Below are 55,818 nucleotides of genomic sequence, written 5' to 3'. Positions count from 1 at the left end.
CCGCCGGCGAAGCCGGCCTGCTGGTACTCGTCGGTCCACTGACTGACCATCGCCGCGAACAGGCCGCCCGGCGTGGGCCGTTCCAGGCCGGCCAGAAAGCGGGCGACGCGCTTGGCGGCGTAGCGGCCCGCCCAGGCCACCGCCTCGTTGACCAGTTGCTCCTTGCCGCCCGGGAAGTAGTGCTGGAGCGAGCCGCGGGGCGCCTCGGCGTGCACGGCGACATCGCGCATGCCGGTCGCGGCGACGCCCTGGCGCCGGATGAGCTGGGCCGCGCTGAAGACCATCCGGTCGCGCGGACCCCGTTCGGGCACCGTCATGGCCCACCTCCCGTGCCGTCGGTCTTCCGTGACGCGGGGAACCTTTCACCCGGCTCACCCGGCCGCACTCTATGACGGCCGTCATGACAGCGGCTACTATGACAGCCGTCATAGACCTATGACGGCCGTCATGGACGGCGGTCACACGGACAGGAGGCGGTGCACCGTGCACGTCGGCTTCGTCGGGCTCGGCGTCATGGGCCTGCCCATGGCGCTGCGGCTGGCCCACGCGGGAACGCCCCTCGTCGTGTGGAACCGCACGCCCGCCCGCGCCGAACCGCTGCGTGCGGCCGGGGCCGAGGTGGCGGCGGAGGCCGGCGAGGTGTTCGCGCGGGCGGACACGGTGATCCTCATGCTGGCCGACGACCTCGCGATGGACGCCGTCCTGGGCCGCGGCACCCCTGGCTTCACCGCCCGCGTCGCCGGGCGCACGGTCGTTCACATGGGCACGACCTCGCCCGAGTACTCCGAGGCGCTCCAGGCCGACGTCCGCGCCGCGGGCGGGAGGTACGTCGAGGCCCCCGTCTCCGGCTCCCGGGTCCCCGCGGAGAACGGGCAGCTGGTGGCGATGCTGGCCGGGGAGCCGGCGGACGTAGGAACCGTACGTCCACTGCTGGCCCCCCTGTGCCGCGAGACGTTCGTCTGCGGCCCGGCGCCGAACGCCCTGCTGATGAAGCTGGCGGTCAACCTGTTCCTCATCACCCAGGTCACCGGCTTCGTCGAGGCCTTCCACTTCGCCGACCGGCAGGGTCTGGACCGGCGGTTGTTCCTGCGGGTCCTGGACGCGGGCCCGATGGCCAGCGCCGTGTCCCGGATGAAGGCGCCCAAGCTGCTGGACCGGGACTTCGCCGTGCAGGCGGCGGCGCTGGACGTGCTGAAGAACAACCACCTGATCGCCGAGGCGGCCCGCAAGCAGGGCCTCGCCTCGCCCCTCCTCGACGTCTGCCACGCCCTCTTCCGGGAGACGGTGTCGCTCGGGCACGGCGGCGAGGACATGGCGGCCGTGCTGCACGCCCTGGAGGCGCGCACCGCGGCCGACGTCACCGGCTGCTGACGGTCACCCCTGGTTGTCACCCCGGGCGATCCCGTACGCCCGTTCCACCCGCAGCCGCGCCACCAGCCGCCGGTCGCGGACCATCGCGGCCCGGAAGTCGTCCCAGTCCGGGTGCTCGCCGAGCACGTCGCGGTAGAGCCGGATCAGCTCCTCGACCGTGTCGTCGTGCGGGTCCGCGGCGACGGGTGTGAGCTCGGCCGTCCCCTCGACGACCGTGTACGCCCACCGGTCGGCGGTGGTCACGTGGTACGACGCCCGCGGGTCCCGGCGCAGGTTGCGGGTCTTGGCCCGGTCGTCCGTGACGGAGATCCGGACGATCCGCTCGTCGGGGTCGTAGTGGTGGCTCACGTTCGACAGCTGGGGGCGGCCGTCACGCTTGAGGGTGACCAGCACCCCACCGCGGACTTCGGAGAGCAGGCTGAGCAGCGCGTCTTCGGTCATACCGAGGTCAACCGGCGCGACCGCCCGTCGCATTCCGCGCAACGAGCCTCTACGGGCTACCGGCTCCGGCACGGGCCCGGCCGCCCCGCCCCCTCAGCGCCCCGCCCCTTCAGCGCCCCGCCACCCGGCCGCTGCAGGCAGAACGCGCCGACGACCGAGGGACCGTACTCGCGTTCCTACGGGATCATGAGGTCTGAGGCCGGCCGGGCGGGGTATGCCGACCGCGCCTCGGGAAAGTGATCGGAGGAGAGCGATGGGACACTTGCGACAAGAGGTCGATCCGGGCGAGGCGGGGCTGGACGCGAAGGCGCTCGACCGGCTCGACCAGCACTTCGCCCGCCACGTCGACGAAGGACGCCTGCCCGGCTTCCTGGTGGCCGTGGCCCGCGGCGGCCGGGTCGCCCACCTCACCGCGCACGGCCGGCGCGACATCGCGGCCGGGCTGCCCGTCGAGACCGACACACTGTGGCGGATCTACTCCATGACCAAGCCGGTCACCGCGGTCGCCGCGCTGATCCTCACCGAAGAGGGCCGGCTGTCACTGGACGACCCGGTAGCCCGGTACCTCCCGGCCTTCACCGACCCCCATGTCCACGTGAGCGGCACGGGCGCCGACGTCCGCACCCGCCCGGCCGCCGGACCGATACGGATCCGGCACCTGATGACCCACACCGCCGGCCTGACCTTCGGCTTCTACCACGCCCACCCCGTCGACGCCCTCTACCGCGCGGCCGGGCTGGAGTCCTCGGTGGTGCCGGGCACGGACCTCGCCCGCACGGTCGACGTGTACGCGAGCCTGCCGCTGCAGTTCGATCCGGGCACCCAGTGGAACTACTCCGTCGCCAGCAACGTGCTCGGCAGGGTCATCGAGGTGGTGTCCGGTCAGCCGCTCGACGCGTTCTTCGCCGAGCGGATCTTCGGCCCGCTCGGCATGGCCGACGCCGGGTTCCACGTCCCGGAGGAACAGGCGCCCAGGCTCGCGGAGTTGTACGGCGACACCGGCGACGGCGGCATCGAGCCGATCCCGGGGCTGCCGCTGCGCGGGCGGCCCCGTCTGCTGTCCGGCAGCGGCGGCATGGTGGCCTCCGCCTACGACTGGCACCGTTTCATGGAGCTGCTGCGCCGCCGCGGCGAACTCGACGGCGTCCGCCTGCTAGCGCCCGAGTCGGTGGACCTGATGACCCGCAATCACCTGCCCGGCGGCGCCGACCTGCGCTCTTTCGGCAGCCACCCCGTCCACGACGTGCCCGGCAACGACGGTGTGGGTTTCGGCCTCGGCGTCTCCGTGGTCGTCGACCCGGCCCGCACCGCGGCGCCCACCGCACTGGGCACCTACGGCTGGAGCGGGGTCGCGACGACGACGTTCTGGGTGGACCCCGGCCGCGACCTGACGGTGCAGTTCTACACGCAGCTGCGGCCGAAATCGTCCAACGCGTTCTTCCCCGAGCTCAAGCGGCTGGTGCACGAGGCCGTCACCGGCTGAGACCGCCCTCCCCGCCAGGAGTGCCGACACCGAGTTCACGGCAGGCGAGGCGGAAGCAGTCCGGGGCCGACACCCAGGAGCCGGCGGGTGAGACGCCGCAGCCGGCCGGCCCGGAGCGGAGCCGCGGACCACCCCGCCGGTCGCCGGGCCCCTACCGGAGGTGTGCCACCGCGTCCAGGTGCGGCAGGTGGTGGTCCAGCCGCTCCCGCTTCGTGCGCAGGTAGGTGATGTTGCTCTCGCACGGCGGGATCAGCAGCGGCACCGTCTCTGCCACCTCGATGCCGTGCCGCGTCAACGCCTCCCGCTTGCGCGGGTTGTTGGACATCAGCCGTACCGAGTTCACGCCGAGGTCGTGCAGGATCCCCGCGGCGACGCCGTAGTCGCGCGCGTCCACCGGCAGCCCGAGCGCCAGGTTGGCCTCGACGGTGTCCAGGCCCTCCGCCTGCAGCGCCATCGCCCGCAGCTTGGCCAGCAGCCCGATGCCGCGCCCCTCGTGGCCTCTCAAGTACACGACGACGCCACTGCCTTCGGCGACGACGGCACGCAGCGCGGACGCCAGCTGGTCGCCGCACTCGCAGTGCTGCGAGCCGAACGCGTCACCGGTGAGGCACTCGGAGTGCAGGCGGGTCAGCACGCGCTCGGCGCCGATCTCCCCGTACACGAGGGCCACTTGCTCGTCACCGCGGTCGTGGTCCAGGTAGCCGACCGCGCGGAATTCCCCGTACACGGTGGGCAAGGGGGCATTCACGATCCGCTCCACACCCGTGCGCTGCGCCGGCTTCTTGCCGAGTACCCCGATTTTTTCTGTCATGATCTGATTCCTAAACAGAGACGAAAGGCCGTGAGGGAATGGATGGTTCGGGCGCGCGTACGGCGGCGTACGGTCTGGTGCCGACGGACACTACGGAGGAGGTACGGACCAGAGGTGCGGGTGTCTCAACGCAGGTGGCCGTCCTTCCGGTCGGCAGCTTCGAACAGCACGGTCCGTTCCTTCCGTTGGCGACGGACACACTCGTCGCCTGTGCCGTGGCCCGGGAGATCGCCGCGGCGTACCCGGTGCACCTCCTTCCTCCGGTGACGATCTCCTGCTCGCACGAGCACGCGGGCTGGCCGGGGACCGTCAGCATCTCCGCCGTGACCCTGCACGCGGTGGTGCGGGACATCGCCGACTCGCTGCGCCGCTCCGGCGTGGACGCCCTGGTGGTGGTCAACGGGCACGGCGGCAACTACGTACTGGGCAACGTGGTCCAGGAATCCTCCGCCCGCGGCGAGCGGATGGCGCTCTTCCCGGCCGTGGAGGACTGGGAGACGGCCCTGCTGCGCGCGGGGGTGGTCACCTCGCCGCTCACCGACATGCACGCGGGAGAAATCGAGACCTCCATTCTTCTGCACGCTCACCCCGAAATGGTCCGACCCGGTTACGAGAGTGCCGACTTCGTCGCGGACGACCGGCGTCATCTGCTCACCCTCGGTATGTCCGGCTATACCGATTCGGGCGTCATCGGACGCCCTTCCCTGGGTTCCGCGGAAAAGGGCAAGGAGCTGCTGGCGAGCCTGGTGGAATCCTTCGGCGCGTATTTCTCACTGCTCACCTCGCGGGACGGGTCCGCATAGTCTTCCCGGTCGGCCGCCGCCGCGGAAGCCGCGCGCAGGCCCTCGTACCAGCGGACGACGAGGACGACGGCTCCCGGCAGGCCGGCGACGAAGCTCAGCACCCCGTAGACGACGGCGACCGCCAGGCCGCTGCTCGCGCCGAGGCCGGCGGCCCCGAACGCCCAGGCGGTGACGCCCTCGCGGGGGCCGAAGCCGCCCACGTTCAGGGGCAGTCCCATGGCGAGCAGCGCGAGCACCGCGAGGGGCAGCAGGACGGCGACGGACGCCGCGGCGCCGGCGACCCGCGCGGACAGCACGAACATCGCGACGTGACCGGCCAGGACGAGCACGGACGAGACCACGACGCCCGGCCCGTTGCGGCGCGACAGCAGCGCCTCGCGCGCCTCGGCGAGGGTGGCGCGCAGGACACGTCCCCGGCGGGAGGACGTGCCGTTCATCCGCAGCGCCACGGCGACGGCGAGCGCGCCCGCGGCGGCGAGGGCGGCGAGCGGCGCGAAGTGGCGGGCCTCGCCGAGCACCGGGGACGGCAGGGTCAGCAGCACGGCCGCGCCGACGACGGCCAGCGCCGCCTGTCCGGCGGCGCGTTCCAGCACGACGGTCCGCACGCCGCGGCCCAGGTCGCCTTCGCTCCGCCCGTGCCGCACGGCCCGGTGTACGTCGCCGAGGACGCCGCCGGGCAGCGCCGCGTTCAGGAACAGGGCACGGTAGTAGTCGGCGACGGCCGCGCCGAACGGCAGCCGGATCCGCAGTCCCCGGGCAACCAGCGCCCAACGCCAGGCGCTGAGCACGGTGGTGACCAGACCGATGCCGAGCGCCGCGAGCAGCGTCGTCGCGTCGATCCGCCGCAGCCCGTCCAGGAACACACCGGTGCCCAGCCGCCACATCAGCACGGCCAGGATCGCGACCCCGGCGACGGTCCCGAAGTGCGTCCGCACGGCACGCGACGCGAGCAGGGCCCGCCAACGCCCCACCCGCGGAGCGGTCGTGGCCTCGGACCCGGACTCGGGCCCAGCCCCGGACCCGTACTCGAACCCGGACTCGGACTCGGACTCGGACTCGGACTCGGCAAGGTCCGGGGCCAGGGCGACTTCGGCCGGGCACTCAGCGGTCCGTACGACGGCCGGGGCGGCCGCCCCGGCCCCGCCTGGTGCGGCCCCCCGCACCGTCACCGCCATCGTTCCCGTAGCGGTCGCCGTCGCTGTCACCGTCTCCACACTCACGCCAGCGCACCGCCCGCCGTCGGCCGGGACAGGGCCAGCAGGTCGCTGTGGTGGACGACGACCTGCAGTTCACCGGCGTCGCAGGCGGCCAGCCGCTCACGCAGGTACCGTTCCGCGCGCGGCTGCAGCTCGGGGCGCTGTTCGACGGCCGCGCCGACCCAGCCGCGCAGCCACTGGGCCGTCAGCGCGGCCTCGCCGGGGCCGAGCCGCCACGGGCTCGGGTGGATGCGTACCGTCGCCCCGCGCTCGGAGAACGCCTCGGCCGCCGCCGTGACCGCGTCGGGTCCCAGCAGTCCGCCCCGGCGCTGGTGGGCGTTGAACGCCTCGGTGATCTCCTGGTCCAGCGGATCGGACGGGGTGAGTTCGACGCGTCCGGCGACGGACAGCGTGAGCAGCGCCGCGCAGCCCGCCCCGGTGCAGGCGGCGGCCAGCGCCTCGACCTCCTCGCGGTTGAGCACGTCCAGCAGCGCGGAGGCCGTCACCAGCGCCGCGCCGGCGAGGGCGTCCGGGGTGAGCCGGGCGACGTCGCCGCGCCGCGCCTCCACGGTGACGCGGCTGCCGTCGGCGGCGGAACGCGGTCCGGTGACGGCCGCGAAGTGCAGGAGGTAGGGGTCGCGGTCGTGCAGGATCCAGTGCTGCGCGCCGTCCAGGTGGGGGGCGAGCCAGCGGCCCATCGAGCCGGTGCCGCACCCGACGTCGTGGACGATCAGCCCGGATCGCCCCGGCAGGTTGGCGAGCCGGATGCGCAGCGGGTCGAGCAGGTCGTGGGCGCGGGCGGCCGCGTCGACGGGCTCCCGCAACTGGAGCCACTCGGGCGCGTAGCGCGGCGGCTCATCCTCCGCCCCGTCCTCCCGCAGGCGTACGGTGGCCCGTTCGCCGGGCCTGAGGGTGGGCCCGGCGCCGGGGATCACGGAGTCCTCGCCGCGCACGACGGCATCCCCACCGGGAACGACGGAACCCCCGCCGGGAAGAACGGACCCCACGTCGGGAAGGACGGAGTCCTCACCGGGAAGGAGGGAGTCCTCGCCGCGAACGACGGAGTCCTCGCCCGGGATCACGGCACCCTCGTCGGAGATCACGGCGCCCTCCCTCCCGTCGGCGTCCGTCAAGCGGGCCGCCGTCCGCGCGCCCTCGGCGCCCCTCGGCCCCGGCTGGGCCGGGATCGTCCCGCTCGCCTGTGCCGTCCTGTTCATGCCGCCCTCCTGGGTTCGTTCGGCAGCTTGCCCAGCACTCCGGCGAGGCTGCGGGCCGTGGTCGCCCAGCCGTTCAGCGCCGCCCGCCGGCCACGGGCGGCGGCCTTCAGCCGGCGCCGCACGTCGGCCTCGCCGAACCAGCCGCGCAGTTCGGCGGCGAGCGCGGCCGGGTCCTCCGGCGGGACGAGGATGCCGGGCACCCCGCCGTCGGGGGCGCGGCCGACCGCCTCGGGCAGGCCGCCGACGTCGGTCGCGAGCACCGGGATGCCGCGGGCGAGGGCCTCGGTCACCGCCATGCCGTACGTCTCCGCGTAGGAGGTGAGGACCATCAGGTCGGCGGCGGCGTAGCTGGCGTCGAGTGCGGCGCCGGACCGCGGCCCCGCGAGGTGGATGCGGTCCTCGAGGCCGTGCCGGCGGATCAGCGCCCGCAGCCCGGTGACGTACTCCGGGTCCTGGCCGAGTCCGCCGACGCACACGCAGCTCCACGGCAGGTCGGCCGCCGCGGCGAGCGCCTCCACCAGCCGGTGCTGGCCCTTGCGGGGCGTCACCGCGGCGACGCACAGCAGCTGGGAGACGCCGTCGGTGCCGGACGCGAGGGGCGCGATGTCGGCGCCGGGTGCGGCGACGTGCACCCGCTCGGGGGCGAGGCCGTGGTGGGAGACGAGGCGGCGGACCGCCCAGTCGCTGGTGGCGACGACGGCCGGCACCGCCCGCAGGACCGCCCGTTCCCGGGCGTCCAGTTCGGCGGCCGCCGCCGGTTCCAGGCCCGTCTCGTCGCCGAGCGGGAGGTGCACGAGGACGGCGAGCCGCAGCCGTTCCGTCTCGGGGACGACGATCTCGGGGACGCCGCAGGCGACCAGGCCGTCCAGCAGGACGACCGAGCCGTCCGGCAACTCGCGCAGCACTCGGGCGAGTTCGGCACGGGCGGCGGCGTCGGGGCGGGGCCAGCCACCGCTCACGGCGTGCTTGTGCACCTGCCAGCCGAAGCCGGGCAGGTCCAGGCTGACGCGCCGGTCGTAGGCGTTGCCGCCGCTCGGCGCGGCGGGGTCGTCGACGCCGCCCGGCATGACGAAGTGCACGGAGCGCAGGGACATGGGGATGATCTCGGCGTTCTTGACGGCGGAGTGCTGCACGGGCACGTAGTCGAGCCGCGCCCGGTCCGTTCGATGGACGGCTGTGTCCGAGTGGCGGATGGTGGTGTCCGAGTGGCGGATGGTCGTGTCGGTCACAGCGCACGCTCGTAACTCGCCCAGGCGACGTGCGACTCGTGCAGGGTGACGGCGATCCCCGCGATGCCCTTGGCGCCCTCGCCGAGGGCGCCCTTGTGGATGCGCTCGGCGAGCCGGTCGGCGATGACCTTGGCCAGGAACTCCGTGGAGGTGTTGACGCCGGCGAAGTCGGGCTCGTCGTCGAGGTTGCGGTAGTTCAGCTCGCTGACGACGGCACCGAGTTCCTGGGTGGCCAGCCCGATGTCGACGACGATGTTGTCGTCGTCCAACTGCTCGCGCCGGAAGGTGGCGTCCACGAGGAACGTCGCTCCGTGCAGGCGCTGCGCCGGTCCGAAGACCTCGCCACGGAAGCTGTGGGCGATCATGATGTGATCGCGGACGGTGACACTGAACAACGGACGACCCTCCAGGTGCGGCGCGTCGGGTCCCCTGGCTGATTGCTGCCCGGGGATACCGAGTACTACGGCTCACGACTTCCCCGCGTTCAGCCGCCTCTCACTCTTTTCTCAGGTCAGGCGGCCGTGTCGTGGCGGATCCACCGGATCCACCGGATCCACCGGATCGAACGAACGGGACGGTCAGACGACGGGGTCGCCGTAGCGCACCCGGTGACACAGCGCGGGGATCTGCCCGGAGGCCAGACCGGGCATCACCTCGGGCAGCTCCTCGAAGTGGCTCTCCCCGGTGACGAGGGCGTCCAGGGCCGGGTCGGCGAGCAGGTCGAGGGCGAGGGCGAGCCGGTCGCCGTAGGAGCGGTTCGCGCGGGCCGGGGAGACGGTGCCGACCTGGCTGGAGCGGATGGTCAGGCGCCGGGAGTGGAAGGCCTCGCCGAGCGGGAGGCTGACGCGCCGGTCGCCGTACCAGCTCAGTTCGACGACGGTGCCCTCGGCGGCGAGGAGTTCCAGGCTGCGGGCGAGGCCGCGCTCGGTGGCGCTGGCGTGCACCACGAGGTCGCAGTCGCCGAGGGCGTCCCCGGGCAGCGCGAAGCCGACGCCGAGGGCGTCGGCGGTCTCGGCGCGGGCCGGGTCGGCGTCGACCAGTTGCACGCGCACGCCCGGGAAGCGGGCGAGCAGGGCGGCGACCGAGCAGCCCACCATGCCGCCGCCGACGACGGCGATCCGGTCGCCGACCAGGGGCGCGGCGTCCCACAGCGCGTTGACGGCGGTCTCGACGGTGCCGGCGAGCACGGCCCGCCCGGCGGGCACGGTGTCCGGTACGACCGTGACGGCGCCGGCCGGGACGACGTACCGCGTCTGGTGCGGGTAGAGGCAGAAGACGGTCCGGCCGGTCAGCTCGGCGGGCCCCTGCTCCACGACGCCGACGCTGAGGTAGCCGTACTTCACGGGGGCGGGGAAGTCGCCCTCCTGGAACGGCGCGCGCATGGCCGCGTGCTGGTTCTCGGGGACGCCCCCGCGGAAGACGAGCGTCTCCGTGCCGCGGCTCACCCCGGAGTAGAGCGCGCGCACCAGCACCTCGCCCTCGCCGGGCTCCGGCAGCTCCACCTCCCGGATCTCGCCTGCACCCGGACGGCTGAGCCAGAAGGCGCGTGCGTTGCGTCCCATCGAGCGTCCTCCTGAACGATCGGCAAGTTGTTCACGTAAACCGAGGTGTGCACAGGCCGCGCACAGTACGCGGCGTTGATCGACTCTGTCATATGGCCGGAGGATGTGCGGTGGCCCTGAACAACACTTACGACGCGAGGCCGGTCCAGCAGGAGACCGCTGTGGGAGCGGGCGTGCAGGTCCTGTTGCTGGCCTTGCTCGGCACGGCGATCGGCATGGGGCCGGCGGGCTGGTTGACCGGCCTCGCCTTCGCCGTCGCCACCTGGGCGGTGCTCTCCCGGGCGCTGCACCGGACCCGCCCGGCCTCCTTCGGCCCGGCCAACCGGGTCACCCTCGGCCGTTCCATCCTGGTCGGCGGCGTGACGGCCATCGTCGCGGACTCCTTCGAGAGCTCCCCGCCGGTCACGGTCTTCGTCGGCCTGACGGCCGTCGCCCTGATCCTCGACGGCGTCGACGGCAAGGTCGCCCGCGCCACCGGCACCTCGACCCCGCTCGGCGCCCGCTTCGACATGGAGGTCGACGCGTTCCTGATCCTGGTGCTCAGCGTGTACGTCTCCATGTCCATGGGCCCCTGGGTCCTGCTGATCGGCGGCATGCGCTACGTCTTCGTCGCCGCGGCCCGCGTGTGGCCCTGGCTCACCGCCCCGCTGCCCCCGAGCACCGCCCGCAAGACGGTCGCCGCGGTCCAGGGCGTGTTCCTCCTCCTCGCCGCCTCGGACCTGCTCCCGTTCCTCGCCTCCTTCGGCGTCGTGGCGACGGCGCTGGCCCTGCTGGTGTGGTCCTTCGGCCGCGACGTGGCATGGCTGTGGCGGACGTCCCGGGCGGTCCCGCAGGGGAGCGCCGTGGTGAGCCGCGAGGAATTCGAACTGGCGGCCCGCTGAAGTACGGCGGCTCGTCACAGACTCGCGAGGAGCCGGCCCAGCGGCGCCGGCACTTGTCCCGGGTCGAGCGCCTCAACGAGGAGGCGGCCGTAACGGATCTTGCGGCCCTTCTTGGTGCCGAGGAAGCGCCGCAACTGCTGCCGCCGGGACCGGCCTTGCTGTGCGGGCTGGTGCAAGAAGGTCTGCCAGGCACGGAGGTCCCCCTCGGCCCGGACGACCTCCTCGACCCCGCCCGTGCCCAGCGCGCGGATGAGCTCGTCCTCCAGGTCCGCCACGCACACGAAGAAGCCCTGGCGCGGCGCTCGTGCCCGCTCCAGGCCACGGTCGTAGAAGCCCTGCTCGCGCTCGTCGCACAGTCCCGCGAGGCGCAGGCCGAGGCCGGGCGGCCCGAGGAGACCGGCGTAGCGGCCGACGTTCATCGCCCCGCCCATCGGTACGACGCAGACCCCCTCGGCGGCAAGGTCACGCCCCCGCCCGGCGGCCAACGCCTCGACGGCGGCCAGGTCGCTCAGCCCCTCCAGCAGCACCGCGGTCCGCACCCCGAGCCGCACGGCCAGCTCCTGCGCCGGCCCCGCGGGCCCGCTGGCCGCCCAGCCACAGACGGCGTCCCGGAACGCCCGCATCTCCACCATGCCGCGAGTCTGCACCTCCGCGAGTGATTTGACAGCGCCGTTCGGCACCCCCTAAACCTAGCGACATGACATTCATTTTCAAAACGACGACGGAGCGGTAGTGCGGATCGCGTTCGTCGGCAAGGGCGGCAGCGGCAAGACGACCCTGTCGGCCCTCTTCACACGGCACTTGGCCCGATCCGGCGCACCCGTGCTCGCCGTCGACGGCGACATCAACCAGCACCTCGCCGAGGCGCTGGGCCACGACGGACCAGTGGACGCACCGCCCCTGGGCGCCCACCTGACCGAGATCAAGAACCTGTTACGCGGTACGAACCCCCGCGTCCCGTCCGCCGAGTCGATGATCAAGACCACCCCACCCGGACGCGGCTCCCGTCTCCTGCGCCCGCTCGGCGACGACGAGCTGCACGCGCGGCACGTGCGCCGCGCGGGCGGCGTACCGCTGATGGTGACGGGCGAGTTCGACGACAGCGACCTGGGAGTGGCCTGCTACCACTCCAAGCTCGGCGCGGTGGAGCTCTACCTCGGTCACCTGGTCGACGGTCCCGGCGAGTACGTCGTCGTCGACATGACGGCCGGCGCGGACGCCTTCGCGTCGGGCCTGTTCACCCGCTTCGACCTCACCTTCCTGGTGGCCGAACCGACCCGCAAGGGGGTCTCGGTCTACCGCCAGTACCGGGACCACGCAGAGGAGTTCGGGATCCGGATCGCCGTCGTCGGCAACAAGGTGACCGGCGAGGACGACCTCCTCTTCCTCAAGGAGCAGGTCGGCGACGACCTGCTGACGTACCTGGTCCACTCCCCCTGGGTACGCGCCGCCGAACAGGGCCGCGGACACGGCGACTCGGACTCCCTTGAGCCCCTGGCGGCCCTGGACACCCTGGAACCGCACAACCGCCACGCCCTGGACGTCCTTCGGGAGACCGTCGACTCCCACGTCCGGGACTGGCAAGCCCTGCACCGCCACGCCGTCGACTTCCACCTGCGCAACGCCCGCGCATGGGCGGACAAGGCGACCGGCCTGGACCTGGCCCACCAGGTGGACCCGGACTTCGTCCCGGGCCCCGCAGCACCCGCCTGACCGGCCGCACGACTCCACCGCACGACATCACCGCACCGACGACCAGACAGGACACCCTTCCCATGTCTCTCGACGTCTCCCCGAAGCTCCTCGCCGAAGCCGAGCAGGGCGACATTCGCGAGGAGGACTTCGTGGACACCGTCCGCATGTCCCTCCCCTACGCGTACGACCTCATCGGCTCCCTCGCCATCGAACTCAAGGGCGGCACCGCCGAGTTCACCGACAACCAGACCCCGCCCCCGTCGGAACGGGAGCGCGGCCAGCTCCTGCGCGCCCTCGCCAGCGACGCCATCCGCGGCGCCCTGGAAAGCCACTTCGGCGTGACCCTGGCCTTCCAGAACTGCCACCGCGTGGCGGCGTTCCGCCCGGAGGCGCGGGACGGGGAGACCTACGCCCGCTTCACCTCGGTCCGGTCCCAGGTCCTGAACCAGTCGCCGGAGTTCAGGGACTGCTGAGACCGGGAACGCGGGGGCCGCGAGCGAAACCTGATCGCGGCCCCCGCACGCCGCCCGCGTCTGAGCCATCCGCCGCAAGGCAAGCGTTGACAGACGGCTCATCCACCAAGCCGTCACAGGCTCAGTCAGCCGGCTCCTCGGGCCCCCTGCTGGAACCGGACGGATTCGTCGAGCACCGCCCGTGCTGCGTCGAAATCGGCCAGCCGTGCCGCGACCGTCGCGACGGCGAGGCGCTCCGGGAGCGCGGCGGAGAATGTGAGCCCCCGTACGGCCCCGCCGTCCACGTCGGGGAGGACGAGGTTCCCGCCGACGTCCGCGCGGGCCGCGCGCCACTCGGCGGGGGTGAGATCCTCCCGCAGCCGCAGCCAACCGTCGGTCGGCCGCTGCAGAGGGTCGCTGACCGATCTCAGTGTGGCGGCAAGGGTGGCGTTGGCGCGATAGCCGGCCCACGTCCACCAGCGCACGTCGCTGCCGACGCGGGTCACCAGCGTGCCGCCCGGGTGCACGGTGTCCGGTGCGTCCGTGTCGCGCTGCTCGGCCAGGCACGCCACCGCACGCCGGGTGAGGGAGACGGGTGGGTCCGCGCCCAGCAGCACCTCGCGCATGGCACGCGTCAGGGCATACGACAGTCCGACGACGCCGCCGTTCATCCACTTGGCGATACCGCCGCCGTCGGCGGGCTCGACGAAGACGCGTTTGCGCAGCCAGTCGATGTATGTGACCTGCCAGCTCCGTCCGCCGAGCAACAGCCGCCTGGGACCGGGCCGTTCCTCGGTGAGCACGCTCGGATCGGTGCGGCCGATCTCCGTGCGCCCGGACAGGACGGTGAACTGCGGCGGCGCGGTGAAGGACGCGGTGAGTTCGATGAAGTGCCGCTTGCCGAAGCGGCGTTCCGCCTCGGGCCCTTCCAGTACGTCGGTTCCTTCCTCGCCCTCACCCTTCTCAGCCGGGCTCACGGCGTCCGCCATCACAGTTCCAGATCGATGCCGTCGGCGGAGGCGGTCGAGCCGGAGGTCGAGGAAGCGGTGCCGGTGACCGCGGCGGCCAAATTCCTTTCCACGTGGGTGAGTTCGTTACCGACGACCGTCAGCCGGTAGTACTGCCGGGGGTCGAAGTCGTCGAACTGATCCACGCGGTCGAGGACGTCCCCGACGAGCTTCACACGGCGCCGCCGCGCCCACCGGTCCTCATCGTGCCGCGTTTGGTGCGGTGGGGGCACGTCCGAGGAAACGCACCCCCGGCCGTACGGGATCACCAGGTGTGAGCCACGTCCACGACAAGATGGTTGGCCGTCTGGAAGACCCGGAACGGCAGCCGGGCCCGGACGCCCAGTCCGGCCTGGGTGTAGCCCTCGGACCCACCGGTGAACTTGAACTCCCGGAAGGTCCGGTACCCGGCGACGTCGACGGACGGAAGCGGCGGGTAGGGCTCTCCGGCCTCCCCGTCATAGCGCGGGGAGAACAACGAGATCTCCAGAACGGCTCCGCCCTCGATCGGAACGACGGTGCCGCTCGGGTCCTGGTGCAGTACGTCGACATAGCGGACGGTGTAGCCGATCGGGTCGGCCGACGTGCCCTCGGCGTCGAAGACCAGACGGTCGAAACACTCGTGCTGCCCCGTCCTCACGTCGGTCAGTCGTCTGGAGGCGACAGAGTCACCGGTCTTGTCCAGGCTTCCCCACGTCACGGCACAGTCCGCCGCCGTGGGCGCTGCCACCGCCGGAACTGTGCCAGCCAGCAGGCCGCCACCCGCCAGCATCATCGTGGCCAGTGCAGTACCTAACCGTCGCATGACTTACCCCCCAGTAGCTCGTGCAGGTGTGTGTCTGTTCAGACCAGCGGCCTTCGGGAAGGTTGTGCGTGACGGAACAGCCCATTACGGCACAGGAGCCCCTTGCAGCATCAGCTGCTCCTTCAGAGCACAGCCTTCCGTACGCCACCCGGTGCCGAGGCCCGTCACGGAGCGACCACCCGAACGAGGAGCGTTCCGATGCACCCGGGCTGAGGCGCGTCGAGGACCTGCGCGTCGGCCGTGGCGAACCCGGCCCACGTGAGCGCGATCCACAACGCACCTCACGCATCCCGCCGTCAATCCGCCGGGCGGTCGCGGCGGGTGCCATCGGCCTGACCGGTACTCGTCGAGCAGTCGGCGGCTCGCGACCGTGAAGGGGTGCTCGGGCAGGCCGCGTTCACGCCGTGCGTGGTGATCCGCGCCGAGCAGTCGCTGTCCGAGGTCTGCCGCGGTCCGGGAGGTCTCCCAGGCGGAGAGGTAGTCGCCGGTGCGGTGCAGGGAGACCAACAGCCGTGTGGCGACGGCCAGGGCATCGGCCGGAGCTGGCGACTCGCCGACGCGCCGCAGCAGTGCGAGCGCATGAGGTACCAGCAGTCGCAGCAGCGGATCGTGGGGCCCGCGTCGGTCACGCCGGGAATGGCCGCGTCGAGCAGCCGGACGGCCGTCGTATCGAGGGCGGGCGTCCGTTCCGCGGGGGTCGCCGCCGCGACGCTGTCGAGCAGCACTCCGTGGCTCTGCACGCAGCGCACGCCGACATCGACCACTTCCGTGAGCGACTGGTCGAGCAGGGCCCTCAGAGCTGTTTCGGTACGGGCCCGGGGAAGGACGCCGCTGATGTCGGCGCGGTTGAGCAGGGACAGCGGCAGTGGCTCCGGAGCGATCCGGGCCAGCAGCCTGAGCAGTGCCGCCGCTTCGGGCAGCCCGCGCGCCTCGAACGTGTCGAGTGTCAACTGCCAGGTCAGGCCGACCAGGTGCCGCGGGTCCGCCTCCGACAAGGCCTCCGCGCCTCGGTCGATGAGCTGGACTCGTCCGTCTTCGTCGAGATGATGCCCGTAGGCATCCATCGTCCAGGGGTCGAGCACCTGGTGGGAGAGGAAGCCGCCTGCCAGGGTGAGGGCGAGCGGCAGCCGCCCGAGCCGGTCCGCGATCCGCGCCGCCTGCTCCGCCGTACCGCTGTGCGGGGCGAGATCGCACAGCATGAGCGCGGCGTCCTCCCGTGGCAGTACGCCGATGTGCTGGAGTTCGGCCCCTGGCCACCAGCGAGCGGCTGCCCGGCGGGTGGTCACCACGACGGTGCCGCGCGGGCTGGTGCGCAGCCAACTGCCGTCCCGCAGGATCTCCGGCTCGTCGGCGTTGTCGAGGACCAGCAGCCAGTGCTCGGCGGATCGGTCAAGGTACTGCCAGACGAGATCGGCCGCGGGACGGGAGCCGTTGCCTGCGGCCAGCAGTTCACCGTCGTCCGCTCCACAGTCGGCCGCGACGGCCAGCATGCCGGCGCGCAGGCTCGCCCGGTCGGAGGCGTTGACCCACAGTCCCACTCGGCCGTACTCGCCGGTGGCCACCTGGAAGAAGTCACAGGCGACCGCTGTCTCGCCGCAGCCGTCCATGCCGCAGAGCACATAGACGTCGTCGCGCCCCGCTTCGACGCTTGCCCGCAGGCGTTCCATCACCTCGGTCGCGCAGCACGACCGGGGAGGCCGGCCGACCGCCGGGCGGCGTACCGAGTCCGGGCCGCTCGGGCCGGTGATGTCGCCGCCGTAATGGTGGTGTTCGTTGATGTGCTGGTCGCCTGACGCCTGGTAGACACGCCCTCGGTCCTCGGCGTGACCGTCCATTCCGCCTGTCATCGCTCGGCGATGTGCTGGTCTCGTCCCGCCTGGTAGACCCGGCCCTGACCGGACGCGGTGGCGTGCTGCGTGACCCACCGGGCAGCACTGCCGTCGGGATGGAGTTCGGCCAGCAGTGCGCGCAGTTCCCCCGGCGGCGGCAGGCCGGGCAACGATCAGGAACCACGACGGGAATGCGGCAGGCGCCAACCGTTTCAGCGAGCGATCGATCAGCGATGCGGGGTGACGAGCGAACCCTTATGCCAACAGATCACAGCCCCCGGCGACGATGACGAGAACGCCCGTCGCATAATCCGCTCCTTCGGGGGTCAGGAGGGCACTCGCGGTGTCAGGACTGGGATTCCTCCAGCTTGACGACAGCGGTGCCCGCGCCGTGCTGTTCAGCGTGTGCTGTGACGAAAAGCCCGTCGTCTTCCACGACTTCGCCGTCCACGACTTCCCCATCCATCACTCGGTGTGACGGTTCCGCCAGTGGCAGGCCGGAGAGGTGCTTCTTGAGCCTCCGGGACATCGGAAGGTAGGTCGCAAAGGTGAGCCCTCCGGAGACGACGGCCCCGATGAGCGGGATGGCTTTCGAGACCCCCGTCGCAAAGGACTGCTTTGTCATCTGGACGCCGAGGTATGCCGCGACCTTTTTCACTATCGGGTAGACGACACCCTGGGTAAGTGCCTTCTGAGGCAGCTTCTTGGCGACCTGCTTCGACATCATCCCGGCAACCTTGCCCACGGCGGTGTTCGCCGACTGGGTGCCGAACATCACGCCGAAGAACAGCGTGAGCACCCCCATGGTCGCGTCATCGACATCATCGCCCTCGTCGGAGAACAGATCGGGCCAACTGTAGAGGTACGCGAGTTTTTGCGCGATACACACCATGTGACCGAAGTACTGGGCCACGTCGGCAGGCACGGTGGCAGGAAGGGCGAGGATGCCGGGTATGCCGGCAGCGGCGGAGAGAGCGCTGACCTTGGCGGTCTCGTAGCGGATCGAATCGTTGGCTACCTTGTCGAGCACCTCGGAAGCGATGCCCGCCGCAGCGGGGGTCTCTTCTATCGCTCGTCGGATGTCGTCCTCGGAACAGTGGCGAGCCAGCGCACTCCGGAGGTACGCCTCCCTGTGGATACGCACACCCGGAAGCTTCGCTGCCGCCAGCAGCACCGCGGAGAAACGCGACTCGGGGTTCTCGACCCCTTTACCCTGCTTCATGGCAGGAACCTACAGTAGATCCGTCTTCCAAGGGGCGCATGCTGAACTCTGTTGACGCCTCGTTATGTGATCGCGGGTGGCGTACAGGCCGGGCCCTCATCACGATGCCGATCGTCACCCGATCTCTGCAGGCAGAGATGCGTCTGCTCTGGCCGGCCGGGCTACTGACTCCCCGGCTGAGCCGCTTTCGCAACCCTGGGAAGAGTCGGTGATCGCCGGACTGCTGCAAACCCCGGAGTACGCCCGCCACGTCGTCCAGCGGTACGCGGAGCTGCTGGGCGGAGCCGGCGACATCGAGGCAGTCGTCCGCTCCCGGGTGCAGCGCCAGGAATGGCTGTACCGGTCCGGCCGCAAGCTGCACGTGTTGATGTGGGAGGGTGCGTTGCGGTCGCTGATCTGCCCGTCCTCGGTGCTGGCGAGCCAACTCGACCGCCTCAACGGCATGATCGGTATGGACACGGTCGAGCTGGGCGTCATCCCCTTCACTGGGGCTATCAAGATCGTGCCTGCCAACGGCTCCTGGGTGCTCGACGACCGGTTGGTCGTCGCCGAGGACTGGCACGCCGAACTGTGGCTGGACGACGCCGACAACATCGCCCTGTACAAGAAGGTCTGGAAGACCCTCAACGAGTCGGCGGTGTACGGGGCCGACGCCCACAACGTCGGCAAGACCGCTAGGCACAGCTGCGCTCGTGAGCACCGGCCCGTTCGGCCTCGCCGTCACAGCACCCCGGGCTGCCGGGTTCTCACTCGGTGGCGGTGAGGACGTCGAGAAACCTTGTGCGGTCGACAGATACGGAGATCCGCGTTCGGGTGTTTGCCGCAAGACGCGCTCCCCATGCACCGCGCTCGCGATAGACCTCGACCTCACGGAACGCACAGACGGATTCGTCGAGCGCGACGGCCGCGGCGAGTGGATCGTGGAAGGCCTTGCCGGCACCACGCTTGGCCAGGTAGACCTCCATGCCCTCTCGGACGAGTGCCACGCCTGGAGTGAGTCGACGAGCGGACAGCACGGCGTGCATCTCGGCGTCGTAGACAACACCGTGACAGACGTTTTTCGAGACGAGGATCCGCTCACGAACGTGCGGAGACTCCAACAGCTTCAGCGCGGCTGCGGGAGCACCATTGAAGTTGAACGGTCGGACACGTCTCACGGCCCTCGAACTTGGGGAGACGGTGTTCGGGGGGAACCACAGAGTCGCCTGCAAAGCCGCCCTGCGCCACCCAACGAGTGATGTGGATGTCGGGCTTCGCCTCCAAAAGCGCGCCGGGATTCTTCAGCGGCGCCCCCGTGAGCAGTGTCGCGCCCTCTACTGCGAACGCGTTCAGAAGGAGCTGCGAGGCTTCGGCATCGGGCTCCCCGGAAGGCACCTTCCCAAGCCATTTCCAGTGGAAGCCCGACACCACCTTCATGTCCCTGCCTGGCCGGTAAGCGCCGACCGGCACGGTTACGCCAAGGCGTCCGAGGATGTGTCTGACGATGCCTACCTGCTCGTCCGAGCCGGGCATCACCGTCACGCCCACCAGCCGTGCCCATGGGTGCGTCGCGAGAACGCAGAGTGTGAAGACGTCGTCGGGGTCGCTGGTTTCCATGTCGAACACGATCGGGATCACCATGACAGCGACCGTACAAGGCTGATGAGTTCGACCTCAACAGAATAAGATGATTTCCGCCGAGAAAACCTCACTGAATCCGAAGCTCAGGGAATATTTCACCACGATAGTTCTTGGACACTCCCGCCCCCTCTCCGACCTTCGGTCGGTACTTCCACCAGTTGAACTGAACGCTCAGGCGACTCTGTGAAGGTTGCGCCGCTGGTTCCCCCATAACCTCCTCAATCTCCTCTCGACTCGAAACCGTATGCCACAGGTTTCCGGCGAACATGACGAAAGAATTCTCCGCAGGGAAGTAAGCCTCCCAATCCTTCGCCTCGATATCGGGCTGCCCATTGAACACGACGAGCGGTCCGTCTTTGTTTGTGGTCAGGTAATAGACGGAACTGATCGAGGGATGTTCCCTGTCCAGTGTGACCGGGTTCGTCCCGACATCCTGGTGCGCTTTGAACGGAAAATTCGCATGGTACGGGAATTCAAGTCGGCCCAGCCACCATTCGAAGCCTACGACTTCCTTCTTCACCTCAGTCGGCAGGTAGTCGAAGAGATCAATGGCCACCTGCTCGACGTAATTGGTGGGATTCGCATCGAGATCGTGCCAGAAAGCGAAGTGATACAGCTTACCTACATCCATCGACTCGGTTGCCTCGTGGACAGCATTCCGAAAATCGAGAAAAGCACCCGGGGGCATCGCCCTCTCGACCGTTTTCAGATTACCCATGATTGATCAACCTTCGAGCTGCCGAGCACCGTGAGGCGAAGAGTCCTGGAATACCCTTCCAGTGTCGGCCATCATGGCGAGCTGCCTCTCTCGAGAACATGAGTAGCCGCGACTCCATGCAAGTCGTGCGCCGACTTACTCGATACCCGTCGCGTCGAGCAGTCGGACCAGGTCCTTGCGTCCGTAGCCGAGCAGGCGGGCTCGGTGGGCGCACATCAGCATCAGGTGGGCGACGGCCTCCGCCGCGCAGCCGTTCTTCGTGTCGGCGTCGTACCACTCCTCGGGCTTCTCGACTCCCAGGCTGTTCATCACCAGTCCGTGCTCGCGGCGGACCTCCGCCACCGTGCCGACGATCGCGTCGAGAAGCGTCTTCCCGGGCCGCTCGCACCGCAGGGTGAAGCCGTCCCCGTCGTCCGGTACGCAGCCCTGGGGTGGACTCGCCCGCAGACCCGCGTACCGCTCGTCCGCATCCCCTCCCGACGCCAACTCGTCGTGCACCAGCGCGAACCGGTGGAAGCCGGGCGGCACCGGGGGCGGTGGAGGTGTGTACTCCCACCCGGCGTCTTCGTACAGCTGCCGCTTGACCTCCTCTTCTTCGGCGTGCGTCACGGTGAAGCCGTTGGCGTCGTTGCGTCCGGTCGTCGTGCCGTCGGGATTGCGGCGGAAATGCAGGCTCATGTGTGCTTCCTCGGCTCGGCGGGAAGGGGCGGGAAGCCCCCGTCGCCGGATCAAACGGGCGACGGCACCGGCCCGTGCCCGTTACGCGAAGCATCACCCGATCGCGTGACGGCACGGTCTTGATGGACCGACGTTCAATCAGAAGCGGTTGTCGTCGGCAGGAGCTATCCTCGCAAGGCGCTTGTGACACGTGTGTCTTCAGACAACGGGGGGTGTCCATGCACGGCCGTGATCGCGGCTTACTTCAGGGCTGTCCGGGCGGTCACCCGGGCATGTCGACCGAAGCCGGTATCGATGTGCAGCGACAACTCGAGTCGCTGATCCAGGACTTCCGCGCCGGCGATCCGATGATGCCGGTCATCGTGCTGCACGCCGAGGACCCGGCCGACGACGAGCGCGTCAGCGAACTCCTCGAGGAACTGCGCGAAGGACAGCAGTCCCACGGGACCCGCCTGGCCGTCGCCCCGACCGAGCCGCAGCCGGGGAACGACGCCGGCCCCACGGCAAGGGCGATGCGGCTCCTGTGGGACCTCGGGGACTCCAGGAAGTGGGGCGACCGGTCCGCCACCTACCGGCCCTACACCTTCCCCCGTCTCAACCTGGTCCGCGCCCTCCAGGAGGCCACCGACGACCCGGAGATGCGCGAGCACTGGCCGACCGCACCCGACGGCACACCGGACGGCAGCACGCAGCGGGAGCTGGCCCAGACCCAGCTGTTGCGCATCCTGGCCCGGCAGCGCTGGCGGCCGCGCAGGCCCCCGCGCCGGAACCGGCAGATGCTGATCACCGACGTGCAGCAGTTCCTGCCCATGGGCATCCTGGGCGCGTTCACCGCGCTGCTCACCCGCCCCGAGTGGTACGTCGCCGCCCTCGCGGGCATCGGGCTGATGATCCTGCTCGCCGTCCTGAACCACGTCCCGGGGCGCGCTCCGCTCTTCCTGTGGCTGCGCAGGGAGAGCCGGTGGTTCCTGACCACGACGTTCCTCCAGTCCGCCGCCCGCCGCCAGTCGACCAGCGTGCGGCTGCTGCGGCCCGTCCGCTCCTGGAGGGCCATCGCGGCCCGCGCCTACGACGTGGCCGAGGCGATGCGGGAGGGCGGCCCGTTCCCGCTCCAGCTCTACGTGCTGGCGCTGTTCGAGGACTTACGGGACAACCACCGGCGCCGCAGCTGGGACTTGCGGGGCTTCAAGCGGACGCGTCCGCCGGTGCTGTTCCTGCGCCGGATAAGCCAGGAGAACGGCGGCGTCGAACTGATCAGGGCGGTCAGCGACGTCCGCAGCCGGCGCAGTGAGCTGGACCCGCTGCTGATCGTGGCGGGCGTGGCGGCGGACGAGGCGGCGCTGCTGGACCGCGGCCCGGACGGCGAACCGCCGGCCAACCGGCCGGAGCCGCCGCCCCAGCCCGGGCGTCTGCAGCAGCGGTTGCGGCACTGGTTCGACGAATGGGCCGGGAATCTCCGGGCCGACCAGTCGCCGAGCCGGACGAACGCACTGCCCTGGGTGCTCAGGGTGCCGCTGCCCGGCGACGAACTGGTGGAGCTGCGGCAGTCGGACTGGCGGTGCGTCCGGGCCAGACACCGGCCACCTCTCGTCCGCGTGGTGTGGTCGTCGTACAGTCTGCTGCTCGTCCTCGTCCTCGCCGTCAGCGCGGGTGTCGTGCACGCCCGCGACATGCACCACACGTACTGCTCGGCGGGGATGCTGAGCGCCAACCGCGACACCGTACGGCGGCCCGCGTCCGGCGGCGGCACGGAGTGCGTCGGCATAGCCACCGGAGACCTCCGGTTCGGCACGTACCTCCAGGGCGGAGCCGGCGGGCAGGGGCAGCGGTTGCGCGAGCTGGAGGATCTGGTGCGCGCCGAGAACGCCGACGTGCTGCAGCACCCCGGCAAGTACGTCACCGTGGTGTACGCGGGCCCCCTGAGCTCCTCGGCCGCGGACTCCTCGCTGGTCAAGGGCGCCGAGGAACTGACCGGCGTGTACCTCGCCCAGCGCGTGGTCAACGAGACCTTCACCGTCAAGCTCCGGGTGCTGCTCGCCAACGGTGGCGTGGACATGGACCAGCAGCCCGTGACGGCGGACGCGATCGCCCGGTACGCCGACCACGACCCGACCGTCGTCGGCGTCGTCGGCTTCGGGCGCGACCTGCAGAGCAGCACCGACGTCACGCGCCGCCTGCACGCGGTGGGGCTGCCGATCGTCTCCGGCACCAACTCGGCGACCTACCTGCCGAAGAAGTACTCCAACTGGTTCAGCCTCGCGGCTCCGGACGAGGACCAGGCCAAGGCACTCGGTCTCGTCGTCCGACAACTGCGCGCCCGGACCAAGAACCCGTACGCGCTGGTGCTGGCCCGCAACACCAAGCAGTCGCAGGACCGCTACACCGACGAACAGGCCACCTACGGTGGACAGATGCTGAAGCGGGAGGACTTCCGGCTGCTGCCCGAGCAGCGGTACGAGGTGGCGAACGGCAAGCCCGAGCTGTCGCTGCGTGCGGAGAGCATCTGCCGGGGCGAGCACGTCCCGTCGGTGATCTACTTCGCCGGCCGGGTCGAGGACATCGGAACGCTGATGACCCAGATGAACACCGTACCGGGCTGCGCGAACCGGGAGATCTCCATCCTCACCGGCGACGATCTGAGCAAGGCCAGGTTCTCCGGCACGGGCCGCCTCGACGGCGTGGCCGCGCGGATCACCCTGTACCACGCAGCGCTGGCCGAGCTGAAGGTGGCCTCGTCCGGGACTGCCTTCTACGAGGAGGCCGTCCAGTACCTGCCGTGGCTGAAGGGCAAACAGGTCCGCTACGACAGCGCCGACTTCGCCAGCGGCCAGACGGCCCTCGCCCACGACGCGACACGCGCGCTGTACTCGGCGGCCAGCCGCGACGACGTGCCCCAGAGCCGCGCGGCGACCTGGGTCAACCTCAGGGGCGTGAAGCTTCTGGGGATGGCCACCGGGACGATCGACTTCACCCACGCACCGCTGTACGGCGAACGGCACGGTCACAGCATCGTGCTCAAGCGGGTCCGAAGAACGCCGCAGGGCCTCTCGGAGTCGGAAGTCCTGTGCAGCAGAACGGCCGGCAGCACCAAGCCGCTCAGCGTGAAGGAATGCTCCATCGGCTGACCGGACCCGGCCGCGCGAGATCTGTCCTCGGTGTCAGCATCGGGTCCTCCGTACCACGGTGTCACCCACACAGATCACGCCCCCGGGACGGTGGCTGCTCGCCGCCGCGCTCGTCATCCTGCCGGCAGTCGGAGCGCTGACCGCCCTGCCCGCATGGGCCCACGCCCGCGGCCCCGCCGGACGCGCCGTTGTTACGCTCGCCGGATGAGCATTCCGGGAGCCGACGAGATCCGTGCGCTGCACGAGAAGTACGCGCCGACCGCCGAGGCGTTCGCCCTCGTCCACACGCACTGCGAGATCGTCTGGAGCGTCGCCGAGCAGCTCCTGTCCGCCCCGCACCTGCGCCACCTCGACGCCGAGCTGGTCCGCGCCGGCTGCCTCCTGCACGACATCGGCGTCTACCGCCTCTACGGCGACGACGGGCGGCTGGACCACGCGAACTACATCCGGCACGGACTGCTCGGCCACGAGATCCTGGAACAGGAGGGCTTCCCCGAGCCGCTGCGCCGGTTCTGCTCCCACCACACCGGCGTCGGCCTCACCCGGCACGACGTTCTGAGCCAGAACCTTCCGCTGCCTCCCGCCGACTACCTGGCGGTGACGGAGGAGGAGCGGCTGGTGATGTACGCGGACAAGTTCCACACCAAGTCCAGGCCGTCGGTGTTCCTCTCCCCCGACGAGTACGCCGTCCATGTCCGCCGCTTCGGCGAGGACAAGGTCACCGCGTTCCAGTCCCTGCGCACGCGGTTCGGCGACCCGGACCTCTCGCGGCCGGTACCGCCGGGCAGTGTCGCGTCCTCCGTCGGCCCGTGACGGCTGCTCGTCTCCGGTCGCACTTCGGAGAGGGGCCAGCGCCCGACTGCGTCGTGACGTCGGCGCGGCACCGGCCGTCAACTGCCGTCTGCGGCACCGCTGTCGGTGATCGCCCGGAACAGCTCGCGAGCCCGCTCGCAGAAACTGCTCGACCTCCGTGATGTCCGGGTCGTCACCGTCCGCGAGCATCCGGGCCTGGAGCTGCTCTGAGCGCAGCCCGCCGTAGCGGGCCCGCACCTCGGCGGTCACCGGCTGGACCGCGATGTGCAGGTGCTTGCGCGCGTCGCGGCCGTGCGACCACATGCAGACGTAGGTCTGCTCGGGCCGGCACAACGTCTCCACGACACGTGCGGTGTCGCGCAGCAAGGGGCCGAGTTCCGCCGCTGCCGTGTCATCGAGCTCCGCGATGGCCACGACGTGCTCCTGCGGTCCCACGATCAGCGTGCCGAGGTTCATCGGACCGACGACGTGGTTCACCACCCAAGCAGCGGTCTCGTGCACGACACCCCCGGGCAACCCCCGGCGCCCGTGCAGAAGGTCACACCCAAGACACCCCGTCACATCCACGCGCAACTCCCTGAATCCGGCAGTGAAGGCAGATCGACCGTGCGCTGCACACTGTTGCGGGCAACGCCCTGCAGTCGCCCGGTGTCGACCGATTCCCGCGTCCCGTCGTACGTCAGCAGGATGCCGTCGCTGGTGCTGTCCGCGCGCCAGATGCCGCCGTGCCGGTTCTCCCACTCGACGAAACTGCCGGAAGCGTCCTCAAGCAGCCCCAGTTCCCGTACGAGAGTGGCCAGGGCAGCAAAGCCACGGGCATCGCCCTTGCTCGCGCTGCGGGTCCGGACGTTGTCGTAGCGCATCTTGACGAACGGCACGGGGGCGCGGTCCAGCTTGTTCGGCTGGAGCATCTTGCGGAACCGCCCCCAGGCCTCCTCTTCGCTCTCCCGGCCGGAGATCTCACAGGCGTAGGCCGGGAAGACGGCGTAGGTGACGGCTGAGAGTCCGGGATTCTGCGTGGCGTGGTAGCCGTGCGCCTCGGCCGTCGCCACGCCCACCGTGTCGAACCCGGACCCGGGATACCGGAAGCCTCCGATGCCCACCAGGGGCCGCCCCTGTCCGACGAACTCGCCGTCGTGCGCCCTCGCATGGGCGAGCAGCGCCGTGACGAGTCCCTCGTCGTAGGGGCCCCGCACGTTGACCTGGAGGTTGTGCTTTCCGCCGGTGGAGAGTGCGGCGGTGAAGGTGAACACCGGGATCGGCGACCAGCGCCACGCCGACTCCAGGCCGGAGACGGGCGTCGCGCCGGGCATGGCGGGCAGGACGGATCCAGGGTGCACAGGGCGGCTCCTGTGCCAGGGATGGGTCCCTGGCTGCGTGCGTAGAGGGTGGCGGACATCCTCGCGGTAAGCGGCGTCCGTGAGCGCGCCACCATGTGAGTTCTCGCTTCGCGTCATGGGTTCCACCTTGTCCGGAGCGTTGTGGAAGTCGTCAACGCACGGCCCGGCCGGAACGGTAACCCGTCTCGTTCCGGCCATCCGGCGACCACTCGGGAAGGTCGCCCTCCGCATTGCGCGAGGCGCCCATCCCGAGGACGGTCCACAGGTCTTGAGCATTGCTCCACCCGCCCACCCGCTTGACCGTAGCCACACTAAGATCCGCCCTGTGCCAGGATGATCCACATCCGGTACCTTCAGACGCGCCTGTCCTGGTGCAGGCTTTGCGGTGCTACGGGGAGACGTATGTCCTACAGGCCGGCGGACTGGCACATACTCGATCTGGACAAGGATCCGACGCCGGGCGACCCGCAGCGCATCAAGAAACTGGCGGGCACCCTGCACGGCTTCGCCGAAGACGTGGCGGACGCCTTACGGGATATCAAGGGGTTGGCCAAGGAGGACGAGGTTCTCTCCTGGGCGGGCAAGACCGCGGATCGTTTCGCCGAAGAATTCGCGGACGTGCCCAAGAAGCTGAAGAAGCTCAAGAAGTCCTACGAAATGGCAGGCGACGCCCTCGCCTCGTTCTGGCCCGACTTGGAGCACGCTCAGGAGAAGGCGGACAAGGCCCTGCGAGACGGCCGCAAGGCCCGCGACGAACTCAGCACCGCGCAGACGGCCTTGTCCGGCGCGAACGACTGGGTTCGCACAGCGACCGAGAAAGCGGACTCCTACGACCCGGGCAAGAACGACGGCAAGAACGTCCCCCAACCCGATGAGGCCGAGGTACGGCGCGCAACCCGCAACGTGCGGCATGCCCAGGCCCGGCAGGTCGCTGCCCAACAGGACGTCAACAACGCGCGGAGCGCATTGGAAGCGGCCAAGAAGCTGGCGAACCAGGCCAAGGGCCTGCGCGAGGACGCTGCCCGCCGCACGGTGGCCAAGCTCCACGAGGCGTCCGACGCCGGCATCCCCAACCGGCACTGGTGGGAGGAGGCCGGCGACTGGGTCTCCGACCACTGGGACGAGATCGTCACCGTCTGCAAATGGGTGGTGACCGTCGTTGGCATCATCGTGATGATCGTGGGCGGCCCGCTGGGATGGCTCGTCTTCGCTGCCGCCCTCGTCGTACTGGCCGACACCATACGCAAAATGCTCAAGGGCCAAGCAGGATGGGGTGACCTGCTCTTCGCAGTCCTGGACTGCATACCCGCTACAAAAGGCTTCACCAGCCTCGCAAAACTCGGAAAGCTGTGGAAGGCAGGCGGGCTGCGCGCTCTCGGTGCCGGCTTCATGGGCGGAATCGGCGGCGGCCTGAAGAATCTCGCAAACAGCATTCGCGAGCTGCGGAACGTCCGCTTCTCCACCTTCACGTCGATGGGAAAGAGCCGATGGTGGAAAGCGGAGTCCCCGCACGTCGGCCCTCCTGGCAGAGCGGCCGACGACGCACTGCCGTCCGACATTCCCATCTACCACAAGGACGGGGCGACCGCTATCGGATACGACCCCGCAACGCTCAGGAACTTCGATGTCGCGAAGCGTCTTCCCGGATACCAGGACGTGATCATTCATGGCACCAGGGACGGCAGTATGGTCGCCGGGGAGGCGAACCGTGCGGGACTGAGGGCGGGTGGCCACATCGTCAACCCCAACCACGTCCTCGATACAATCAACCGAATACCGGGATACAACGGTGAACCGATCAGAATGCTGACCTGTCACTCCGGAGCTGCGCAGCCTCACGTGATCCAGGAGATGGCGAACTCTCTGGGAGTTCCCGTGAAAGCGCCGACCAACGCGGTGGGTGTTCCCAGCTTCGGTGAGGGGCCCTTCACCCCGACGATCAAGGACGGCGGCGTATGGCTGACCTTTCTGCCGATGGCCTAAGACGGCGACACCAACGAGGAGCTGCCATGATTTGCACCGCAGGATTCTTCTCCGAACTCTCACCCGGCTGGAACCTTCCCGTCGACGGCTCGATCAAGGATGCCGTCAGAACGGCGGGTGAGCCGGACGAGAGCAAAATCGTCGGTTACCTGAGGAGCGGCACGGGGATTTGGAGCGAGATGAGCGCCGGACCTGACGTACTGGATCCCGACGCCCCCCTCCTGACGGGCATCGGCTCCCTCTATACGGATGGGGCCTGGCTCTGGCGCGAGGATCTTGCTCACTACGTGAGCAAGTACCATGTGGCCCTCCCTGCTGATTTCGTCGCACACATCAGGCAGTCGAACTACACGGCGCCCACCGTGCCGGACCGCAGGCTGATGGAAATCGCGACACAGGATCTCGGCATGGATCTGGGATGACATCCCGGCCGTAGCGAAGAAGAGGAATGCAGATCTGATGCGAAGCTTCTCCATCGCCGTCCCGGACTCCTGGTGGGAGTTCAACATCCGTCCGGAGGGCCGCGATGCGACAATCCGTTCCCTGGTCGACGAACGGGTGGTGGAAACACCCGAGTTGGCACCCTACCGCGCGGACCTCACCGGCATGCTCCGCAGGATGGCCACCGACGCCTACGACTCCGGTGCCCTCTATCTGGGCTGCATGGCGGAGAACTTCGAGGGAGTGCCTCTGTCCGCCACCCTCACCGTCTCGGTACTCGGTGCGAAGGACAGGCAGGGCGCGGCTCTGTCCACCGATCCCCGTGCCATCGCCGAGAGCCTGCGGGCCATCACTCCTCGCCGCGAAGGTGATGCCTGGCGCAAGGTCACCACCGTCGACATCCCCGAAGTCGGACCTGCCGCACGCACGTTCGGTGTCGAGGACGTACCCGTGGCCCGGGGCGACAGCCGTGCCCTTCGCATGGTGCTGACCCAGACGTACATCCCTGTTCCGGGAGCCACCGACCAGATCGTGCTCGTCTCGGGAGCCAGCCCAGTACTGGATCTGGCCGATGCTTTCCATGACATCTTCGACGCTGTGACCAGCACATTCCGTTTCATCTGACAGGGGATTCCCACATCGGCGAGGGCAAGAGCGACCTCGCGCTCCCGCTCTCGCACTGGGGAGCTACGGCAGCCGGAGGACATCGGCGACCGCAGCGTCAACGACGCCCTCCGCAACTTCGAGTCCAGCTGGGGGACGGACGCGAGAACATCACACAGCAGTTGGATGCCCTGCCGAAAGGTCTCGACATGCTGGGCGTACGGGCGGTGGTGTGAGTGACCGAGATTCCGGGTCGGGGCTGGTCTCCGCGGACTGAAGGCGTGCTGCGCAGGGTGGGCTGGCGTCCCGGCCGTTCGGTGCCGACGGCGACCTGGGAGGCGGTTCTGAGCGAACGCGGCTCCTTCGTGGTGCACGACGCGGCGCGCCGGTTCCTGTCCGAGTTCGGTGGGCTGGTGACGTACGGCTGGCCCGCCGATACGACGGTGACCTCGTCAGCGATCCGGTTCGATCCGCTTGCGGCCGCGTGGCAGGACGAGCGGTTCGCGTGGGCGAGCCGGGAAGTGGGGTCGGCTGTCTGTCCGGTGGGCACGGCGGACGAGGGGGCCAGTTTCCTGGGCATCACCGAGGACGAATCGCTGTGCCTTGTACGGGACCGGGTGGAACCGGTCGCGCGGGGGTTCGACCAGGCGCTGGACCGGCTGGTGACGTTGCAGAGCGCGCACTCGGACCTGTGGAAGCCCGTGGAACCGGTGGTTACCTCGCCGTTCTGGCGGCGGCTCGACACGGTGGAGACGGGCGCGGGCGCCGGGCGGCGCTGGCCGGTGGAGACGGAGCGGGTGCTGCGGGCGGGAGGCTGGTACCCGGGCCGGTCGATCCCCACGGAGACCTGGGAGAGCCTGCTCCTGCAGACCGGCGAGTTCGAGATGCACGACGCGGCACGCCGCTTCCTGTCCGAGTTCGGCGCCGTGGGCATGCCCTACCGCGACGTGTCGGCCCCGCTGCGGTGGGCGGAGTTCCAACTGGATCCACTGCTGGCGCAGTTCGACGCGGAGATCATCGACGACCTCGCCGAGCAGGCCGGCGTCGACAGTCTGTATCCCCTCGGTATGCGCGACCGCGGGAACCAGTACCTGGGCATGGCGGAGGACGGCACGGTCTACGCCGGCATGGACAGTGTCCGGGTTCTGGCGCCCACACCTGACGAAGCGGTGCGGAAGCTGGTACGGCCGCTGGGCGACCGCTGACGACTTCCGGGCGCCGTGCGGGTCACGGCGCCTGGCGTCTCCTACGGGCCGGCGGAACAGATCACCTAGGCTGGTGCGGTGGTCGATGAGCAGGAGCGGGGGCGGCCGTCGGGAGTGTGGGCGACGGCGGTGGGGGTGGCCAGGGTGCGGGCGCTGGAGACCGAGCGCGAGGACGCGCTGTTCCGCGACCCACTGGCACGGGCCTTCGCCGCCGCCGGCGGCCTGTGGCCCTCCTCGCCGCCGCTGCCCGACGACGAGGCCGCGCGGCGCCGCCGGCTGGCCGTGTCGTTCTCCATCGTCATCAGGACGAAGTTCCTCGACGACCTGTTGCGGCGGGCCTCCGCGTCCGGGGTCCGGCAGGTCGTGCTGCTCGGGGCGGGCATGGACAGCCGGGCATTCCGGATGGACTGGCCCGAGGGCACCCGGCTGTTCGAGGTCGACACCGCCGCCCCACTGGACTTCAAGGCTTCGGTGCTGCGCCGGGAGCGGGCCGTCGCACGTTGCGAGCGGACGACCGTCGCGGTGGATCTGCGTGAGGACTGGCCGGCCGCGCTGGCCGCCGCAGGGCACGACCCGACCGCGCCGACCGCGTGGATCGCCGAAGGTCTGCTGATCTATCTGCCCGAGGAGACGGTGGAGCTACTGCTGGCCCGGATCAGTGCGCAGTCGGCGGCAGGCAGTCGGATGGGGCTGACATTGGGCTCGCGCGGCGTGATCGAGCGCTTCGGCGCGGACGCCGTGCCGGGATCGGCGGCGTCCATGTGGGTCTCGGAGATGCCCGACGACCCGGTGGGCTGGCTGGCCGGGCACGGCTGGGAGGCCGACAGCCACACCCTGCGCGAGCGCGCTGCCGCCTACGGCCGCCCGATCAGCACCCCGCCGCGGCAGGAGGAGCGGCCCGGCGGACTGATCTCGGCGGTCCGCCGGTAGAGCGCATCCCGCTTGTTCGCCGCGCCACGGCCGTGCCACCGGGGCGGGTGGCACGGCCGGGTTGCGGGAGTTGCGGGTGGGTGTCAGGCCCAGGGGGAGGACACGGCCCAGCTGGTGTCGTCGGACCAGAGGGTGGTGGCGTCCCAGGTGTGGGAGCCGCCGTCGCTCGCGACGTAGGCGTTGTTGCTGTAGTGGCGTACGAAGTCGCTCGGGTAGTTGGCGGAACGGAGCGAGACGCCCTGGCCGTTGTGGCCCGCCTGGGGGCAGAACGTAGCGTCCTGCCTGAACACTCCGCTGCCGTCGTTGCTGTCGATGCGCAGCCGGAAGTCGTAGTGGCGCAGGTACTGGCCCGGTTTGTCGACGGACTCGAAGGAGACGCAGGAGGCGTCGCCGAGGCCCGCCCGCACGGTCCAGGTGGCCGCGCTCTTGTCGGCGGACGCGCTGGACGAGGTGACCGTGGAGATGGCGGCGTAGGCGTCGGCGCTGTTGTGCTTGAGGTACTGGGTGGTGCAGCAGGAGGTGGTGGCCCGCAGCGACACCTTCGAGCCGGGTGTGAGTCCGCCCGGCGTGGCGGACGCCGTGTAGCCGACCGAGTTGATGTTGGACTGTACGGCGTTCTCGGTGGCGTCCGAGGGGTAGCCGGACGTCATGACGCCCTCGTAGAAGGTGCCGGCGGAGCCGTTGCTGTTGTCGCCGCCGATGCCGAGGATGATCGCGCCTTCCTTCTTCATCGGGTTGTAGCCCGCGACGTTGGGGCGCGTTCCGTTGTAGAAGGTGGACAGGCCGCCGGACTGGGCGTTGCCGCCGCGGATCGCCCAGTGGTTCGGCTCGCCCTTGACGATGGCGGTGAGGAACCGGTGGCTGACGCTGGGGTCGTTGGCGTTGTAGCCCGCGTTGACCCCGGAGAACAGTCCGTTCTCCAGGTCCGCCATCACCCAGGGGCCGTTGCCGGTGCCGTAGCCCCAGACCTTGATGTTGCCGAAGTAGATGGCCTCCATGGTGCCGTTGCCGTTGTCCCGGCTGTTGGTCTCGGCGTTGCCGTAGTCGAAGCAGCAGCCGCCGTTGTAGTGCGTGCCGTCGAGGATCGCGTACATGCCTTCCGGCTGGTCGCCGGTGGCGATGCCGTTGGTGTTGTTGTCGCGGTATCCGGTGCCGGGGGCGATGAAGACGCCGTAGGCCTTGTGGCCGCCGACGGTGACCGGTGCGGCGGACGCTTCGGCCAGGTTGTCGTAGCCACCCGCGGCGGGGCCGGAGAAGCCTCCGGGCGGTGCCTGGGTGAGGTGGTTGCCGCGGCCGGACTGGTCGTAGATGACGGTGATCAGGCAGCTCGTCCCCGCGCAGAACGAGTCCTGCGCGGCGGCGTCGGCGTAACCGCCCGCGCTGAGCACGCCGATGTCCCGGGTGGCGCCGTCGGAGGCGCGTTTCACCTGGTACAGGCGGCCGTTGTAGGAGGAGTACAGGGCGCGGGTCATGCTGTGCGCGGCCACGCAGGGCGTGCCGCCGGAGGCGTACAGATCGCAGGGGAGCGAGCCGGCGGCCTCGGCGCTGTGGCCGGCGGACGTCTGCGCGCCGAACAGGGCGGCGACCAGCGCCAGCGGGGCAAGTCCTCTGACCCAGCGTCGTAAGCGGGCGGAAGTCACAGGCATGGATCATCTCCTGGGGACGTGGGGACTCGACGGCGTCCCACCGTCGAGGAGCCGGACGCGACCGGCAATGTCACGGACATGTCATTCCTGATCTTCGAAGTAGGCCGAGACCTGCTGCCGCGCGCACCCGGAGCCGCCGGAGCGACGATCAGGGGTGACGAAATCTCGAACAATGGTCGCAGTGACGGACAAGCATTGATGATATGAAGCCCCAGAAGGGTGTCAACATCTCGCGCACGTCCGATACTTCGGCCACCGGAAGCCGACCCACCGCGGCCGGTCACCGGCTCCCGACGTGATTCCCGACTCCTAGGAGCGCCGTTGTCCTCCGCACCATCGTCCGCCTTCACCCGCGCGGGGCTGGCAGCGGCCCTCCTGCTGCCGGCCGCCTTCCTGGGCGCATGCTCCGTCATCGGCGGCGACGGCGGCTGTCACGGCACGGAAGCCGAACTCGAGCGGCTGGCCGCACAGCCACTGCTCGACGCGGCGCCTGCCGGCGCCACGGCACCCGCCAACTACCGCGGCGTGGGCGTGAGCACCGCATGCGACGACGACAGCGCCGGGGAGCCCTGGCTGCACGCGGACCGTCTGTACGCCTTCCCCGGCAAGCCCGTCGACGTCATCGCCTACTACACCAGGGCAGCCGCCGCGGCCGGCTGGCAGGCCGAGCACGACCCGGACCCCGGGGCGGAGTCCGGGTCCGTGGCGGGCGTCTGCTGGTCCAAGACCGAAAAGAAGCGGCACCTGCTGCTCAACGTCGACTTCAAGCCCGGTGGCTGGTCGCCGACGCCCAAGGTGGGCAAGGGAATCGCCTACGCGGTGTCGGTCGGCAGCACGGCGGACGGCGGTGGCGGCGACGAGGCCACCTGCCGGCAGTGAGCCTCCAGTAGCGCAGCGGTGGGCCGGGCAAAGGGCGGCCCACCCCGTTCGGACGTGCGCCGAAGGTCCCGGCTCCCCCGGGACCCACAGCCCTCCGCGCCGCCCCATAGGGCCGTACCGCCCCCTGCCGCCGCGCCCCTAGCGTCGGGGCCATGGCCGCGAAGAAGACCGTTTCGGTGAAGAAGACCCCGCCCGTCCGCAACGCCACGGCGCGTGACGAGCGCCGGCACGAGCATGTGGCCGCTCTGCGGCAGAGCGAGGCGCGGCAGCGGGCGTTCCGGCGGCGGGCCGTCGTCGTCGGCGGCGTCGCCGTCGTGCTCGCCCTGGCCGCCGGTATCGGCATCGGGCTCGCCGCGGGCGACGGGTCCGATTCCCCGTCCGGGGGTGGCAAGGCGAGCGCGAAGCTCGTCACGCCGGCCCACGCCGGCGGTCCCGGCGGCACCATGATCACCTGGGGGAAAGCCGGCGCTCCGACCACCGTCCAGGTGTACGAGGACCTGCGCTGCCCGTACTGCGCCGCGTTCGAGAAGGACCTGGACGCCACGCTGGCCTCGATGGTGGACTCCGGGAAGGTCAAGGTCGAGTTCCACATGGCCGCGTTCCTCGACAAGCGGCTCGGCGGTCAGGGGTCGCAGACCGGGCTGGCGGCGCTGGGCGCGGCGCTCGACGAGAGCGTCGGCAAGTTCAAAGCGTTCCACGACGCGCTGTACGCCGCCCAGCCGAAGGACGAGAGCACGGACACCTTCGGCAGCAGCGCCAAGCTGCTGGAGATCGCCGGCAAGGTGCCGGGGCTGCGGACGCCCGCCTTCAACAAGGCCGTCAAGGAGGGCACTTACCTGCCCTGGGCGGCGAAGGTGGCGGACGCGTTCTACGACAGCGACGCCACCGGCACCCCGACGGTCAAGGTCGACGGGCGCACCGTCAACGTCCTCGACAGCACCGGTGAGCCGGTCAGCGCGGCGGCCTTCACCCAGGCGGTGGAGCAGGCGGCGGCTGCGGGATGACTCGGCTCGCCCGCCCGGCGGAAGGGGCGGCGAAGGTCCCGGTGGTCCGGGACCAATGGCCTGGTCCGCCGTGCCCTGCCGAATGCCAGGCTGAGCACGCCGGGTCCGCCGTGTCATCGCGGACACCCGGCTGAGGAAGCCACGTCCGTACAGCCCCGGAGGAGGATGGACAGCACAGATGTCTTCGCGTGCCGTACGGCGCTGGCTTCCGAACCAGCACGGAGCCTGGGCGATGCTGGTCGTGCCGTTCCTGGCGGGCATGCTGCTGGGGGACCCGACGCCGTGGCACGCCCTGCTGCTGCTCGCCTGGCTCCTCGGCTACCTCGCCGTCTTCCACGTCCAGCAGTGGCTGCGGCTGCGGCACAACTCCCGCAATCCCGGAGCCGCCGCCCGTCACACGCGTCCGGTGCGGGTGTTCACGGCGGCACTGGCGCCGTGCGGCGTCGCCCTCGTCGTGCACGCGCCCTGGCTGCTGCTCGCCGCCGTCTGCGCCGCGCCGTTCCTCGCCGTGAACTGCCGGTACGCCTGGCGCAACCGTGAGCGGGCCCTGGTCAACGGGCTCGCCGCGGTCGTCCCGGCGTGCGGCATGCTGCCGGTCGCCCTGCTGCTCGGCGGGGGCGGGATCGCGGACGCCTGGAGGCCGACGCTGGCCTGCCTGCTGTACTTCGCGGGCACCGTCCTCTACGTCAAGACCATGATCCGTGAGCGGGGCAGCGCCTCCTACCGGTGGGCCTCGGGCGGCTACCACGCCGTGGCGCTCGGCGTCGCGGCCGCCGTCCTCGGACCCTGGCTCGCCGGGTTCTTCGCGGTGTGCCTGGGGCGGGCGCTGGCCGTGCCGGCGCTCGGCCGGGTGCGGGTGAGCGCGGTCGGGGCCGGGGAGGCGGTGCTGTCCGTGCTGCTCCTCACCGCGCTGCTGCTGTCCTTCGGGTGACGACGCCCCTACGACGCCCTCACGCCCATCACCCGCCCTCGCCTCACGCCGCCCGGCGCCCCCGTTCCCGGTGCGCCCGCACGATCTCCGCGTACCGGTGTCCGCTGCCCTTGATGGTGCGCGCCTGGGTGCGGTAGTCGACGTGGACCAGGCCGAAGCGCTTGTCGTAGCCGTAGGCCCACTCGAAGTTGTCGAGCAGCGACCAGGCGAAGTAGCCGGCCAGCGGGGCACCCTTGCGGGCGGCGGAGGCGCAGGCGGCGAGGTGGCGTTCCAGGTAGTCCTGGCGCTCGGGATCGTGGACGGTGCCGTCCGGGCGCACGACGTCCGGGTAGGCGGAGCCGTTCTCGGTGACGTGGATCCGGCGCGGACCGTATTCGTCGGTGAGGCGCAGCAGCAGGGTCTCGATGCCACTCGCGTCGACCTCCCAGTCCATGCCGGTGCGCGGGACGCCGAGGCGGCGGACCGTGCGGACGCGGGGCGGCGGGGCGGCGGGGTCGTCGGCGACGGTGACCGGGAAGTAGTAGTTCAGGCCGAGCCAGTCCAGCGGGGCTGCGATCACCGCCATGTCGCCCTGCCTCTCGGGGAGTTCGACGCCGTACACCTCGCGCATGTCCGCCGGGAAGCCGCGGCCGTGGACGGGGTCCAGCCACCAGCGGTTGACGTGGCCGTCCAGCCGGCGTGCCGCCCGGACGTCCTCGTCGCGGTCGGTCGCGGCGTGCACGGTGGAGAGGTTGTTGACGATGCCGACCTCGGCGCCGGGGGCGGCGGCGCGGATCGCCTGTACGGCGAGGCCGTGGCCCAGCAGCAGGTGGTAGGAGGCGCGGACGGCGGCCGTCAGGTCGGTCCAGCCGGGGGCCATCGTGCCTTCCAGGTGGCCGATCCACGCCGAGCAGGAGGGCTCGTTGAGGGTCGCCCAGTGGGTGACGCGGTCGCCCAGGCGTTCGGCGACGGCGGAGGCGTACTCGGCGAACGCCAGGGCCGTGTCCCGCTCGGGCCAGCCGCCGCGGTCCTGCAGCACCTGGGGCAGGTCCCAGTGGTAGAGGGTGACGGACGGGGTGATCCCCGCCTGGAGCAGGCCGTCGGTCAACTCGTCGTAGAAGGCGAGGCCCTTGGGGTTGGCCGGGCCGTCGCCGCCGGGCAGGACGCGCGGCCAGGCGATCGACAACCGGTAGGCGTTGACGCACAGCCGCCGCATGAGGGCGATGTCCTCGCGCCAGCGGTGGTAGTGGTCGCAGGCGATGTCTCCGTGGTCGTTGCCCGCGATCTTTCCGGGGGTGTGCGAGAAGGTGTCCCAGATCGACGGGGAGCGGCCGTCCTCCGCGACGGCTCCCTCGATCTGGTACGCCGATGTGGCCGTCCCCCACAGGAAGTCGGGCGCGAGTGCGGCGAGGTCGATGGTCACGGAAGTCCCTTCACATACGGCTACGGGTCACTGGTACGGATCACTGGTACGGGTCATTTGACGGCCCCGGCCGTCAGACCGGCGACGAGGTAGCGCTGGAGCAGCAGGAAACCGGCGACCACGGGCACGCTGACGACCAGCGAGGCGGCCATGATCTGGTTCCAGTAGACGTCGTTGAGGGTCGAGTAGCCCTGGAGGCCGACGGCGAGGGTGCGGGTGGTGTCGTTGGTCATCACCGAGGCGAACAGCACCTCGCCCCAGGCGGTCATGAAGGCGTAGACGGCGACGGCGACGATGCCGGGGACCGCGGCCGGCACGACCACGCGGAAGAGCGCGCCGAGCGGGCCGCAGCCGTCCACCAGCGCCGCCTCGTCCAGGTCGCGCGGCACCGAGTCGAAGTACCCGATCAGCATCCAGATCGAGAACGGCAGGGAGAAGGTCAGGTACGTCAGGATCAGGCCACCGCGGGAGCCGAACAGGGCGATGCCGGTGGTCTGGCCGATGTTGACGTAGATCAGGAACAGCGGGAGCAGGAAGAGGATGCCGGGGAACATCTGTGTGGACAGCACGGTGACCGTGAAGACGCGCCTGCCGCGGAAGGAGTGGCGGCTGACCGCGTAGGCGGCGAACACCGCGATCACCACCGAGCAGACGGTCGCCGCGCCCGCCACGACCAGGGAGTTCACGAAGTACCGGGCGAGCGGGACGGTCGACCAGATGTCGATGTACGGCCGTACGGTCAGGCCGCTGGGCAGCCAGCGGAACTCGCCGGAGACGTCCCCGAGCGGCTTCAGCGAACTGGACACCATGACGTACACCGGCAGCAGGACGAAGCCGCTGAGCAGGGTGAGGAAGATCCGCCGCGACCACAGGAAGGAGCGGGGCGGGGCCGTCGGGGAGTCAGGCACGGCCGGTCCTCCGTTCGCGTGAGGTGACGGCCAGGTAGACGCCGGTGACCAGGAGCAGGAAGAGCAGCAGCAGGACGGACATCGCCGAGCCGGTGCCGAAGTTCCAGGTGACGAAGGACGCCTGGTAGATGTGCACGGAGATCAGGTCGGCGGCCTGCGGGGCAGCCCTGCCGAACAGGACGTACGGTGTGTTGAAGTCGTTGAACGTCCACAGGAACAGCACCAGGACGAGAACCTGGTTGACCGGGCGCAGGGACGGCAGGGTGATGCGGCGGATCCGCTGCCACATCCCGGCGCCGTCCAGGGCGGCCGCCTCGTACAGCTCCCGGGGGATGTTCTGCAGGCCGGCCGTCACGATGAGGAAGGCGAACGGCCAGCCCTTCCACACCGAGACGGTGAGCAGGGCGTAGAAACTGTTGTCGCCGATGAGCCAGAAGGACGGCCGTCCGGTGAGGTGCAGCTGGTCGTGCAGGACGTGGTTCACCAGGCCGTTGTCGTGCTGGAACATGAACACCCAGGTGATGACGGCGGCGTAGACCGGCAGGGCGTACGGCACCAGGAACAGGGCCCTGAGCAGTCCGCGCCCGCGGAAGGCGTCCTGCATGAAGACCGCCGCCGCCGTCCCGACGGCCCAGCACAGAGCGACGGACAGCAGGGTGAAGGCGACGGTGACGAGGAACGAGTGCAGCAGCGCCTCACCGACGGGAGCGTCGACGTCCACGGAGACGCGGTAGTTGTCGAATCCGGACCAGGGGGCGGCGCCCCAGTCGCGGAGGGTGAACTGGGTGAGCTGCTTGAAGCTCATCGCGATGCCGATCACCATCGGCACCAAGTGGACGAGGAGTTCGAGGGCCAGGGCGGGCAGGAGCAGCAGGTAGGGCAGTCCGGCGCGGCGCAGCCGTCCGGTGCGGCGGGGGCTTCGCGCCGCACCGGGAGGGGTCCTGCGCACGGTCTTGCGAGCGGCCCGCCCGGTGGCGGTGATCGTCATCGGCTCGGGCTCACTTCGCGGGCATCTGCTGCTGGGCCTTGGCGAGTCGGGCTCTCACCGACTCGGTGGTGACCGGGCGTCCGGCGGCCGCGTCGGCGAACAGTTCCTTGACCGCGGTGCCGACGGCGGTCTCGAACTGGGACTCGTCGGCGACCTGGGGCAGGGCGGCGGCGCTCGTGGCGAGGGTGTCCTTCAGCACCGTGGTGGCGGGGGCGCTGAACGCGGCGTCGGACTGGGCTGACTTGACCGGCGGGATGGAGCTGTAGGCCTTGTTGAGGATCTTCTGTTCCTCGTCGCCGGTCATGAACTTCACGAACCGGGTGGCGCCGTCGAGGTTGTCGGTGTTCTTGAAGACGGCGAGGTTGATGCCGGCGACCATGGAGTTGACCTGGGTTCCGGTGCCGGGGGTGCCGGACCGGACGGGGACGGGCGCGATGCCGTAGTCGGCCGCGTCCATGCCCTGGGACGCGAGGTTGGCGGCGGCGGACTGCCACAGCAGCATGGCCGTCCGGCCCTTGGCGAAGTCGCTGACGGACTGGTTCTGCGCGTACTCGGCGTTGCCGGGCGGGATGACCTTGTCCTTGGCCATCAGGCCGACGTACTGCTCGACCGCGGCGACCACCTTGTCGCCGGTGAAGTCGGGTCTGCCGTCGGGGGTGAAGAAGTCGGCTCCGTGCTGCTCGGCGAAGACGAAGACGTGGTGGATGTTCTCCGACACGTTGGAGCCCTCCGCGCCCAGCGCCTGCTTGCCCGTCGCCTTGATCTTCTTGCCGTCGGCAATCAACTCGTCCCAGGTGGCGGGCGGTTGCTCGATCCCGGCGTCGGCGAAGATCTTCTTGTTGTAGTAGAGCGCGTACGCCATCGAGTACAGCGGCACGGCGGCCGGGTCCTGGCCGGCCGCGCCGGTCGAGCCGAGGGCGGAGTCGACGAAGCGGTCCTTGCCGCCGATCTTCGCGAGGTTCTTCGCGTCCCAGGGCAGCAGCGCGCCCGTGGCCTGCAGGGAGGCGCTCCAGGTGTTGCCGATGTTGAGGACGTCGGGGCCCTGGCCGGAGGTGGTCGCGGTGAGGATCCGGTTGAGCAGGTCGGACCAGGGCACGACCTCCAGCTTCACCTTGATGCCGGTCTGTCTCTCGAACTTGTCGAGTTCGGGCTGGAGCACCTTCTTGTCGACCGCGATGCTCGCGCCCTGGTTGGACGCCCAGTAGGTGAGGGTCTTGGGCGAGTCGTTCGACCCGCCGCCAGTGGCCGAACCGCCTCCGCAGGCCGTGGCCGCGAGGGCGAGTGAGAGGGTGACGGCGCCTACGGCCGCGGCTCGGTTGCTGCGCATGGCTCCCGGTGTCCCTTCGGGGTGGCAACTCATGACGTCGTGCGTTCAGGGCCGTCATGACTTAATTTAGGACGTGAGTTAAACCTCAAGGGATGCGGTCGTCAAGGGGTCCGGCAGCGCTTGCCGGACCGCCGCACGCCACACGGCACTCCTCGCCCCGCCCTTTGCGGTGGCGCGGAACTCCCCGCCCCGCCCTTGCGGCGGCACGGAACTCCGGTCACGCCTCTTGACGCGCCCGTTCCGGCAGTTGAAGCATTCACCGGCGAGAGAGCGCTCCCAAACCGACGCCGTGTTCACTTCCTGAACAGGAGAGCCGCCCATGCCTGACAGCCGCCCCACGCCCGACCGAGGTCCCACGGCCGCGCCCGTCACAGGCCGCGCCATCGGCCGCAGAACCGTCCTCGGCGCCGCGGCCGTTTCGGCCCCCGCGGTCCTGGGCCTGTCCACGGCCGCGGCCGCCGCAGGCGGGACGGACCACGCCACGGGGGCCGCGGGCGGGACGGGCGACACCGCGGCCGCCGCCCCGGCCGGGCGGAGGAAGCCGCGCCGCCTCCCCGGCGGGGGCGCCCTCGGCCCGAACGTCCTGGTCTTCGACCCGTCCATGCCGGACATCCAGGCCAGGCTGGACGAGGTGTTCCAGCGGCAGGAGTCGGCCCAGTTCGGCACCGGCCGCTACGCGCTGCTGTTCAAGCCCGGCACCTATCAGGGTCTCAACGCCCAACTGGGCTTCTACACCTCCATCGCCGGGCTCGGCCTCTCCCCCGACGACACGACGATCAACGGCGACGTCACGGTCGACGCCGGCTGGTTCGGCGGCAACGCCACGCAGAATTTCTGGCGTTCGGCGGAGAACCTCGCCCTCGTCCCGGCGAACGGCACCAACCGGTGGGCGGTGGCGCAGGCGGCCCCCTTCCGCCGCATGCACGTACGCGGTGGCCTCAACCTCGCACCGTCCGGCTACGGTTGGGCGAGCGGCGGCTACATCGCGGACAGCCGCATCGAGGGCCAGGTCGCCCCGTACTCGCAGCAGCAGTGGTACACCCGCGACAGCGCGATCGGCAGCTGGCTCAACGGCGTCTGGAACATGGTCTTCTCGGGTGTCGAGGGCGCCCCCGCGCAGAGCTTCCCGAACCCGCCGTACACCACGCTCGACACCACCCCCGTCTCCCGGGAGAAGCCCTTCCTCCACGTGGGCGGCAGCGGCGAGTTCCGCGTCTTCCTGCCCGCGAAGCGGACCGACGCGCGCGGCGTCAGCTGGGGCAACGGCACGCCGCGCGGCACCTCGCTGCCGCTGTCCCGGTTCTACGTCGCCAGGCCGGGCGACTCGGCCGCCACCCTCAACCAGGCGCTCGCCCAGGGCCTGCACCTGCTGCTCACCCCGGGCATCTACCACGTCGACCGGCCGGTCCAGGTGAACCGCCCCGGCACGGTCGTCCTCGGCCTCGGCTACGCCACGATCGTCCCCGACAACGGCGTCACGGCGATGCGGGTCGCCGACGTCGACGGGGTCCGGCTGGCCGGGTTCCTCATCGACGCGGGCCCGGTCAACTCCCGGACCCTGCTGGAGATCGGGCCGCGGGGCGCCTCGCGGGACCACTCGGCCGACCCCACCACCGTGCAGGACGTCTTCGTCCGGATCGGCGGCGCCGGCGCCGGCAAGGCCACCACCAGCATCGTCGTCAACAGCCGGCACACCATCGTCGATCACACCTGGATCTGGCGCGCCGACCACGGCACCGGCGTCGGCTGGGAGACCAACCGGGCCGACTACGGACTCATCGTGAACGGCGACGACGTGCTGTGCACCGGTCTGTTCGTGGAGCACTTCAACAAGTACGACGTGCAGTGGTACGGCGGACGCGGCCGCACCATCTTCTTCCAGAACGAGAAGGCGTACGACGCCCCGGACCAGGCCGCGATCCAGAACGGGTCCGTCAAGGGCTACGCCGCCTACAAGGTCGGCGACGGCGTGACCGAGCACGAGGGCTGGGGCCTGGGCAGCTACTGCTACTACAACGTCGACCCGACGATCACGCAGCACCACGGCTTCTCCGCCCCGGACCGGCCGGGAGTGCGCTTCCACGACCTGCTCGTCGTCTCCCTCGGCGGCAACGGCCAGTACGAGCACGTGATCAACGAGACCGGGGCGCCGACATCGGGCACGTCGACGGTGCCGTCCACGGTGGTGTCGTACCCGTGAGCCGGGGCGGGCCCGCCCGCGCGTGGGCGGGGCCGCCGTGCCGGGCAAGGGCACGGGCACCGGGTCCGGGGGCGCCCAGGTGTCGGACGGCAGTCCGGGGCGTCCTCGCAGAGCTGGGCGCATGTGTGAGGCCGAGCTGACCCGTGTCCCCGAAGGCGGCTCCGCCTACGCCGCGCCGCCTTCGCCTTCCCTTTCGCCGTCGGGGTGCCGTACGGCCTTCTTCAGGTCGGCCTCGACGTCGCTGCGGGAGACGTCCTCGGCCTTGGCGTACTCGGTCACCGAGGCCTGGACGTCGCGGGCGAGGTCGCGCCAGGCCCGCCATGCCGTCTCGTAGGTGTCGGTCTGCCGCTGCGTCCAGCCACCCTCCAGGGTCGGCGGCCCGTAGGTCTCCCGCAGCTCCTCGACGCGGTTGTGCGCCTGGTCGGCGGCCCGCTGCTTCTCCACCAGCTCTTCGAAGGTGTGTGCCACACAAAGGGAGCTTAGGTCGACAAATGCCACACCGCGCGCCGACGGGGCCGGCGCGCGGTGTGGACGGTGGGGATCAGGCCAGGTCGAACCGGTCCAGGTTCATGACCTTGTCCCAGGCGGCGACGAAGTCCTTGACGAACTTCTCCTTGGCGTCGTCGCTGGCGTAGACCTCGGCGACGGCACGCAGCTCGGAGTTCGAGCCGAAGACCAGGTCGACGCGGCTGCCGGACCACTTCAGCTCGCCCGTGGCACGGTCACGGCCCTCGAAGGTCTCCGCGTCCTCCGACGTCGGCTTCCACTCGATGCCCATGTCGAGCAGGTTGACGAAGAAGTCGTTCGTCAGCGACTCGGGCGTCGGGGTGAACACGCCGAGCTGGGAGCCCTGGTGGTTGGCGCCCAGCACGCGCAGGCCGCCCACCAGGACCGTCGTCTCGGGCGCGGTCAGCGTGAGCAGGTTCGCGCGGTCGAGCAGGAGGTACTCCGACGGCAGCCGGTTGCCCTTGCCGCGGTAGTTGCGGAAGCCGTCCGCGGCCGGCTCCATCTGCGCGAAGGACTCGACGTCCGTCTGCTCCTGCGAGGCGTCCATACGGCCCGGCGTGAACGGGACCTGGATGTCGAAGCCGGCGTTCTTCGCGGCCTGCTCCACGCCCGCGCAGCCGGCGAGGACGATCAGGTCGGCGAGCGAGATCTTCTTGCCGCCGGTCTGCGAGGAGTTGAAGGACTCCTGGATGCCCTCGAGGGTGCTCAGCACCGTGGCGAGGGCGTCGGGGTCGTTGACCTCCCACTCCCGCTGCGGGGCGAGGCGGATCCGGGCGCCGTTGGCGCCGCCGCGCTTGTCGCTGCCGCGGAACGACGAGGCCGACGCCCAGGCGGTGGACACCAGCTGCCCGACGGACAGACCCGAGTCGAGGATCTTGCCCTTGAGCGCCGCGACGTCGTCGGCGTCCACGAGCTCGTGGTCGACGGCCGGGATCGGGTCCTGCCACACCAGCGTCTCCTGCGGCACCAGCGGGCCGAGGTAGCGCTGGATCGGGCCCATGTCGCGGTGCGTGAGCTTGAACCAGGCGCGGGCGAAGGCGTCCGCGAACTGGTCCGGGTTCTCCAGGAAGCGCCGGGAGATCTGCTCGTAGACGGGGTCGAAGCGCAGCGAGAGGTCCGTGGTGAGCATGCGCGGCTCGCGCTTCTTCGACGGGTCGTGGGCCTCCGGGACGGTACCGGCCCCGGCGCCGTCCTTCGGCCGCCACTGCTTGGCGCCGGCGGGGCTGTCGAACAGCTCCCACTCGTACCCGAACAGCGTCTCGAAGAAGCTGTTGTCCCAGGTCGTCGGGGTCGGCGTCCAGGTGACCTCAAGGCCGCTGGTGATCGCGTCGCCGCCCTTGCCGCTGCCGTAGCTGCTCTTCCAGCCCAGGCCCTGCTCCTCCAGGGGCGCGGCCTCGGGCTCGGGGCCGACGGCGTCCGCGGGGCCGGCGCCGTGGGTCTTGCCGAAGGTGTGGCCGCCGGCGATGAGCGCGACGGTCTCCTCGTCGTTCATCGCCATGCGGGCGAAGGTCTCACGGATGTCGCGGGCCGCGGCGAGCGGGTCCGGGTTGCCGTTGGGGCCCTCCGGGTTGACGTAGATGAGGCCCATCTGGACGGCGGCCAGCGGGCTCTCCAGCTCGCGGTCGCCGCTGTAGCGCTCGTCGCCGAGCCAGGTGCGCTCGGGGCCCCAGTAGACGTCCTCGTCGGGCTCCCAGACGTCCGCCCGGCCGCCGGCGAAGCCGAAGGTCTTGAAGCCCATGGTCTCCAGGGCACGGTTGCCCGCGAAGATCATCAGGTCGGCCCAGGAGATCTTGCGGCCGTACTTCTTCTTCACCGGCCACAGCACACGGCGCGCCTTGTCGAGGTTGGCGTTGTCGGGCCAGCTGTTGAGCGGCGCGAACCGCTGCATGCCCGCGCCGGCGCCGCCGCGGCCGTCGTGGACGCGGTACGTGCCCGCGCTGTGCCAGGCCATGCGGATGATCAGCGGCCCGTAATTGCCGAAGTCGGCCGGCCACCACTCCTGGGAGGTGGTCAGCACCTCGTCGACGTCCCTGGCCAGGGCGTCGAGGTCGAGGCTCTGGAACTCGGCGGCGTAGTCGAAGTCGCCGCCCATCGGATCGGACGCGGAGGAGTGCTTGCGCAGAACCGCCAGGTTGAGCTGGTTCGGCCACCAGTCACGGTTGCTTCCGCCCTCGGTCGGGTGGCTGAAGCGTCCGGCGTGGACCGGGCAGCCTCCCGCGCTCTCGTCGTTCATCTCTCCCACTACGGCGTCAGGACTGTCGGCCACGGGAATCCTCCATGGATCAAAGAGTGTGCTCAGTAACCGGTGCGGTGGAACTGGTGGAACGGATGGAATCGATGGAACGGTCGGAGCAGTCGGGGCACAGGCCCCAGTAGACGATCTCGGCCTCGTCGACGACGAAGCCCTGATCGTCGGAGGCGGTCAGGCAGGGCGCGCTGCCGACGGCGCAGTCGACGTCGGCGATGACCCCGCAGGACCGGCACACGAGGTGGTGGTGGTTGTCCCCGACCCGCGCCTCGTAGCGCGCGACGGAGCCGGGCGGCTCGATGCGCCGCAGCAGACCGGCCGCGGTCAGCACCCGCAGCACGTCGTAGACGGCCTGGTGGGACACCGCGCCGAGGTGTTCACGCGCGATGCGGGTGATCGCGTCCGTGTCGGCGTGCGGATGACCGTGCACCGCGGACAGCACCGCCAGCCGAGGGCGCGTCACCCGGAGGGCGGCCGCTCGCAACATGCGCTCGAAGTCCGAAGTCGCGGTCACAAGCCGCAGTCTTGTCCCTTTCCTGGAATCAATCAAGTTCTGGAAGAGATCAAGTTGAAGATCGAGCTGAAGAATGCCGTCCCGCCGAGGGCATGCCTTCCCTCGACCCTGGCACCCGAGCAGCGCCGGGCTTCGCCGTCGCCGAGAGGCTTCACCGATCGGTCACCCGTTCGCCATAGTGGTACGCGTGCGTCGCCTCCGCCTCCGGAGCGGCACGCCACGAGAACGCCATGAGAGGCGATCGAGCTGTGCGGCCGGCCTTCTCCCGCCACCGCCGGGCGCCGCGGCCGGAAGGGCCGGCGCCCGCGGACCGGTGCGTCACGTCCGAGGTGGTGCTCCGCGACCTGCGCGGCACCGAGATCGGCCGGCTGCGCTTCCGCGCCTGCGGCGTCTGCCGGGCCGGACGCATCCTGGACGTGCGGGTCGTCGACGAACGCCGACGCGAGGGTTTCGGACGCGAGCTCGTGCTCGCCCTGCTCGCGCGCTGCCCTGACCACCGCTGGACCACCACGCTCCAGACCCGCCCGGGCCGCCGCTTCTTCGCCGCGATGACCGAGGAGACGGCGGTCCCCTTCCCCCGGGGCGGCCCCCTCTGCGAACACCTGCCGGGCCGCCTCACAGGCCGACTCACCCGCGCCTGGCGGACGACCCGCCGGGAGAAGGGGTGGGACGACAGTTGACGCGTTGGGGCCCGGTGCGACGCGCGCACCGGGCCCCAAGCATCGGAAGTCAGCCGGTTCAGCGCCCAGCAGCCAGCCGTACGAAGTCAGTCCACGCTTCGGGACCGAAGGCGAGCCGGGCCGCTGCGGGCCGCTTCGAGTCCCTGACGAGGACGGCTCCGGAAGTGGCAGCGACTTCCACGCATTCGCCGCCGCCACCTGTGCTGTAGCTGCTCTTGAACCAGGCGGATTCTGGCACGGCGTGCGCTATGCGAACGCTCATGGCTCTCCCATCAGTTTCTTGATGAAGGCTGTTGACTCGCTCGGCGTCAAGGCCTGTGATCGGAGGATGCCATACCGGGCCTCCAGCTCACGCACCTTGGACACCTCGGTGTAGAGCCGACTGTCGTCCTGTACCTCTGCGTACGCGATCCGCTGGCCCTTGTCCGTGTCGATCAGCGTGAAGGGGCCGCCCAAGGCGGCATTGTCCTCGCGGTCGGTCGGCATCACCTGCACTTCAACATGCCTCAACTGGGCTGTCAGCAGGACTTGTTCCAAGGCTCCACGCATGACCCCCCGGCCGCCCAGCGGCCGCCGCAGAACCGCCTCTTCGATCACGAAGCTCATCAGCGGCGCAGGCCGCCGACTGAAGACCTCTTGTCGAGCCAGGCGGGCTTCCAAGCGCTGTTCGATGGTGTCGTCGGGCAGCAAAGGGCGCTGCATCTGGAAGACGGCTCGTGCGTAGTCCTCTGTCTGCAACAAGCCCGGAACCGCGTAGACCGCGTAGAGGTTCAAGCCAGCAGCCCGAGCCTCCAAGCGAGCCGCGTCCCTGAAGTAGGCCGGATATTGAGCCCGTCCCACCTCCTCCCTCAGCGCCGTGAGCAAGCCGCCGGCACCCAGCACCTCGTCCGCCCGCTCGATGAACCGGGCCTGCGGAATCCGCCTCCCCTGCTCGATCGACGCGACCATGTCCGCCGAGTAGCCGACTTGTTTGCCGAACTCCGCCCTGTCCATCCCCGCCCGTACCCGCAGCAGCTTCAACTGCCGCCCGAACGCGGTCACCACGCCCGTCGCCGGCTCGTCCTCCGGCCGCTGCTGCCGCTGTCCCGCTTCCACGTCCCTCACGGTCACCGCCCTGCCCACCTCTTGCCGCACCTCGCCGGACACAGGGGTCGCGCCCGCCCCGAAGGGTTAACGCCGCGGCATCACCACAGGTCACGCCGTGCCCCGGGCACGAGTCGAGGCCCGACGCGCTGCCCGCTGTTCGGCGGCCACGGCTCGTGAACTCCCGCCAGTGCGCGCCCTTTTGCGGCGGGCCCTGTCCCGTCACACTGGTGTGGCTCGGCACCGGTCCGGCCCCTTTCTCGGGCGGGAGAGGCGCGACTTGGGGGAGTGAGTTACGGGGTGGCAGCCAGCGATCCGTCCGACGACGAGGTGCGTGCGGCACTCGACAAGTTCCTGGCACGCGGCCGGAGCAGGCGTCCTGGTCCGTCCGCTGCGGATTTCGACCTCACCCGCCTGCACCTGCTCGAAGGCAGCGTCACCCGATGCGTCGAAGAGCGCACCGAGGGGGTACGGCACGAGCCCGGCACCGTCGGCCTCTCGGAGCGACCGCTCTACGACGTGCTGCGGGACTACGAGCTCGGCCCACACGACAAGCCCATCGACCAGCCGCTCGAACTGGTCCAGCGCGGCACGGTGCATCTCAGGTCCTGCGACTGCGGCAACGGCCGACGGCAGTGCGCCGACTGCGACGGCAAGAAGTACCGCCCGTGCGAGCCGGCCCAGGTATGCACCGTGTGCCAGGGCGTCACCGCATGCACGCAGACCGTCAAGCACGACCGCGGACTGCCCGGCACCCGGCGCCGACCGCCCGAGCCGGGCCGGGCCGACCGGCCCGACGAGCGGGTGAAGTGCGAGGCCTGCGGGACACCCGACAGCGCGTGCCCCCGGTGCCGGGGCTGGGGGAAGGTCAGATGCCCGGAGTGTCAGGCGAGTGGGCGCATCCCCTGCACACCGTGCGGGAAAGCAGGCACCGTCGAGTGCAATACCTGTCACGGGCACGGGAACCTGACGTCCTGGACAGCGGGACGGATCAAGTGGACCTCACAACCCAAGAACGTGCCGCCCCCCGTCCCACGGCCCCGGCAGGTGGCATCGGAACTGGACTCGGGCGGCTGGCGCGAGGACCGGCTCGACGCTCACGATCCGCTTCCCGACGACCTCTCCCCCGAGCACCGCTCGGCCCTCGAACCGCACCTGCGGCTGTGGAAGGGAGAGAAGGACCGCAAGACCGTGATCCAACGGCTCACGGTCGTCAGGGCGACGCCGCCCGGCTCCGGCAACCTGGAGTTCTACATCTTCCGAAGCGCCGACGGACAACTCGTCGTCCGTCGGAAGGTGTCGGAGGAGGGACGGAGGAAGGTCTTCCTGGCCGTGGCGGCGGTCGTCGCCCTCGTCGTCCTCGTACTCGTCCTGGCCCGTTGACCGGCCCGGCCGCCGGGCAGCACCGTCGCGGGGGTGCGGCCGTCCGTCAGCCGTCTCTCCCTCGCGTACCACCCCGTACAGAGCACCCGACCGCCCGGTACGAAGGGCCGACGTCAGCGCGTCACCGCCGGTGACGCTGGGCCACGAGACGCCGCGTGAGTGCATGACCACAGCCCAATCACCCATCATGGTGCACCAGTTCGCGATGTGCTTCAGCTCCACCCCGCGCGGCGCCCGCCTCGCCCGACGGCTGTGCGGGACCCGGCTCGACACCTGGGGCATCCCGTACGGCAGCGACGCGCACGACATCGTCACCCTCGTCACGGCGGAGCTGTGCGCCAACGCCGTCCGGCACGGGCACGTGACCGGCCGGGACTTCCACGTCCTGCTCACCGCCGACCCGGCCACCGGCACCGTACGGATCGAGGTCAGCGACACCCGCGGTGAACGCCTGCCCCGCATCCCCACCACCCTCCCGGAGGCCGACGGCCCCAGGGACGGCGGGCGCGGCCTGCTCCTCGTCGAGGCACTGGCGGACCGGTGGGGCTGTCCACCGCGCGCCACCGGCGGGCCCGGCAAGACCGTCTGGGCGGAGTGCGCCGTCGAGCGATGCTGAATGAACCAGATCCCGGCAGCGGCCTTCCCCGGTGACGCGACGGGCCACGCGGCGGGCCCCGGAACGCCCGCCGTCGTTCGACGCCGACTGCTAGTCTGCGAGAGGCCCATACCGTGTATCGAGGAGTCTCAGACGTGGCGGGTGAAGACGACATCTCGGGGTGAGACCCGGATCTGACGGCCACCGGCCGGCGCTCGGGAGCGCTGCCGACGTGGTCCGTTTCGTCGTTCCCTCTTTCCCACGTCTACCCAGGGCAGGGGTCTTGTTCTGCCCTCAGTCTCTTCGAGGTCGCTTCCATGTCCGACGCCGCCATCGTCTGCTCCGGCCTGTCCTTCGCCTGGTCCGACGACACCCCCGTCTTCCATAACCTGTCCTTCACCGTGACCGCCGGCCGCACCGGTCTGGTCGCCCCCAACGGCTCCGGCAAGAGCACCCTGCTCAAGCTGATCGCCGGTGACCTCAAGCCCGCCACCGGCTCGGTGTCCGTCGGCGGCACGCTGGGCTACCTCCCGCAGAGCCTGCCCCTGGCCGGTGACCTCACGGTCGCCGAGGTGCTCGGCGTCGCCGCGGTGATCCGTGCCCTGGACGCCGTGGAGTCCGGGGACGTCAGCGAGGAGCACTTCACCACCATCGGCGACGACTGGGACGTCGAGGAGCGCACCCGCGCCCAGCTCGACCGTCTGGGCCTCGTCGGACTCGCCCTGGACCGCACCCTGAGCACGCTCAGCGGCGGCCAGGTCGTCTCGCTCGGCCTCGCCGCCCAACTGCTCAAGCGCCCCGACGTGCTGCTGCTCGACGAGCCCACCAACAACCTCGACCTGGAGGCCCGGCACCAGCTGTACGACGCGCTGTCGGACTTCACCGGCTGCCTGCTGCTGGTCAGCCACGACCGCGCGCTGCTCGACCGCATGGACCGCATCGCCGAACTGGGCGGCGACGAAGTGCGTTGCTACGGCGGCAACTTCACCGCGTACGAGGAGGCCGTGCGCGCCGAGCAGGAGGTCGCCGAGAAGAACGTCCGCAACGCCGAGCAGGAACTGAAGCGGGAGAAGCGGGAGATGCAGCAGGCCCGCGAACGCGCCGAGCGCCGTGCGAGCAACGCCGCCCGCAACCTCAAGAGCGCTGGCCTCCCCCGCATCTTCGCCGGCAACATGAAGCGCGGAGCGCAGGAGTCCGCGGGCCGGGCCGGCCAGACGCACGCGGCCCGGGTCGGCGAGGCGAAGGCCCGCCTCGACGAGGCCGGACGCGCGCTGCGCGACGAGCAGCGCATCACCCTGGACCTGCCCGGCACCAAGGTGCCCGCCGGGCGCACCCTCTTCCTCGGCGAGGGGATGCAGGTCCGCCTCGGGGAGAAGGCCGTCTTCGCCGCGGGTGGCATCGACCTGACCGTCCGGGGACCCGAACGCATCGCGCTGACCGGGCCCAACGGTGCCGGAAAGACCACCCTGTTGCGGCTGATCACCGGCGAACTCGTCCCGGACAGCGGGGAGATCAAGCGTGGTGACGGCCGGATCGCCTACCTTTCGCAGCGCCTGGACCTGCTCGACCTGGACCGCACGGTGGCGGAGAACTTCGCCGCGTTCGCACCGGAGCGGCCCGAGGCGGAGCGGATGAACCTGCTCGCCCGGTTCCTGTTCCGGGGCGCACGGGCACATCTGCCGGTCCGGGTGCTCTCCGGCGGCGAACGGCTGCGCGCCACCCTGGCCTGCGTGCTGTGCGCCGACCCAGCCCCGCACCTGCTGCTGCTCGACGAGCCCACCAACAACCTCGACCTGGTCAGCGCGGGCCAGCTGGAGAGCGCGCTCGACTCCTACCAGGGCGCGTTCATGGTGGTCAGCCACGACGAGCGGTTCCTCGCCGAGATCGGCGTGAACCGCCGGCTGCGGATGGCCGACGGAACCCTCACGGAGGTGGGAGCTCCCGCGGTGTGAACCCCGCGGTGTGAACCACCGGAGTGTGCAGCGGTAGCGGTCCGTGTCCGGGGCCCGGTGGGCCCCGGCGCCCGGTTCTCCACGCCTGCGCGACGCGTCGGCAGGGCCGTGAACTGCGACTGGGCGCACGGCGAAGCCCGGCCGGTGAGAGCCCGCTCAGACGGTGATGGTCTTGTACTCGGTGTAGGTGGCGAGGCCGACCGCGCCGTACTCGCGGCCGATGCCGCTGGCCTTGAAACCGCCGAACGGGCCGTCGAAGGCGACGGCGGCGCCGTTGACGGTGACGGTGCCGGTGCGGAGGCGGCGGGCGACCGCCAGTGCGTGCTCCTCGTCGGAGGACCAGACGCCGCCGGAGAGGCCGTACTCGGAGTCGTCGGCGATGCGGACGGCGTCGTCCTCGTCGTCGTAGGCGATGACGACCAGGACCGGCCCGAAGATCTCCTCGCGTGCGATCCGCATGGAGTTGTCGACGTCGGCGAAGACGGTGGGCGTGACGTAGTTGCCCTTCTCCAGGCCCTCCGGGATCTGCGGGCCACCGGTGACCAGGCGGGCGCCCTCCTCGATGCCGAGCTGGATGTAGTCGCGGACCCGCTGCTGCTGGTCGGGCCGGATCATCGGGCCGATGAACGTGTCGGGGTCGGCGGGGTCGCCGACGTCGAGTGACTCCACCAGCTCCTTCAGCGCGGTCACGACCTCCTCGTACCGGCCTCGTGGGGCCAGGACGCGGGTCTGGGCGATGCACGACTCGCCGTTGTTGAGCAGGGAGCCGAACTTCAGGCCCGCGACGGCCTGCTCGATGTCGGCGTCGGGAAGGATGATGGCGGCGGACTTGCCGCCCAGCTCCAGGCTGACCCGTTTGAGCTGCTCGCCCGCGATCGAGGCGATGCGCCGGCCGGCCCGCGTCGAGCCGGTGAAGGCGATCTTGTCGACCCCTTGGTGCGAGACCAGGTACTCGCTGGTCTCCCGGTCCGCGGGCAGGACGCTGATCACGCCCTCGGGCAGGTCCACCCGCTCCAGCAGTTCGGCCAGGAAGCCCATGCTCAGCGAGTTCTCCGGGGACACCTTCAGAATCACGGAGTTGCCGGTCACCAGGGCCGGGATGATCTTCGAAGTGGCCGCGGAGAAGGGCGAGTTCCACGGAATCACCGCGGCCACGACGCCGACCGCCTCACGGCGCACCACGCTGCGCACCGGGGACGCCGGGTCGGAGGACACGAGGGTCTCCTCCCAGGCGAACTCCTCCGCCGCCTTGAGGTAGGCGTTCGCCTGCCGGGTGAGGCCGGGCTGCCCGGCACGGGTGAACCAGCCGGCCGAACCGTTCTCCAGCGATATCAGGTGCGCGACCCGGTCCGCGGCCTCCTCGCGCAGTGCGTTGAAACGCCGCAGGGCCGCGATGCGCTCCGGCGGCGGCGCCAGACGCCACTCACCCGCGTCGAAGGAGGCCCGGGCCGCGGCGACCGCGCGGTCGATGTCCGCCGGCTGCGCCTGTGCCGCACGGCCGACCACCGACCGGTCGTGCGGCGAGACGATGTCGAGCGGTTCCGAGGCGCTCGGCTCGGCCCAGGAGCCTCCGATGAAGAGTCGGTCGTAGGTGATCACGCGCATCCCTCTTTCGATTTCTTCTCATCTCTCCCGATTCGCCCCGATGCCTCAGCGTCTCGGGCAGGGAAGGTCCCAGCCATGTAAGCACGACTGCGTGAAAGTACCCAAGCAAACCGCTACATTGAAGTGACAGTTAATCGAGTGGCGCGACGAAGGGCTTCACGTGATCAACAGGCGCACTTTCAGCAAGACCGTCGGCCTGGGCACCGGCGCGACCGCGGTCTCTCTCTCCGGGCTGCGGACCAGCGCGTCCGCCGCGACCTCCGCGGACTTACCCCGTTCCGCGACCTCCGCGGCCTCCGCAACCTCCACGACCGCGGCCTCTGCGGCCTCCGCACCCGAGGCGGCCGGCACCCGCACCGGGTTCGGCACGATCAGGCAGGTAAAGGCGGGTGTCCTGGACATCGGGTACGCCGAGGCCGGCCCCGCCCACGGCCCGGTCGTCATCTGCCTGCACGGCTGGCCCTACGACATCCACAGCTTCGTCGACGTGGCCCCGCTCCTCGCCGACCTGGGCTACCGCGTCCTCGTCCCCTACCTGCGCGGCCACGGCAGCACGCGCTTCCTCTCCCGTCACACGCCCCGCACCGCCGAGCAGTCCGCGATCGCGCTGGACATCGTCGCCTTGATGGACGCCCTGAAGATCGACAAGGCCGTCCTCGCCGGCTTCGACTGGGGCTCGCGCACCGCCGACATCGTCTCCGCACTGTGGCCCGAGCGCGTCAAGGCCCTTGTGTCCACGAGCGGTTACCTCATCACCGACCGCAAGAAGCAGCTGGAGCCCGCCCCTCCGGCCGTCGAGCACAACTGGTGGTACCAGTGGTACTTCGCCACCGAGCGCGGCAAGCGGACCATGGAGGACGTCGACGAGCGCATCGCGCTGTGCCGCTACGTGTGGACCCTCGTCTCCCCGAACTGGAACTTCGACGACGCCACCTTCGCGCGCACCGCCGAGGCCTTCAAGAACCCCGACTACGCCGCCGTCGTCCTCTACAACTACCGCTGGCGCATCGGCCTGATCGAGGGTGAACGCCGCTACGACCGCTACGAGAAGCTGCTCGCGGCCCAGCCCCCCATCGACGTTCCGACGATCACCCTCGACGCGGCACTCGACCCCTTCACCCCGCCCGGCGACGGCTCCGGCTACCGCGACCACTTCACCGGCCCCTACCAGCACCGCACCGTCGAGAACATCGGCCACAACCTGCCGCAGGAAGCACCCACCGTCTTCGCCCGGGCCGTGGTCGACGCCGACCATCTCAGTCGACCATAAATGACACCCGGCTGTAGCGGTTACTACAACAGGCTGCGCTTCAGCGAGGCAGTAGACCTCCCACTCTTCACATTGCCCCACTAGAATCCGTTCGGTGAGAGCCGACGCAGCACGCAACCTGGAAGCCGTCCTGACCACCGGAGCGCGCATGCTCGCCGCCGACCCCGGCGCGAGCATCGCGAGCATCGCCAGCGAGGCAGGCGTGGACCGGCGCACCGTCTACCGCCACTTCGGCTCCCGCGAAGAACTCCTCGCGGCCATCTACGCGTCTCGTCTCACGGCCATCGAGCGCGCCGTCGAGGACGCCCGACTGGGCGAAGCGCCTGTCGCCGTCGCACTGCACCGCTACGTCGAGAACATCATCGCCGTCAACCGCACCTGGCCCGTCGACCTCGCCCGGATGCTCGCCGACGAGGACGTCCGCGCACGCCGTGACGCATCCGTCCGCGAGGTCGACGTCTTCCTCCGGCGCGCCACCGACGAAGGGCTCCTGCGCCCCGGTCTCCCGGAGGGATGGGCGAGCGCGCTGCTGCCCCAGCTCATGCACCTGGTCTCCCGGCAACTGCCTGAACTGAGCCCCGGACAGGCGGCGGACATCGTCGTCGACACCCTGCTCAACGGCCTCGGCGCCTCCTGAACCGTCATCGCGAGCGGCGGGCCGCGGGTGGCCGGGGGGTGCTTGCCCGAAGAGGCAATGCGGGCTGCCCTTTCCCCGAGCACGCGCCCCTGGACGGGAGCCGGAGCGGCCCACGACGCTTGCGACGAACGTCCGGCATTCCGCGGGGAGCGGCAGATGCGCGCATACGACCAGGGGCAGGAACACGAGCACGACGAGTCCGGAAAAGCAGCCCGGGAGACCCGTGATCACGCGTCGGCGGAACTCCCGCACTTGCTGAAGGCCGCCGCCACCGGGCACCCGGAGGTGATCGGCCGTTCCGGCATGAGCACTCTTCAACGGACGGTCGGCAACGCGGCCGTCGGCGCGGCGCTCCAGCGGGAGACCGAACCGGAGAAGCCGGAGCAGGGCGAGGCTCGTTCCAGCGTCCACGACGTGGTCTCGTCCGGCGGCGGTCAGCCCCTGGACACCGACACTCGCACCGACATGGAGGGCCGGCTGGGCGCGGACTTCTCCTCCGTGCGCGTGCACACCGGGTCGGCCGCACACGAGTCGGCGAAGGAGGTCGGCGCCCACGCCTACACGGTCGGCGACAACATCGTCTTCCAGCGGGACAGTTA

Annotated in this window: 52 protein-coding genes and 5 pseudogenes (2 of these 57 running past the window's edge); 26 read left to right on the top strand and 31 right to left on the bottom strand. The window is 70.4% G+C overall.

Translation table 11 applies throughout. The features are described from left to right. Window positions 1–317, bottom strand: the 5' portion of a protein-coding gene (locus ACZ5GT_RS19260) for a TetR/AcrR family transcriptional regulator (RefSeq protein ID WP_469025160.1). The gene continues 271 nt to the left of window position 1, outside the view; only the first 317 of its 588 coding nucleotides appear in the window; its start codon is at window positions 315–317; its stop codon lies off the left edge, out of view. A 166-nt stretch (window positions 318–483) separates the two neighbouring features. Here ACZ5GT_RS19260 and ACZ5GT_RS19255 point away from each other — a divergent pair, with 166 nt between their 5' ends. After that, window positions 484–1,371, top strand: coding sequence for an NAD(P)-dependent oxidoreductase (locus ACZ5GT_RS19255; RefSeq protein ID WP_469025154.1), 888 nt, complete (start codon window positions 484–486; stop codon window positions 1,369–1,371). A gap of 3 nt (window positions 1,372–1,374) precedes the next feature. Here the strand turns inward: ACZ5GT_RS19255 and ACZ5GT_RS19250 are convergent, their stop codons facing one another. Continuing rightward, complete coding sequence (locus ACZ5GT_RS19250; protein WP_469025148.1) at window positions 1,375–1,812, bottom strand: PPOX class F420-dependent oxidoreductase; 438 nt, start codon at window positions 1,810–1,812, stop codon at window positions 1,375–1,377. 253 nt (window positions 1,813–2,065) lie between these two features. Here ACZ5GT_RS19250 and ACZ5GT_RS19245 point away from each other — a divergent pair, with 253 nt between their 5' ends. After that, window positions 2,066–3,295 (top strand): serine hydrolase domain-containing protein, encoded by a 1,230-nt coding sequence (locus ACZ5GT_RS19245; RefSeq protein ID WP_469025141.1) that lies wholly within the window; start codon window positions 2,066–2,068, stop codon window positions 3,293–3,295. Window positions 3,296–3,446: 151 nt separating this feature from the next. Here ACZ5GT_RS19245 and ribA read toward each other — a convergent pair whose 3' ends face one another. Next, complete coding sequence (gene ribA, locus ACZ5GT_RS19240; RefSeq protein WP_469025138.1) at window positions 3,447–4,106, bottom strand: GTP cyclohydrolase II; 660 nt, start codon at window positions 4,104–4,106, stop codon at window positions 3,447–3,449. 38 nt (window positions 4,107–4,144) lie between these two features. Between ribA and ACZ5GT_RS19235 the strand changes: the two genes are divergently transcribed. Next, a complete protein-coding gene (locus ACZ5GT_RS19235) occupies window positions 4,145–4,909 on the top strand; it encodes a creatininase family protein (protein ID WP_469025135.1) in 765 nt (254 codons plus the stop codon). 143 nt (window positions 4,910–5,052) lie between these two features. Here ACZ5GT_RS19235 and ACZ5GT_RS19230 read toward each other — a convergent pair. From ACZ5GT_RS19230 to ACZ5GT_RS19210, 5 genes and pseudogenes are all read right to left on the bottom strand, one after another. Then, window positions 5,053–5,793, bottom strand: a pseudogene (locus ACZ5GT_RS19230) (lysylphosphatidylglycerol synthase domain-containing protein); the annotation flags it as partial. A gap of 332 nt (window positions 5,794–6,125) precedes the next feature. Next, a complete protein-coding gene (locus ACZ5GT_RS19225) occupies window positions 6,126–7,322 on the bottom strand; it encodes a class I SAM-dependent methyltransferase (RefSeq protein ID WP_469025132.1) in 1,197 nt (398 codons plus the stop codon). Continuing rightward, on the bottom strand, window positions 7,319–8,515 hold the full coding sequence (locus ACZ5GT_RS19220) for a glycosyltransferase family 4 protein (protein ID WP_469025256.1): 1,197 nt from the start codon (window positions 8,513–8,515) through the stop codon (window positions 7,319–7,321). The genes ACZ5GT_RS19225 and ACZ5GT_RS19220 overlap by 4 nt, the downstream gene beginning before the upstream one ends. A 32-nt stretch (window positions 8,516–8,547) precedes the next feature. After that, the gene (locus tag ACZ5GT_RS19215; protein WP_324787939.1) at window positions 8,548–8,946 is read right to left on the bottom strand and encodes a 6-pyruvoyl trahydropterin synthase family protein; all 399 of its coding nucleotides are present in this window, start codon (window positions 8,944–8,946) and stop codon (window positions 8,548–8,550) included. A 183-nt stretch (window positions 8,947–9,129) separates the two neighbouring features. Further along, complete coding sequence (locus tag ACZ5GT_RS19210) at window positions 9,130–10,113, bottom strand: zinc-dependent alcohol dehydrogenase (RefSeq protein WP_469025128.1); 984 nt, start codon at window positions 10,111–10,113, stop codon at window positions 9,130–9,132. Window positions 10,114–10,223: 110 nt separating this feature from the next. Here ACZ5GT_RS19210 and ACZ5GT_RS19205 point away from each other — a divergent pair, with 110 nt between their 5' ends. Then, a complete protein-coding gene (locus ACZ5GT_RS19205) occupies window positions 10,224–10,994 on the top strand; it encodes a CDP-alcohol phosphatidyltransferase family protein (RefSeq protein WP_469025122.1) in 771 nt (256 codons plus the stop codon). A gap of 14 nt (window positions 10,995–11,008) precedes the next feature. On the opposite strand, the gene ACZ5GT_RS19200 is transcribed toward ACZ5GT_RS19205, so the two are convergent. Continuing rightward, on the bottom strand, window positions 11,009–11,626 hold the full coding sequence (locus ACZ5GT_RS19200) for a TOPRIM nucleotidyl transferase/hydrolase domain-containing protein (protein WP_469025117.1): 618 nt from the start codon (window positions 11,624–11,626) through the stop codon (window positions 11,009–11,011). 100 nt (window positions 11,627–11,726) lie between these two features. Here ACZ5GT_RS19200 and ACZ5GT_RS19195 point away from each other — a divergent pair, with 100 nt between their 5' ends. Continuing rightward, window positions 11,727–12,707 (top strand): ATP-binding protein, encoded by a 981-nt coding sequence (locus ACZ5GT_RS19195; protein WP_469025112.1) that lies wholly within the window; start codon window positions 11,727–11,729, stop codon window positions 12,705–12,707. Window positions 12,708–12,769: 62 nt separating this feature from the next. After that, window positions 12,770–13,162: an SCO5389 family protein gene (locus ACZ5GT_RS19190; RefSeq protein ID WP_469025109.1), complete on the top strand. Its 393-nt coding sequence runs from the start codon at window positions 12,770–12,772 to the stop codon at window positions 13,160–13,162. 125 nt (window positions 13,163–13,287) lie between these two features. On the opposite strand, the pseudogene ACZ5GT_RS19185 reads toward ACZ5GT_RS19190, so the two are convergent. From ACZ5GT_RS19185 to ACZ5GT_RS19160, 6 genes and pseudogenes are all read right to left on the bottom strand, one after another. Then, window positions 13,288–14,070 (bottom strand): annotated as a pseudogene (locus ACZ5GT_RS19185) (DEAD/DEAH box helicase); the annotation flags it as partial. Window positions 14,071–14,129: 59 nt separating this feature from the next. Further along, window positions 14,130–14,321: pseudogene (locus tag ACZ5GT_RS19180) on the bottom strand (hypothetical protein); the annotation flags it as partial. Between the two features lie 92 nt (window positions 14,322–14,413). Continuing rightward, on the bottom strand, window positions 14,414–14,953 hold the full coding sequence (locus ACZ5GT_RS19175; protein ID WP_469025105.1) for an AMIN-like domain-containing (lipo)protein: 540 nt from the start codon (window positions 14,951–14,953) through the stop codon (window positions 14,414–14,416). Between the two features lie 411 nt (window positions 14,954–15,364). Then, window positions 15,365–16,800: pseudogene (locus ACZ5GT_RS19170) on the bottom strand (tetratricopeptide repeat protein); the annotation flags it as partial. Further along, window positions 16,797–16,952 carry a hypothetical protein gene (locus tag ACZ5GT_RS19165; protein ID WP_469025100.1) on the bottom strand — a complete coding sequence of 52 codons (156 nt, stop codon included), beginning with the start codon at window positions 16,950–16,952 and terminating at the stop codon, window positions 16,797–16,799. The gene ACZ5GT_RS19165 and the pseudogene ACZ5GT_RS19170, both read right to left, overlap by 4 nt. Window positions 16,953–17,128: 176 nt before the next feature. Beyond that, window positions 17,129–18,004 carry a hypothetical protein gene (locus ACZ5GT_RS19160; protein ID WP_469025097.1) on the bottom strand — a complete coding sequence of 292 codons (876 nt, stop codon included), beginning with the start codon at window positions 18,002–18,004 and terminating at the stop codon, window positions 17,129–17,131. Window positions 18,005–18,200: 196 nt separating this feature from the next. Here ACZ5GT_RS19160 and ACZ5GT_RS19155 point away from each other — a divergent pair. Then, window positions 18,201–18,767: pseudogene (locus tag ACZ5GT_RS19155) on the top strand (DUF5753 domain-containing protein); the annotation flags it as partial. Here the strand turns inward: ACZ5GT_RS19155 and ACZ5GT_RS19150 are convergent. The 4 genes from ACZ5GT_RS19150 to ACZ5GT_RS19135 all read right to left on the bottom strand — a co-directional run bounded on the left by ACZ5GT_RS19150 (window position 18,751) and on the right by ACZ5GT_RS19135 (window position 21,020). Next, window positions 18,751–18,969, bottom strand: a complete 219-nt coding sequence (locus ACZ5GT_RS19150) for a hypothetical protein (RefSeq protein ID WP_469025092.1) — start codon at window positions 18,967–18,969, stop codon at window positions 18,751–18,753. The pseudogene ACZ5GT_RS19155 and the gene ACZ5GT_RS19150 sit on opposite strands and share 17 nt — an antisense overlap. 112 nt (window positions 18,970–19,081) lie before the next feature. Continuing rightward, the gene (locus ACZ5GT_RS19145) at window positions 19,082–19,624 is read right to left on the bottom strand and encodes a hypothetical protein (protein ID WP_469025089.1); all 543 of its coding nucleotides are present in this window, start codon (window positions 19,622–19,624) and stop codon (window positions 19,082–19,084) included. A 67-nt stretch (window positions 19,625–19,691) separates the two neighbouring features. Next, entirely contained in the window at window positions 19,692–20,342 is a 651-nt protein-coding gene (locus ACZ5GT_RS19140; protein ID WP_469025086.1) for a hypothetical protein, read from the bottom strand. Window positions 20,343–20,477: 135 nt separating this feature from the next. Then, window positions 20,478–21,020, bottom strand: a complete 543-nt coding sequence (locus tag ACZ5GT_RS19135; RefSeq protein WP_469025083.1) for a hypothetical protein — start codon at window positions 21,018–21,020, stop codon at window positions 20,478–20,480. A gap of 272 nt (window positions 21,021–21,292) precedes the next feature. On the opposite strand from ACZ5GT_RS19135, the gene ACZ5GT_RS19130 reads away from it, so the two are divergent. The 3 genes from ACZ5GT_RS19130 to ACZ5GT_RS19120 are packed head-to-tail and all read left to right on the top strand — an operon-like array spanning window position 21,293 to window position 24,958. After that, window positions 21,293–24,145 carry a type 1 periplasmic-binding domain-containing protein gene (locus ACZ5GT_RS19130; protein ID WP_469025061.1) on the top strand — a complete coding sequence of 951 codons (2,853 nt, stop codon included), beginning with the start codon at window positions 21,293–21,295 and terminating at the stop codon, window positions 24,143–24,145. 58 nt (window positions 24,146–24,203) lie between these two features. Further along, a complete protein-coding gene (locus ACZ5GT_RS19125; protein ID WP_469025056.1) occupies window positions 24,204–24,353 on the top strand; it encodes a hypothetical protein in 150 nt (49 codons plus the stop codon). Next, a complete protein-coding gene (locus ACZ5GT_RS19120; protein WP_469025049.1) occupies window positions 24,350–24,958 on the top strand; it encodes an HD domain-containing protein in 609 nt (202 codons plus the stop codon). Before ACZ5GT_RS19125 ends, ACZ5GT_RS19120 begins: the two co-directional genes overlap by 4 nt. 557 nt (window positions 24,959–25,515) lie before the next feature. On the opposite strand, the gene ACZ5GT_RS19115 is transcribed toward ACZ5GT_RS19120, so the two are convergent. Beyond that, window positions 25,516–26,298: a hypothetical protein gene (locus ACZ5GT_RS19115; protein ID WP_469025046.1), complete on the bottom strand. Its 783-nt coding sequence runs from the start codon at window positions 26,296–26,298 to the stop codon at window positions 25,516–25,518. A gap of 402 nt (window positions 26,299–26,700) precedes the next feature. On the opposite strand from ACZ5GT_RS19115, the gene ACZ5GT_RS19110 reads away from it, so the two are divergent. From ACZ5GT_RS19110 to ACZ5GT_RS19090, 5 genes are all read left to right on the top strand, one after another. Continuing rightward, window positions 26,701–28,281: a putative T7SS-secreted protein gene (locus ACZ5GT_RS19110; protein WP_469025043.1), complete on the top strand. Its 1,581-nt coding sequence runs from the start codon at window positions 26,701–26,703 to the stop codon at window positions 28,279–28,281. A gap of 26 nt (window positions 28,282–28,307) precedes the next feature. Further along, window positions 28,308–28,703 (top strand): hypothetical protein, encoded by a 396-nt coding sequence (locus ACZ5GT_RS19105; protein WP_469025040.1) that lies wholly within the window; start codon window positions 28,308–28,310, stop codon window positions 28,701–28,703. Between the two features lie 37 nt (window positions 28,704–28,740). Then, window positions 28,741–29,346, top strand: a complete 606-nt coding sequence (locus ACZ5GT_RS19100; protein ID WP_469025037.1) for a hypothetical protein — start codon at window positions 28,741–28,743, stop codon at window positions 29,344–29,346. 215 nt (window positions 29,347–29,561) lie between these two features. Beyond that, the gene (locus ACZ5GT_RS19095) at window positions 29,562–30,530 is read left to right on the top strand and encodes an SUKH-3 domain-containing protein (protein ID WP_469025035.1); all 969 of its coding nucleotides are present in this window, start codon (window positions 29,562–29,564) and stop codon (window positions 30,528–30,530) included. A 114-nt stretch (window positions 30,531–30,644) separates the two neighbouring features. Next, a complete protein-coding gene (locus ACZ5GT_RS19090) occupies window positions 30,645–31,460 on the top strand; it encodes a class I SAM-dependent methyltransferase (RefSeq protein WP_469025253.1) in 816 nt (271 codons plus the stop codon). A gap of 83 nt (window positions 31,461–31,543) precedes the next feature. Here the strand turns inward: ACZ5GT_RS19090 and ACZ5GT_RS19085 are convergent, their stop codons facing one another. Beyond that, window positions 31,544–33,106, bottom strand: coding sequence for an alpha-L-arabinofuranosidase B (locus tag ACZ5GT_RS19085; protein WP_469025033.1), 1,563 nt, complete (start codon window positions 33,104–33,106; stop codon window positions 31,544–31,546). A gap of 321 nt (window positions 33,107–33,427) precedes the next feature. Here ACZ5GT_RS19085 and ACZ5GT_RS19080 point away from each other — a divergent pair, with 321 nt between their 5' ends. From ACZ5GT_RS19080 to ACZ5GT_RS19070, 3 genes are all read left to right on the top strand, one after another. Next, window positions 33,428–33,985: a hypothetical protein gene (locus tag ACZ5GT_RS19080; RefSeq protein WP_469025030.1), complete on the top strand. Its 558-nt coding sequence runs from the start codon at window positions 33,428–33,430 to the stop codon at window positions 33,983–33,985. A gap of 152 nt (window positions 33,986–34,137) precedes the next feature. After that, on the top strand, window positions 34,138–34,989 hold the full coding sequence (locus ACZ5GT_RS19075) for a DsbA family protein (protein ID WP_469025026.1): 852 nt from the start codon (window positions 34,138–34,140) through the stop codon (window positions 34,987–34,989). A gap of 178 nt (window positions 34,990–35,167) precedes the next feature. Continuing rightward, entirely contained in the window at window positions 35,168–35,920 is a 753-nt protein-coding gene (locus ACZ5GT_RS19070) for a YwiC-like family protein (RefSeq protein ID WP_469025019.1), read from the top strand. A gap of 43 nt (window positions 35,921–35,963) precedes the next feature. Here ACZ5GT_RS19070 and ACZ5GT_RS19065 read toward each other — a convergent pair whose 3' ends face one another. From ACZ5GT_RS19065 to ACZ5GT_RS19050, 4 genes are read right to left on the bottom strand one after another with little or no spacing between them, the layout of a single operon-like run. Continuing rightward, entirely contained in the window at window positions 35,964–37,322 is a 1,359-nt protein-coding gene (locus ACZ5GT_RS19065) for a GH1 family beta-glucosidase (RefSeq protein ID WP_469025012.1), read from the bottom strand. Window positions 37,323–37,375: 53 nt separating this feature from the next. Beyond that, complete coding sequence (locus ACZ5GT_RS19060; protein WP_469025005.1) at window positions 37,376–38,230, bottom strand: carbohydrate ABC transporter permease; 855 nt, start codon at window positions 38,228–38,230, stop codon at window positions 37,376–37,378. Further along, entirely contained in the window at window positions 38,223–39,218 is a 996-nt protein-coding gene (locus tag ACZ5GT_RS19055; protein WP_469025002.1) for a carbohydrate ABC transporter permease, read from the bottom strand. Before ACZ5GT_RS19055 ends, ACZ5GT_RS19060 begins: the two co-directional genes overlap by 8 nt. Window positions 39,219–39,228: 10 nt before the next feature. Next, the gene (locus ACZ5GT_RS19050) at window positions 39,229–40,545 is read right to left on the bottom strand and encodes an ABC transporter substrate-binding protein (protein ID WP_469024999.1); all 1,317 of its coding nucleotides are present in this window, start codon (window positions 40,543–40,545) and stop codon (window positions 39,229–39,231) included. A 319-nt stretch (window positions 40,546–40,864) separates the two neighbouring features. On the opposite strand from ACZ5GT_RS19050, the gene ACZ5GT_RS19045 reads away from it, so the two are divergent. Beyond that, on the top strand, window positions 40,865–42,745 hold the full coding sequence (locus ACZ5GT_RS19045) for a coagulation factor 5/8 type domain-containing protein (RefSeq protein ID WP_469024996.1): 1,881 nt from the start codon (window positions 40,865–40,867) through the stop codon (window positions 42,743–42,745). Between the two features lie 165 nt (window positions 42,746–42,910). Here the strand turns inward: ACZ5GT_RS19045 and ACZ5GT_RS19040 are convergent, their stop codons facing one another. The 3 genes from ACZ5GT_RS19040 to ACZ5GT_RS19030 all read right to left on the bottom strand — a co-directional run bounded on the left by ACZ5GT_RS19040 (window position 42,911) and on the right by ACZ5GT_RS19030 (window position 45,987). Beyond that, the gene (locus ACZ5GT_RS19040; protein ID WP_398279997.1) at window positions 42,911–43,213 is read right to left on the bottom strand and encodes a hypothetical protein; all 303 of its coding nucleotides are present in this window, start codon (window positions 43,211–43,213) and stop codon (window positions 42,911–42,913) included. Window positions 43,214–43,286: 73 nt separating this feature from the next. Further along, entirely contained in the window at window positions 43,287–45,485 is a 2,199-nt protein-coding gene (gene katG / locus ACZ5GT_RS19035; protein ID WP_469025250.1) for a catalase/peroxidase HPI, read from the bottom strand. Between the two features lie 49 nt (window positions 45,486–45,534). Further along, a complete protein-coding gene (locus ACZ5GT_RS19030) occupies window positions 45,535–45,987 on the bottom strand; it encodes a Fur family transcriptional regulator (protein ID WP_469025248.1) in 453 nt (150 codons plus the stop codon). Window positions 45,988–46,244: 257 nt separating this feature from the next. Between ACZ5GT_RS19030 and ACZ5GT_RS19025 the strand changes: the two genes are divergently transcribed. Beyond that, window positions 46,245–46,694: a GNAT family N-acetyltransferase gene (locus ACZ5GT_RS19025; protein ID WP_469024991.1), complete on the top strand. Its 450-nt coding sequence runs from the start codon at window positions 46,245–46,247 to the stop codon at window positions 46,692–46,694. A 58-nt stretch (window positions 46,695–46,752) separates the two neighbouring features. On the opposite strand, the gene ACZ5GT_RS19020 is transcribed toward ACZ5GT_RS19025, so the two are convergent. Both ACZ5GT_RS19020 and ACZ5GT_RS19015 read right to left on the bottom strand, forming a co-directional pair. Further along, window positions 46,753–46,956 carry a DUF397 domain-containing protein gene (locus ACZ5GT_RS19020; RefSeq protein WP_469024988.1) on the bottom strand — a complete coding sequence of 68 codons (204 nt, stop codon included), beginning with the start codon at window positions 46,954–46,956 and terminating at the stop codon, window positions 46,753–46,755. Continuing rightward, on the bottom strand, window positions 46,953–47,789 hold the full coding sequence (locus ACZ5GT_RS19015; RefSeq protein ID WP_469024985.1) for a helix-turn-helix domain-containing protein: 837 nt from the start codon (window positions 47,787–47,789) through the stop codon (window positions 46,953–46,955). The genes ACZ5GT_RS19020 and ACZ5GT_RS19015 overlap by 4 nt, the downstream gene beginning before the upstream one ends. A gap of 288 nt (window positions 47,790–48,077) precedes the next feature. On the opposite strand from ACZ5GT_RS19015, the gene ACZ5GT_RS19010 reads away from it, so the two are divergent. The 3 genes from ACZ5GT_RS19010 (at window position 48,078) to abc-f (ending at window position 51,707) form a co-directional block, all read left to right on the top strand. Beyond that, complete coding sequence (locus ACZ5GT_RS19010) at window positions 48,078–49,160, top strand: hypothetical protein (RefSeq protein ID WP_469024980.1); 1,083 nt, start codon at window positions 48,078–48,080, stop codon at window positions 49,158–49,160. Between the two features lie 163 nt (window positions 49,161–49,323). Beyond that, window positions 49,324–49,776 carry an ATP-binding protein gene (locus tag ACZ5GT_RS19005; protein WP_469024973.1) on the top strand — a complete coding sequence of 151 codons (453 nt, stop codon included), beginning with the start codon at window positions 49,324–49,326 and terminating at the stop codon, window positions 49,774–49,776. A 296-nt stretch (window positions 49,777–50,072) separates the two neighbouring features. Beyond that, window positions 50,073–51,707 carry a ribosomal protection-like ABC-F family protein gene (gene abc-f, locus ACZ5GT_RS19000; protein WP_469024965.1) on the top strand — a complete coding sequence of 545 codons (1,635 nt, stop codon included), beginning with the start codon at window positions 50,073–50,075 and terminating at the stop codon, window positions 51,705–51,707. Between the two features lie 156 nt (window positions 51,708–51,863). Here the strand turns inward: abc-f and ACZ5GT_RS18995 are convergent, their stop codons facing one another. After that, window positions 51,864–53,306: an aldehyde dehydrogenase gene (locus ACZ5GT_RS18995; RefSeq protein ID WP_469024958.1), complete on the bottom strand. Its 1,443-nt coding sequence runs from the start codon at window positions 53,304–53,306 to the stop codon at window positions 51,864–51,866. A gap of 166 nt (window positions 53,307–53,472) precedes the next feature. Here ACZ5GT_RS18995 and ACZ5GT_RS18990 point away from each other — a divergent pair, with 166 nt between their 5' ends. The 3 genes from ACZ5GT_RS18990 to ACZ5GT_RS18980 form a co-directional block, all read left to right on the top strand. Beyond that, window positions 53,473–54,582, top strand: a complete 1,110-nt coding sequence (locus ACZ5GT_RS18990; RefSeq protein WP_469024950.1) for an alpha/beta fold hydrolase — start codon at window positions 53,473–53,475, stop codon at window positions 54,580–54,582. A 148-nt stretch (window positions 54,583–54,730) separates the two neighbouring features. Further along, the gene (locus tag ACZ5GT_RS18985; protein ID WP_469025245.1) at window positions 54,731–55,219 is read left to right on the top strand and encodes a TetR/AcrR family transcriptional regulator; all 489 of its coding nucleotides are present in this window, start codon (window positions 54,731–54,733) and stop codon (window positions 55,217–55,219) included. A gap of 156 nt (window positions 55,220–55,375) precedes the next feature. Next, window positions 55,376–55,818 carry the 5' portion of an eCIS core domain-containing protein gene (locus tag ACZ5GT_RS18980; protein ID WP_469024943.1) on the top strand. 391 nt of this gene lie beyond the right edge of the window, so the window shows 443 of its 834 coding nt (coding positions 1–443); the start codon lies at window positions 55,376–55,378; its stop codon lies beyond the right edge, outside the window.

It is taken from the genome of Streptomyces sp. NPDC031340 (assembly GCF_055569945.1).
The sequence above is the reverse complement of the archived record's forward strand: the minus strand, read 5'-3'. Positions and strand labels throughout refer to the sequence as shown.

Coding starts and splice junctions, on each gene's coding strand:
- ACZ5GT_RS19250 (WP_469025148.1), bottom strand. CDS start 1,812: ATGACCGAAGACGCGCTGCTCAGCCTGCTCTCCGAAGTCCGCGGTGGG.
- ACZ5GT_RS19245 (WP_469025141.1), top strand. CDS start 2,066: ATGGGACACTTGCGACAAGAGGTCGATCCGGGCGAGGCGGGGCTGGAC.
- ribA (WP_469025138.1), bottom strand. CDS start 4,106: ATGACAGAAAAAATCGGGGTACTCGGCAAGAAGCCGGCGCAGCGCACG.
- ACZ5GT_RS19235 (WP_469025135.1), top strand. CDS start 4,145: ATGGATGGTTCGGGCGCGCGTACGGCGGCGTACGGTCTGGTGCCGACG.
- ACZ5GT_RS19225 (WP_469025132.1), bottom strand. CDS start 7,322: ATGAACAGGACGGCACAGGCGAGCGGGACGATCCCGGCCCAGCCGGGG.
- ACZ5GT_RS19210 (WP_469025128.1), bottom strand. CDS start 10,113: ATGGGACGCAACGCACGCGCCTTCTGGCTCAGCCGTCCGGGTGCAGGC.
- ACZ5GT_RS19200 (WP_469025117.1), bottom strand. CDS start 11,626: ATGGTGGAGATGCGGGCGTTCCGGGACGCCGTCTGTGGCTGGGCGGCC.
- ACZ5GT_RS19190 (WP_469025109.1), top strand. CDS start 12,770: ATGTCTCTCGACGTCTCCCCGAAGCTCCTCGCCGAAGCCGAGCAGGGC.
- ACZ5GT_RS19175 (WP_469025105.1), bottom strand. CDS start 14,953: ATGCGACGGTTAGGTACTGCACTGGCCACGATGATGCTGGCGGGTGGC.
- ACZ5GT_RS19160 (WP_469025097.1), bottom strand. CDS start 18,004: ATGAAGCAGGGTAAAGGGGTCGAGAACCCCGAGTCGCGTTTCTCCGCG.
- ACZ5GT_RS19150 (WP_469025092.1), bottom strand. CDS start 18,969: ATGGAGGTCTACCTGGCCAAGCGTGGTGCCGGCAAGGCCTTCCACGAT.
- ACZ5GT_RS19145 (WP_469025089.1), bottom strand. CDS start 19,624: ATGGTGATCCCGATCGTGTTCGACATGGAAACCAGCGACCCCGACGAC.
- ACZ5GT_RS19140 (WP_469025086.1), bottom strand. CDS start 20,342: ATGGGTAATCTGAAAACGGTCGAGAGGGCGATGCCCCCGGGTGCTTTT.
- ACZ5GT_RS19135 (WP_469025083.1), bottom strand. CDS start 21,020: ATGAGCCTGCATTTCCGCCGCAATCCCGACGGCACGACGACCGGACGC.
- ACZ5GT_RS19130 (WP_469025061.1), top strand. CDS start 21,293: ATGTCGACCGAAGCCGGTATCGATGTGCAGCGACAACTCGAGTCGCTG.
- ACZ5GT_RS19120 (WP_469025049.1), top strand. CDS start 24,350: ATGAGCATTCCGGGAGCCGACGAGATCCGTGCGCTGCACGAGAAGTAC.
- ACZ5GT_RS19110 (WP_469025043.1), top strand. CDS start 26,701: ATGTCCTACAGGCCGGCGGACTGGCACATACTCGATCTGGACAAGGAT.
- ACZ5GT_RS19105 (WP_469025040.1), top strand. CDS start 28,308: ATGATTTGCACCGCAGGATTCTTCTCCGAACTCTCACCCGGCTGGAAC.
- ACZ5GT_RS19100 (WP_469025037.1), top strand. CDS start 28,741: ATGCGAAGCTTCTCCATCGCCGTCCCGGACTCCTGGTGGGAGTTCAAC.
- ACZ5GT_RS19085 (WP_469025033.1), bottom strand. CDS start 33,106: ATGCCTGTGACTTCCGCCCGCTTACGACGCTGGGTCAGAGGACTTGCC.
- ACZ5GT_RS19075 (WP_469025026.1), top strand. CDS start 34,138: ATGGCCGCGAAGAAGACCGTTTCGGTGAAGAAGACCCCGCCCGTCCGC.
- ACZ5GT_RS19070 (WP_469025019.1), top strand. CDS start 35,168: ATGTCTTCGCGTGCCGTACGGCGCTGGCTTCCGAACCAGCACGGAGCC.
- ACZ5GT_RS19055 (WP_469025002.1), bottom strand. CDS start 39,218: ATGACGATCACCGCCACCGGGCGGGCCGCTCGCAAGACCGTGCGCAGG.
- ACZ5GT_RS19050 (WP_469024999.1), bottom strand. CDS start 40,545: ATGCGCAGCAACCGAGCCGCGGCCGTAGGCGCCGTCACCCTCTCACTC.
- ACZ5GT_RS19045 (WP_469024996.1), top strand. CDS start 40,865: ATGCCTGACAGCCGCCCCACGCCCGACCGAGGTCCCACGGCCGCGCCC.
- katG (WP_469025250.1), bottom strand. CDS start 45,485: ATGAACGACGAGAGCGCGGGAGGCTGCCCGGTCCACGCCGGACGCTTC.
- ACZ5GT_RS19030 (WP_469025248.1), bottom strand. CDS start 45,987: ATGTTGCGAGCGGCCGCCCTCCGGGTGACGCGCCCTCGGCTGGCGGTG.
- ACZ5GT_RS19025 (WP_469024991.1), top strand. CDS start 46,245: ATGAGAGGCGATCGAGCTGTGCGGCCGGCCTTCTCCCGCCACCGCCGG.
- ACZ5GT_RS19020 (WP_469024988.1), bottom strand. CDS start 46,956: ATGAGCGTTCGCATAGCGCACGCCGTGCCAGAATCCGCCTGGTTCAAG.
- ACZ5GT_RS19005 (WP_469024973.1), top strand. CDS start 49,324: ATGACCACAGCCCAATCACCCATCATGGTGCACCAGTTCGCGATGTGC.
- abc-f (WP_469024965.1), top strand. CDS start 50,073: ATGTCCGACGCCGCCATCGTCTGCTCCGGCCTGTCCTTCGCCTGGTCC.
- ACZ5GT_RS18985 (WP_469025245.1), top strand. CDS start 54,731: ATGCTCGCCGCCGACCCCGGCGCGAGCATCGCGAGCATCGCCAGCGAG.